Raw genomic sequence first — 57671 nt, 5'->3', positions numbered from 1 at the left:
CGGTTAAACCAGTTATCCCAAAAGAATCTATCATGAGTTTGAAGATTCTCGGAGAAAATAAAATCACGGGATTGATTCAGTTTGCCAAAAAAATAGACTTCATTTTGCTTAAACATAAGTAGTCATCACAAGAGAAGAGTTTTTAGATTCCCAAGTTGCTAATTTAGATACAACTGCTAAGACTCGTACTCTAGCATAATTCGATGTGTTGATAAATATAAATTTAAACCACTTGAAATAATAACTAAAGAAATGTAAATAATCTTTAAAAATATGCGCTTACTATATGATATTATAGATAATAAAGTTTATCAAATACAGTTTTATTTATAGCTTATTGTTTGTTATAATTTTTGCAAAATAATGTGTTCAAAGTCCTCAGAAAGTGATTGAGGTTCCTTGTTTTGAGGTTTCTACTTGTAGATTAATTAGGATTTCGACGGAGTAATCGCATGTCCTCTTCCGGTAACACCATAGGTATTCTTGTTCCTCAGCCTTCTGCACCTGCCATGGTGTCTCAAGGTTCTGCCAATCCGCCTGAGCCGCTGACTAATGCAGCCGGGCCGGTAGATGTGATAGAGATGGTGGCCGATGTTGCCTCTAGTGCCCTTTCTTTGGTTGCTCCTGACTCTGCTGCAGCTAATGTGGCTGATGCTGTATCTGATGTGGTTTCGCTCGCTTCAATGGTCCCAGGTTTGCCTAGTGTTAGACTGCCTTCACGAAAGATGGTCAGTGGTTTTGGCGGGGGCAGCGGAGCAGGTTCTGATGGTGGGGTAGTTACTTCTGGTCATGGTCACTGTATCCCCTGTAAAGTTGCAGCAGCTATCGGTAATCCTGTTAATGCCGTACTTGGTATCAAAGTCCTATTTGACGATACAGAGACCGACTTTTCCTTTGACTCCCCACTTCCCCTTGTTTGGCAGCGCAGCTACTATTCCGACCAAATAGGCAACGGCTGGCTGGGACAGGGTTGGTCGCTGCCGTTCTCTATGCGTCTTGTCCGGACTGCCGACGGTTTCCTCTATATTGATGAACAGGGCAGGGAAATTTCGTTGCCGGATATCAGCGACGAAGCTGACGAGCCTTATTCCGCAGCCGACGACGATGAAGACGATTTATATGAAGAAGAGGCTGCCCAAAGACCTGCTTCCGCCGAAGAAGACCCCTACGGTCTGGATAACGCCTATTTTGATCCTTACGAACAAATCTTCTTTTCTCAGATTTCAGACGACCTCTACCAAATCGCCTCCCCCGACGGCGGCGCACGGCTACTGTTTGCCGAAGTCGATTCCGGCTGCGGCATTTACCAACTGGTCGCTCAGCTCGACCGCAACGGCCGCCATATCCGCCTCTGCTACGACGATAACGGACTGCCGCACAGCATTTACGACGGTAGCGGCCGACACTTCCAACCCGTATTCTCCTCCATCCGTCTGCACGACAACGATCCCGACTTCGACCCGGCAGGGGAGCGGGACGTCTTCGTTTCCGAAGACGAGCGTTTCTACGTCAACCGCCTCACCTCCGTTACCTTCAACGGCAAGGAACTGGTACGCTACGACTACGACGGCTACGGCGATTTGACCGCCGTTTACGGACGTGACGGCAAAAAACTGCGCGGTTTCGCCTACCGAAACCACATCATGGTCGAACATAGCCAACCCGACGGACTGGTGTCCCGCTACGAATACGACCGTTACGACGCCGACGGCAAAGTGCTTAAAAGCAGCAACAACCTCGGTGAAGAATGGACGTTCGCCTACCGCAAAGACCATACCGTCGTTACCGACGCATTGGGACGGACGGAAGTGTACGGTTTCGACGAAAACCGCGAACTCGTCTACCGCATCGACGCCGACGGACAACGCAGCGACAGCGAACGCGACGACTATGGCCGCATTACCGTAGAACGCGACCCCCTCGGACACGAAACCCGCTATCTCTACGATACCGAAGGCAATGTCATCGCTATCACCGCCCCGGACGGCAGCAGCACTCAAATCGACTACCACGAAACTCTCAACCTGCCGGTTGCCGTCAACGATCCCGCCGGCAGGATTACCGCCTATACCTACGACGGACGCGGCAACCTCGTCAGCATCACCGACCCCGCCGGTTACACCACAAGTTACGGCTACAACGCCCAATGGCTGCCCGAAACCATTACCGACGCCTTAGGCAAAACCCGACGCCTACACTACGACACCCTCGACCAGCTCGTCAGCTTCACCGACTGTACCGGCGAAACCACCCGTTTCGGTTACACCGAATACGGCGATCTCGAAACCGTTACCGATGCGCTGGGCCATACCACCCGCCACCACTATGACGCAGCGGGCAACCCCGTCCGTACCGACTATCCCGACGGCAGTCACGAAACCTTCGAATACGACCGCCTCAACCGTCTGACTGCCCACATCGACGGACTCGGTGCCAAAACCGCCTACGAACTCGCAGTGGACGGACTGCCGATCAAACGCACCAACGCGCTGGGTCATACCTTCGCCTACGCCTACGACAAAGCCCGCCGTCTGACCGTCCTCACCAATGAAAACGGCGAAACCTACCGTCTCGATTACGACCAAACCGACAACCTGATCCAAGAAACCGGCTGGGACGGCAAAATCACCGCCTACGGCTACGATGTCGCCGGACAACTGGTTCAACAGACCGAATACGGCCAAAGCAATCATGAAGGCCGTCTGAAAGAGCGTCCAGAGACTTGGCACATCCACCATTTCAAACGCAACATCCTCGGCCAACTGATCGAAAAACAAAGCCGCAAAGTGTCCCACAAAAACGGACAAAGCAAAGACGAAGGCATCAGCCGCACCCGTTTCGAATACGACCCCATTACCGGCAACCTGACCAAAGCCCGTAACCAACACAGCAGCGTCGAACTAGCCTACGACGAACTCGACCGCCTCATCGGCGAAACCACCGTCCACAACGGCCAAAGCGCCACCGTAGGCTATCGATACGACCCGTTGGGCAACCGCATCCGTACCATCCTGCCCGACGGCCGCCATATCGATTACCTGTACTACGGTAGCGGACACCTGCACCAAATCAGCCTCGACGGCGAAGTCGTCAGCGACATCGAACGCGACAAACTGCACCGCGAAATCCAAAGGACACAGGGCAGCATCAGCAGCCTGTACGACTACGACCCCATGGGCCGTCTGAAAAGCCAGCGTACCATCCAGAACGGCACACAAACGCTTCACGGCAAACAAAACCCGTTGGCCGGCGGCGCCGTCAACCGCCGCTACGCCTATGACAAAGCCGGCAACCTCATTCAAAGCGCCGACCAAAGAAGCGGCGTCCTTAATTACGTTTACGACAAAATCGGACGTATTCAAGAAGCCCGCAACAGCCAAACCGGCCGCAGCGAAACCTTCGCCTTCGACCCCGCCCACAACATCCTTTCAGACAAAGCAGCCGAAAGAAAGGGCAACAATCTTGTCAGCGGCAACCGCCTCAAAGAATACAACGGCATCGAATACACCTACGACGCATTGGGCAACCTGATCTACCGCCAGCTGCCCAATGGCGAAAACCAATATTACCAATACGATTTAGAAAACCAACTCGTCCGCGCCGAAATCAAAAAGCCCGCCGGCAACACCGAGATCTGGACATACGCCTATGACCCGTTCGGCAGACGGCTTTCCAAAGAACGCCAAGACAAACTCGCCTGGACGAGTACCGACCCGAAACGCACCCACTTCGTCTGGGACGGCAGCCGCCTATTGCAGGAGTACACCTACAAAGGCAGCTACACCTATATCTATACCGACCAAGACAGCTACGAACCTTTAGCCCAAATCTTTGACAACGCCAAAGACGGCAAACAATACCTCGCCTATTTCCACAACGACCAAATCGGCATCCCGCGCGAGATGACCGACATCCACGGCAATCTCTTATGGTACGGCGAATACACCGCTTGGGGCCGTCTGAAAAAGGACGAGCGCGTCTATCGGAACGCGCACCAGCCGTTCCGGTTGCAAAACCAGTATTGTGATCAAGAGACAGGGCTGCATTACAACCTGATGCGGTATTACGAGCCAGAGGCCGGGCGGTTTGTGAATCAGGACCCGATTAAATTAATTGGTGGAGATAATCTATATCAGTTTGCTCCAAATACTCAAGAATGGATTGACCCATTGGGGGAGAGTGGCTATCGCTTGCGTAAGAGTATGGAATCTCAGGGAATGTTCCGTCCAGCTTCTTCTTGGCAGACACACCATTTAATTCCACAGGCAGTTTGGAAAGAAAACAAAGCATTTTTTAATAGTATTGGCATGAAAGGCAAAGGATTAGGCAGAGATAGTTGGACTAATGGTCTGTATATGCCTTCAACTGAAGCAGATGCTCGAAGTTCACTTAGAGAATTTTTCCATCGAGGGTCTCATAAGAACTATAATGATAGTGTAAGTCGCGAGTTACAAAAAATAAGAGGCGAATTCCAACAAGGAAAGATTACAGCAGCACAAGCACGAAAACGTGTGCAGAATTTACAAAAAAGGTTGAAAAAACGCTTAAGTAAGTCTTTATCCGTTGGAGGGTGCGCATCTACCAACTCGCCCAAACGATTAGATTAGGAGGATATTATGAAAAAATTACTAGTATGGGGATATGCCCTACAAAGCATGGATAAAGCAGAAAAAATGGGGTTGCCACGAGTAAGTAGTGGAGCTGTGGGTATATCAGAGAAGTTTAACCCTAAAAAAACGCATCCTGATTTTGACTTTCCGTGGAGTTGGTTTGTAAAGGGACAAGAAATCCCGAAAATGCCTGAAAAAGTTTATGTCTGCTTAAAAAAAGCAAGGAGTGTTACTTTTGATTTTCTGCCATATAGTGACTTCTTTATTATGTCAGCGCGTTTTTTGGAATTTATTAAAAAATACGGGTTTGACCATAATTTTGGCATGAGCAAGGTAGTTGTTGTCAATACAAAAGGCGAGCTATTGACAGATGAAACCTATTATTTAATAAGAATAGTTAGCTGGGAAATTGAGAATGAAATTGTTTACCCGGATTTAGGATTAAATGAAGAAGATTTTTCGCTTGAAGCATACACTAATTCGGATAAGGATATTTTATTGTCTTCCAATCATAATTATTCAGGAGCATTTATGGTATCAGAAAATTTAAAAGACAAAATATTGGAAAATTTTTCTTTGCCTTTTCTTTATTCTTTGGAAGAGTGGAAAGAATTGAACAATTTAGACAGTTATTGGGATTAATATTAATTGATTAATATAAATCGATTAATATTAATCAAAGAAGTGTTGGATGAACTTTTTTCTATGTTAGCAAGCCGTAGCCCCACACAAAACCTTCAGTCCCAACGTAGCAAGCCGTAGCTTGCACAAAATCTTCAGTCCTGACGCAGGGTGTGTGTGCGGTACGCACTCACACGGTTTCCGCTTTTCGGACGATCTTAATACTTTCTTTGAGGCCGTCTGAAATATTGGTTCTTTAATAATCCGATTATTGATCAGCATCAAGGTCGTCTGAAACACAACTTTTAGACGGCCTTTGTTGCTATTGTGTTCAACCGTCGCTACGCCTACGACTACATTTACGACAAAATCGGACGCATTCAAGAAGCCCGCAACAGCCAAACCGGCCGCAGCGAAACCTTTGCCTTCGACCCCGCCCACAACATCCTTTCCGACAAAGCCGCCGAAGGAAAGGGCGGCAACCTTAGCAGCGGTAACCGCCTCAAAGAATACAACGGCATCGAATACACCTACGACGCATTGGGCAATCTGATCTACCGCCAGCTGCCCAATGGCGAAAACCAATATTACCAATACGATTTAGAAAACCAACTCGTCTGCGCCGAAATCAAAAAGCCCGCCGGCAATACCGAAATCTGGACATACGCCTACGACCCGTTCGGACGACGCCTTTCCAAAGAACGCCAAGACAAACTCGCCTGGACGAGTACCGACCCGAAACGCACCCACTTCGTCTGGGACGGCAGCCGCCTATTGCAGGAGTACACCTACAAAGGCAGCTACACCTATATCTACACCGACCAAGACAGCTACGAACTGCTGGCGCAAGTCTTTGACAATGCCAAAGACGGCAAACAATACCTTGCCTATTTCCACAATGACCAAATCGGCATACCGAGGGAGATGACCGACATCCACGGCAATCTCTTATGGTACGGCGAATACACCGCATGGGGTCGTCTGAAAAAGGACGGGCGGGTTTACAAGAACGCGCACCAGCCGTTCAGATTGCAGAACCAATACTTCGATGAAGAGACTGGGTTGCACTACAACCTGATGCGCTATTACGAGCCTGAGGCCGGTAGGTTTGTGAATCAGGACCCGATTGGGTTATTGGGTGGGGATAATTTGTATCAGTTTGCTCCTAATATTCAAAATTGGGTTGATTTTTTAGGACTGCGAAGAAGTTATGCAGGAAAACAAGAACGTATTAGGGCACTTGCAACTGATAAATCTCAACCTCGTTTTGTCCGTGGCTGGGTGCAGAATGAAATTAGAAGAGTAGAAGGATTAAAAGCTGCGGGAAGAAGTGGTAGGTTAAGACTCCCTCCTGGTTTTGATTTGGCACATTGGAGAGGCTACGAAAGTGCTAAAGGGTTTAGTTATACCTTCACAAGTCTTCTTACTCGTGTACTCCATAGATTACAGCATAAAAAAGATAATGGTGGTAGGAAACAGCCAAGAATGGGGTCAAAAAAATGTGGAGGTAAAACTGAACAAGAAATTAAAGATTCGCGGAAATAAATTGAAATTATTTATTAGGAAGTTAACAATGGTTTTACATCAAAAAGCAATAAATGCAATTCTTAATTTGTCTAGTCAAGAACGTTGTGAGCATACTTTAAAAAGGATAGCTGACTCTGGAGTTCTATATGTTTTAGCAGACGAAGAAGGAGATTGGATATTATGGGGAGATGAGAAAAATTCATCTTTAGCCATATGGCCTGAATTAGAATTCGCAAGAATTATGGCAAATCCTGAAGATAAGAATTCTGATATTTATGAAATTGAGATAGAAGAATTTTTAGAGGATGGGATACCATGGTTGATAGAAAATAATATAGGTATAGCTGTCTTTCCGATTCCTGACAATCCTGAAACTATTGATATGAAGGCTATTCAGTTTGCTGCCTCAGTCAATAAAATCTTAGATGAAAGTTATGATGAGGCCTTAGATTTGCCTTATCTGTAAACGAATGGTCAGTTCGAGAAACCAAACCGTAAGGTCGTCTGAAAAACAAATAGCAACCACAGGAAGCCGTAGCCTGCACAAAACCTTTAATTCTGATGTAGAGTACGAGCGGAACGTACGCACGCGGTTTCTGTTTTTCAGACGACCTCAATACTTTCTTTGAGGTCGTCTGAACCATTTGTTCTTTAACAATCTCATATTGGTCAGCTGGGACGGCAAAATTACCGCCTACGGCTACGATGCCGCCGGACAACTGGTTCAACAGACCGAATACGGTCAAAGCACCGATAAAGGTCGTCTGAAAAACCGTCCCGAAACTTGGCACATCCATCATTTCAAACGCAACATCCTCGGCCAACTGATCGAAAAACAAAGCCGCAAAGTCTCCGGTCGCAACGGACAAAGCAAAGACGAAGGCATCAGCCGCACCCGTTTCGAATACGACCCCGTTACCGGCAACCTGACCAAAGCCCGCAACCAACACAGCAGCGTCGAACTCGCCTACGACGAACTCGACCGCCTCATCGGCGAAACCACCGTCCACAACGGCCAAAGCGCCACCGTAGGCTACCAATACGACCCGCTGGGCAACCGCATCCGCACCATCCTGCCCGACGGCCGCCCTATCGATTACCTGTACTACGGCAGCGGACACCTGCACCAAATCAGCCTGGACGGCGAAGTCATTACCGACATCGAACGCGACAAACTGCACCGCGAAATCCAAAGGACACAGGGCAGCATCAGCAGCCTGTACGACTACGACCCCATGGGTCGTCTAAAAAGCCAGCGTACCATCCAGAACGGCACACAAACGCTTCACGGCAAACAAAACCCGTTGGCCGGCGGCGCCGTCAACCGCCGCTACGCCTATGACAAAGCCGGCAACCTGATTCAAAGTGCCGACCAAAGAAGCGGCGTCCTTAATTACGTTTACGACAAAATCGGACGGATTCAAGAAGCCCGCAACAGCCAAACCGGCCGCAGCGAAACATTCGCCTTCGACCCCGCCCACAACATCCTTTCCGACAAAATAGCCGAAGGGAAGGGCAAAGGCAGTAACATTAGCAGCGGAAACCGCCTAGAATCATACAACGGCATCGAATACACCTACGACGCCTTGGGCAACCTGATCTACCGCCAGTTGCCCGACGGCGAAAACCAATATTACCAATACGATCTCGAAAACCAACTCGTCCGCGCCGAAATCAAAAAGCCCGCCGGCAATACCGAGATTTGGACATACGCCTACGACCCGTTCGGACGACGTCTTTCTAAAGAACGCCAAGACAAACTTGCCTGGACCAGTACCGACCCGAAACGCACCCACTTCGTCTGGGACGGAACGCGATTACTTCAGGAGTACACCTACAAAGGCAGCTACACCTATATCTACACCGACCAAGACAGCTACGAACCGCTGGCGCAAATCTTTGACAACGCCAAAGACAGCAAACAATACCTCGCCTATTTCCACAATGATCAAATCAGCATACCGAGGGAAATGACTGACATCCACGGCAATCTCTTATGGTACGGCGAATACACCGCCTGGGGCCGTCTGAAAAAGGACGAGCGGGTTTACAAGAATGCGCACCAGCCGTTCAGATTGCAAAACCAATACTTCGATGAAGAGACCGGACTGCATTACAACCTGATGCGGTATTACGAGCCTGAGGCCGGGCGGTTTGTGAATCAGGATCCGATTGGGCTGTTGGGTGGGGATAATCTGTATGCTTTTGCGCCAAGTACACAGGCTTGGGTTGATCCTTTAGGGCTAGCTAATTTATTTGATATAGGTACCTATGGGAGTCTTAATAGTAGTACTCATGTTGGAGATGGCTTACAAGCCCATGAGTTAATTAGGCATGAAGCATTAGTTCAAAATGGTTATACAACTAAAAATAATCGATTAAGCCAGAATCCAGCTATTGCTTTAGATTTGGATCATCATACAAGAGGGCCAGCAAAAGATACTAGAGGGATTGGTGGCACTCATTACCATGAAGCAGAGATTAGGCGTTCTCATTATGGTTTGGGTAGAAATCAAATGCATACTGATTTACATCGAGAGATTGATATTGCTCAAGGAGGATTGAGAAAAACGGGAACTCCTAAAGCTCAAAGAAAACGATTAAGAAAAGAAGCTAAAAAATTTCTTAGAAAATTGAAAAAAACAGGTAAGAAATGTCCTTAAATTTTTAGGAGAATTTAAATGAAAAAAAATGGATACGTTAATTTTAACTTTTTAGATAGTAAGTCCAATATAAATGATATATTAGTTGGGCTAGATTTAGACTATTCAAATAAAGTGATAGCGCCAGATGGTCATGAGTTAGCATTGATCGCTTTCATACCGATTGAGAATTTATTAACTATTGCACCTCAATTTAAAACAGATTTTCAGGGGAAGGAATATAAAGATAAAGCAATTTACGTTTTTTCTTATTATGATAAAGAAGATTATTTTCTTGACTACATTACTGAAATTGACGATGCTATTCAAGGATACACGAAAGTTATCGTCGGAGATAAAAGTCAGTTCAAGTTTAACCTAGATGAATTTTATCCAATTAATCCTATTGAGAATTTAGATGAAATGAGTTTTTTAGGAGGACAACCTGAATATTTACAACAAGAAGGTGATGATTTTCTAGAAAAATATATTTTCATAGGTCAAATCTTAGGAATGGATCTACCTAAAGAAGTAAATGAAATTTTTTATTTAACTGAGAACATAGGATATATTTTTATAAATCGAGATCTATCGGGTGGATTATTCTTCGTACAAACGACTTAAACAAATATTTAATCATATAGTAAGTCATCTTCCACATGAAACGTTAAATTCTAGCAAGCCGTAGCTCGGACAAAGCCTTCAGTCCTGACGTAGAGTGTATGTTGCATGCACGCAGTTTCTGTTTTTCAGACGACCTCACTATCTTCTTTGAGGTCGTCTGAACCATTTGTTCTTTAACAATCTCATTGGCAGTTAACATAGAGGTCGTCTGAAAACTAACTTTCAGACAACCTTCATCTTATTTTGTCAAAATTCTGCGCACGAAAGGGTTTTCATATCATACTGCTGCCTTTGAAATAGAATAAAAGGCGTATATAAAATCATGTGGGAGAATGATTTCAGATACTAAACGGCAGGGATTAATTTCTAGGAAACAGGCAGCAAGACTGCGTAGAATTATTGGTAAATGTTCCTATTTTATTAATGTAAATATATTAGAAAGGGTTAATATGACCTACTTGATTAAGCCATATGAATCAATTGGTGATTTTGTATTTGGTACTTCTCTTGAGGACGTACAAGAAAAATATGGAAAACCAGCAAGAATGGTTGAAGATAATATTATGAATAATAAGGTGGAATATAGGAATGCTTGTGAGTTAGTTTATGAAAACGATAAATTGGTTTATGGATATTGCTTAAAAGATTCTAATCCCATATTAGGAGATATTGATATATTTAAAAATTCAATCGAAGACCTTAAAGCCATCGATTCAGAATTTATCGAAGGAAAAAAATATATTCTTTTTAAGAATCTCGGGATTTGTATAGGAGGTATGACAGGGAAAAAAATTCCTGAAGGCAAGTTATTAATTGCATTTGATAAAAATCACTTTGATTTTTTTGAATGTTTTATCGAGGTGTAATCGAACTGTAGCCAATGAAGCTTCCAATTCCGATGTAAAGTAAGTCGTAGCCTGCACAAAACCTTCAGTCCTGGCGTAGGGTTTGTGCAGTACGCACGCACGCGGTTTCTGTTTTTCAGACGGCCTCAATACTTTCTTTGAGGTCGTCTGAAGCATTTGCTCTTTAACAATCTCATTAGCAGTTAACCACGACACCCTCGACCAGCTCGTCTGCTTTACCGACTGTACCGGCGAAACCACCCGTTTCGGTTACACCGAATACGGCGATCTCGAAACCGTTACCGATGCGCTGGGCCATACCACCCGCCACCACTACGACGCAGCGGGCAACCCCGTCCGTACCGACTATCCCGACGGCAGTCACGAAACCTTCGAATACGACCGCCTCAACCGGCTGACCGCCCACATCGACGGACTTGGTGCCAAAACCGCTTACGAGCTCGCAGTGGACGGACTGCCGCTCAAACGCACCAACGCGTTGGGTCATACCTACGCCTATGACAAAGCCGGCAACCTGATTCAAAGTGCCGACCAAAGAAGCGGCGTACTCAATTACATCTACGACAAAATCGGACGGATTCAGGTCATAAATACTGCAATCAAATATTTGTCATAATCTACTAAAAGCATTTATTATTACATATCTAATAATCATAATTTAAGGGAAAATGTTCATGGCGTGGCGGTTTGTGTTGCCTGCTTGGGTGGTGGGTGTAGTGCTTTCGTTTGCGTTGCCGTTTGTGCCGCCATGGTGGGCTTGGTTGTCTGTAATCATTGGCGCGCTTGCGTTGTGTCGAAAATTTGCTGTGGCTTGGTTGGTGCTGGCTGTTTGCGTGGGTATGGCGTTTGGAGTGTGGCCGACCGGGCTGGTGTTGGCCGGTCAATGGCCTGCAGGGGAGGTGGCGGCTAAAGTTTTGACGGTTGAAGTGGCGGATATGCCGCGTGATGATGGTCGGCGCGTGCAGTTTGCGGCAAGGGCTTGGGATGAACAGGGGCAGGCTTTTGATTTGATGTTGTCGGATTATCAGCGGCGCGATTGGGCGGTGGGCAGCAGGTGGTCTGTATCGGCGCGGGTAAGGCCGGTGATCGGTGAAGTGAATGTGTGCGGTTTGAACCGTGAAATATGGGCTTTGGCCAATGGTATCGATGGCATGGGTACTTTGGGGCGCGACAGGAAACTCGTGCGGCAAGGTGGCGGTTTCGGTTTGGCTAATATGCGTGATGCGGTAAGCCGGAGTTGGCAGAGAACAGGGGACAAATATCCTGAGTTTTCAGACGGCATAGGGCTGATGCGTGCTTTGAGTATTGGCGAGCAATCGGCGTTGAGGCCGCCTTTGTGGCAGGCATTCCGCCCTTTGGGGCTGACACACTTGGTCAGTATTTCGGGCCTGCATGTGACGATGGTGGCGGTATTGTTTGCCTGGCTGATTAAGCGAATTTTCCGTTATTTGCCGTGGATTCCGGCAAAACCGCGTGTGTGGATATTGGCAGGCGGTGTTGCCGGTGCTTTGTTTTATGCGCTTTTGGCCGGTTTTTCCGTACCGACGCAACGCAGTGTGTTGATGTTGGCTGCGTTTGCGTGGGCATGGTGGCGCGGCAGTGGCGGCTCGGGCTGGACGGCGTGGTGGCAGGCTTTGGCCGTTGTTTTGTTGTTGGATCCGTTGGCTGTATTGGGCGTGGGAACTTGGTTGTCTTTCGGTTTGGTTGCTGCTTTGATTTGGGCTTCATCAGGCCGTCTGAAAGAGTCGGGCTGGCGGTTGGCTGTACGGGGACAATGGGCAGCGACTGTATTGTCGGTGGTATTGCTGGGCTATTTGTTTGCTTCGTTACCTTTGCTCAGTCCGTTGGTTAATGCGCTGGCTATTCCTTGGTTTTCTTGGGTGTTGACGCCGTTGGCTTTGCTGGGTTCGGTTTTTCCGTTTGAACTTGTCCAGTTGGTAGCGGCATTTTTGGCGGAATATACTTTACGCGGTTTGCTATGGCTGGCTATGGTATCGCCTGAATTTGCCGTCGCAGCGGCGCCCGTGCCTTTGCTTGTGTTGGCGATGATGGCGGCTTTACTGTTATTGCTGCCTAAAGGAATGGGCTTAAAACCTTGGGCATGTCTGGTTTTATTGGGCTTTGTGTTTTACCGTCCTGCCAAGCTGGAGGAGGGGGTGGCAAGAGTTACGGTGATGGATGCAGGACAAGGTTTGTCGGTGTTGATACAAACGCGTAACCGCAATCTTTTGTTTGATACGGGAACGGAGCAAGTGGCGCAAACAGGTATAGTGCCGAGTTTGAACGCGATGGGTGTGCGCCGTTTGGACAGCCTGATTTTGTCGCACCATGATATTGACCATGACGGCGGTTTTCAAAGTGTGGCGGCTGTCGGTACCGATAAATTGCTTGCCGGACAACCTGAATTTTATCCGAATGCAGAGTTTTGCCAAGAAGACAAATGGCAATGGGACGGCGTAGATTTCGAGTTGCTCAGGCCGTCTGAAAATGCAGGCAAGGAAGATAACGACCAAAGCTGCGTATTGCGTGTCGTGGCAAACGGAAAAGCCTTGTTAATAACCGGCGATTTGGGCGTGAAAGGCGAGGCCGGTTTGATTGAGAAATACGGCAATGCGTTGTATAGCCAAGTGTTGGTGTTGGGACATCACGGCAGCAGCACGGCTTCGTCAGGCAGCTTTTTGCATACGGTTTCGCCACAATATGCCGTGGCATCTAGCGGCTATGCCAATGCCTACAAACATCCGACCGTTGCCGTACAAAATCGTGTCCGCGCGCATGGTATTACTTTATTGAGAACGGATTTGTCTGGCGCGTTGGTGTTTGCTTTGGGACAGGACGATATATTTCAAGGCCGTCTGAAAAAGGATAAGTTTTATTGGCAGAAGAAACCGTTTGAGTAAAAAGGCTAAAAGGCCGTCTGAAAGACTTTTCAGACAGCCTTAATATTTTTTATTGACGGGCATTATCCAAATTTTGTGTGAATCCAATTGTGGATAGTTTATTTTACTCATTGATAATAAAGGATAAAATAAATTTGATTAAATAATAGGCAAATAGAAAAGAGGAAAATAATTACAAAGTTATTAGTAATAATCGGTATGATGTTCTGTATATCAAGCAGAGCCTAAAGCAGCACAGAGTTCGCACGTTTCTATAATGAAGATGCTGCGCAACTGACAGCCGCCAATATTATCGGCTGATGGTTGTTTTAAAGTTTAAGGCCGTCTGAACCTGATATTTCATGTTCAGACGGCCTTAAACTTATATAATATCCGACCCAACTGTTTAAAAAGGCTATCGCCATGAACACCATACGCACCAAAATTTGTGGTATTACCCGACCTGAAGACGCGCTGGCCGCGGCCGAATTGGGCGCGGATGCCATCGGGCTGGTGTTTTATGCCAAGAGTAAACGGGCAGTGAGTATTGAGCAGGCGCAGGCGGTTGTGAAAAACCTGCCGCCGTTTGTATCGGTGGTGGCCTTGTTTGTGAATGAAAACGAGCAAACCATCCGCGAGATTTTGCGTCAGGTGCCGATAGATGTGATTCAGTTTCACGGCGATGAAGACGATGATTTTTGCCGTCGGTTTGACCGCCCGTATTTGAAGGCCGTGCGCGTACAGTCCGCTGCCGATATTCAGACGGCCTGTGCCAAATTTCCGAATGCACGCGCCTTGCTGTTTGATGCCTATCATCCGACTGAATACGGCGGTACGGGACAAAGTTTCGACTGGACCATGTTACGCGGCAATATCGGCAAACCGTGGATACTTGCCGGCGGATTGACAGCGGAAAACGTTGCCGAAGCGGTAAAAATCAGTGGCGCGGCGGCGGTGGACGTGTCCGGCGGCGTGGAAATCTCCGGCGGGGTTAAGAGCAGGGAGAAAATGGCGGCGTTTATTCAGGCAGTAAAGGCCGTCTGAAAATTTGTTTGAATGAAAAACAATCGGAATACAGATATGCAAGAGTCAATCGTTGAGTCCCACCCCTTCGCAGCCTTGTTGCCCCCGCAGGCAACAGTCATGATGATGGGGACGTTTCCGCCTAAAGAAGAAAAACACGCGATGCAGTTTCATTACCCGAATTTTCAAAACGATATGTGGCGTGTGTATGGGCTGGTGTTTTTCGGCGATGCGGCGCATTTTCAAAAGCAGGGCGAAAAAGCGTTTGATGCCGATAAAATCAAAGCGTTTTTGAGTGAGAAGGGGATTGCATCTTGTCCGACCGTGTTGAAGGTAATACGCGAACATGGCAATGCTTCGGATAAGTTTTTAAAAGTGATAGAAACCGTCGATTTAGCGGCAGTATTGGCGCAAATGCCCGAGTGCCGCCATCTTTGTACCACCGGCGGCAAGGCAACCGAAGTTTTGTTGGAGATTCAAGGCAGCGGCATGAAAATACCGAAGACCGGCGAAACAGTGCTGTTTCCCTATGCAGGACGTGAGTTGACCCTGACGCGCCTGCCTTCGACTTCGCGTGCCTATCCTTTGAGTTTGGCGAAAAAAGCGGCGGCGTATCGGGCTTTTTTTGAAATGACTGGATTGACTGTTTTTCAGGAGTAGGGCGATGGACCGTTATGAAATCTCTTTAATGACGTTTATGGCTTTGTGGTGGCTTGTTAATGTCGTCTCAGTGTGGCTGAAGGCCAAACAATGGCATATCAGGGTATTGTTGGGCGGAACGCTTTTGTATGTGATACAAATATCTGCAGTCGTTATGTCTGTTAACGGCCTTAATTGGATATTTTTGAACGTAAGCACTATAAATACCAATGAGTTGATTATTGCTTTGCTTGTGCTTAACTTTCTGGGTTGGTGGTTGCTGGCACTGTGGCTGGGGATGTTGGCATTGAAACTATGTCTGAGAAACAAAAACGAAGAAAAATATATTGCGCCGCCGTTGGGTGCGGCATTGCTTGCAACATCGAGCAGTACGCTGTTGTTCCTATTTTGTCTGCTGATATTATTATTCAATTAGTTGCCGACAAGATGAATGGAAAACGGCTATAATTGCTGACAATTTTTACTTTCAGACGACCCTTTACTGAATCAGGCCGTCTGAAACCAGAAAACGAACAAGGAAAAATTCCATGAAAAATTATCACGCTCCCGACGAGAACGGCTTTTTCGGCGAACACGGCGGCCTGTACGTTTCCGAAACCCTGATTCCTGCTTTGCAAGAATTGGCAGAAGCCTATAAAGCAGCGAAAGAAGATCCTTCATTTTGGGAAGAGTTCCGCCATGATTTGAAACACTATGTCGGCCGACCCAGCCCTGTTTACCATGCCGCGCGATTGTCCGAGCATTTGGGCGGCGCGCAAATCTGGCTGAAGCGTGAAGATTTGAACCACACCGGCGCACACAAAGTCAACAACACCATCGGTCAGGCATTGCTCGCCCGCCGCATGGGCAAAAAGCGCGTGATTGCCGAGACCGGCGCGGGTCAGCACGGCGTGGCTTCTGCCACCGTCGCCGCACGTTTCGGCATGACTTGCGACGTGTACATGGGCGCGGACGATATCCAACGTCAAATGCCCAATGTGTTCCGTATGAAATTGCTTGGCGCGAATGTCGTTGGCGTCGACAGCGGCAGCCGTACTTTGAAAGACGCGATGAACGAAGCCATGCGCGAATGGGTGGCGCGTGTGGATGATACGTTCTACATCATCGGCACTGCCGCAGGCCCTGCACCGTATCCTGAAATGGTACGCGATTTCCAATGTGTGATCGGCAATGAAGCCAAAGAACAAATGTTGGAAGCCATCGGCCGCCAACCTGACGTTGCCGTTGCCTGTGTGGGCGGCGGCTCGAACGCCATCGGTTTGTTCCATCCCTATATCGAAGAAGAAAACGTACGTTTGGTCGGCGTAGAAGCCGGCGGTTTGGGCGTGGACACCCCCGACCACGCCGCGCCGATTACCAGCAAAGCCCCTATCGGCGTATTGCACGGTTTCCGTAGCTACTTAATGCAGGACGAAAACGGCCAAGTCTTGGGTACGCACTCCGTTTCCGCAGGCTTGGATTACCCAGGCATCGGCCCGGAACACAGCCATTTGAACGACATCAACCGCGTGGAATACACCGTTGCCAAAGATGACGAAGCACTCGAAGCCTTTGACTTGCTTTGCCGTTTTGAGGGCATTATTCCTGCGCTGGAATCCAGCCATGCCGTTGCTTGGGCGGTGAAAAACGCGCCGAAAATGAGCAAAGACCAAGTGATTTTGGTCAACCTCTCCGGTCGTGGCGATAAAGACATTAATACCGTGGCGAAACTCAAAGGCATTGAGTTGTAAGTCTTATTGATTGAGCAGCAAAGGCCGTCTGAAAAAGCTGGATTTCAGTCTTTCAGACGGCCTTTGTTTCCATAATGATCAGCGTAGTATTTTATCCGCGTAAACTCTATCAAGTCTCGGCGGTTAAGGAAATTTATCCTTTCAAACTGCGCTTGTACGCTTTCTAAACTGATTATTCAAGTTATCCATCACCATGAAACATTTAGCAATCCATCTAAAACTATTGGGCATGGCGGCGTTTTGGGGCGCATCTTGGCCGATGGGGCGGATGCTGGGACAGGCGCTGCCGCCTTTAACGGGCGGTATGCTACGCTTTTTGACGGCGGCAATCTTGCTTTTGGGCTGGCTGTTTGCACGGTATCGGTTGCGTACTTTGGCGGTTTTGTCGCGCAAACAATGGCTTGGGTTGGCACTGGCGGCGGCATTCGGCGTATTTGGTTTTACTGTGTTGTCTATGCTGGGTTTGCAGCGGCTTCCTGCTTCAAGGGCGACGGTGTTGGTCACGTTCAATCCTGTATTGACGATGTTTTTTGCGGCTTTGCTATTTGGCGAGAAGCTCAACGGCAAGATTGTGTCGGGTATGTTGTTGGCAGTGGCAGGCTCGGTATGGGCGGTCACGCATGGCGAGATTGCGGCATTTTTGTCGGGCGGCGGCATAGGGTGGGGCGAAGTGCTGGTGTTTTGCAGCCTTTGCTGCTTGGTTACTTATACGATGATGGGCAGGGCGGTGTTGCAGGGGATTGATGCGCTGACGGTCACCGTGGCTACTGCTTGGCTGGGTGCAATGATGTTGTTGCCGCCTGCGTTGATTTCAGACGGCCTGCCGTTTGGCATGCTTGCCGAAATGGACGGCAGGGGCTGGTTTGCTTTAATTGGCCTGTCTGTCGGCGCAACGGTCTTGAGCTATGCGTGGTATTTTGAAGGCGTGAAGACTTTGGGCGCAGGCAGCGCGGCGGCGTACATCACTTTGGTGCCGGTATTCGGTATTTTGTGTTCCGCTTGGTTTTTGGGCGAGGCATTGCATGTTTCTTTGGTTGCTGGCTGTTTGGCAGCGGTGGGCGGATTGGTGTTGATGCAGTACGGAAGACGTGCCGTCTGAAATAGAAAATATGTTATATAATAATGAAACTGATCAAACCATTGTTTTCAACATGTCTGAACATTCCCCCCTGCTCGATTTCGACCGCACCCACCTGCTCCATCCCTATACGTCCATGACCGACCCGTTGCCTGTTTATCCGGTGCGCCGTGCGGAGGGCGTGCACATCGAATTGGCGGATGGTACGCGGCTGATTGATGGGATGTCGTCTTGGTGGTGTGCGATACACGGCTACAATCATCCTGTTTTGAATCAGGCAGTTGAGGCGCAGATTAAGCAAATGTCGCATGTGATGTTTGGCGGTTTGACGCATGAGCCTGCGGTAGAGCTGGGCAAGTTGTTGGTCGGGATTTTGCCGCAGGGGTTGGACCGTATTTTTTATGCGGATTCAGGTTCGGTTTCGGTGGAAGTCGCGCTGAAGATGGCGGTGCAATACCAGCAGGCGCGGGGTTTGACCGCGAAGCAGAATATTGCGACGGTGCGGCGCGGTTATCACGGCGATACTTGGAACGCGATGTCCGTCTGCGATCCGGAAACGGGGATGCACCATATTTTCGGCAGCGCGTTGCCGCAGCGTTATTTTGTCGATAATCCGAAAAGCCGTTTCGATGATGAATGGGACGAGGCGGATTTGCAGCCTGTCCGCGCCTTGTTTGAAGCGCATCATGCGGATATCGCCGCCTTTATTTTAGAGCCGGTCGTGCAGGGCGCGGGCGGCATGTATTTCTATCATCCGCAGTATCTTCGCGGATTGCGCGATTTGTGCGACAAATTTGATATCGTGTTGATTTTTGATGAAATCGCTACCGGATTCGGACGCACGGGCAAGATGTTTGCCTGCGAACACGCGAATGTCGTGCCGGATATTATGTGTATCGGCAAGGGCTTGAGCGGCGGCTATATGACGTTGGCGACGGCGATCACTTCGCAAAAAGTCACCGAAACGATTTCGCGCGGCGAAGCGGGCGTATTTATGCACGGGCCGACATTTATGGCGAACCCGCTGGCGTGTGCCGTTGCCTGCGCCTCGGTCAAGCTGCTTTTGTCTCAAGACTGGCAGGCAAATATCCGCCGCATCGAAAGCATCTTAAAAGGCCGTCTGAAAGCTGCATGGGACATTCGCGGCGTGAAGGACGTACGCGTTTTGGGTGCCATCGGGGTGATCGAGTTGGAAAAAGGCGTGGATATGGCGCGTTTTCAAGCGGATTGCGTGGCGCAAGGAATTTGGGTGCGCCCCTTCGGCAGGCTGGTGTATCTCATGCCGCCTTACATTATTCCAGACGACCTCTTGACCGAACTTGCCGACAAAACCGTACAAATCTTGAAGGAACACAGCAAATGAAAGGCGTTTACTTCGTTAGTGGCATAGACACGGACATCGGCAAAACCGTCGTCACCGGCGTGTTGGCAAAACAATTGTTGCAGCAGGGTAAAAGCGTGATTACGCAAAAGCCCGTGCAAACCGGTTGCCAAGACATTGCCGAAGACATCGTCGTCCACCGCAAAATCATGGGCATACCCATGCAGGAAGCCGACAAACAAGGGCTGACCATGCCCGAAATCTTCAGCTATCCAGCCTCGCCCCATCTCGCCGCCCGTCTTGACGGCAGGGCTTTGGATTTGGATAAAATCCGTACCACCACTCAAGAGTTGGCGACGCAATACGAAATCGTTTTGGTCGAAGGCGCGGGCGGATTGATGGTTCCGCTGACGGAAGATTTGTTGACCATTGATTATATTCAGCAACAGGCTTATCCCGTCATCCTCGTTACCAGCGGACGGCTCGGTAGCATCAACCACACCCTGCTCAGCTTCTCCGCGCTCAAACAATACGGCATCCAATTGCATAGTCTGATTTTCAACCATATTCACGACAGTAAAGATGAAACCGTTGCCGGCGATACCTTGGAATATCTTAAAGGCCGTCTGAAAGATGAGTTTCCCGAAGCCAAATGGCAGGAGTTGGCCAAAACAGAGGTGTCAGATGGAGCTTGATATACCGCGTGGCACGCTTTGTTCACATGCCGAAGCTTCAAGTCTTTTGTCGTCTGATGCTGAACATCTGCTGACCGTTTCTTCGTTAACTGCCGCTCTGCGCGCTTCCGGCAAGGAGTTTTCAGTCGAGCCGGTGTATTTGGGTTTGACGAAGGGTGCGGAAAACGGAGACGAAATCTTTGTACGCGATGTTTTGCTCAAACTGGACGGCGAAACAGTGATACAAGCCAGAAGCGCGTGCCGACCGGACAGCCGTCTATGGACAGAATTATTGGATTGCGGAACGCAGCCTTTGGGCGAGCGCCTGTTTGACGGTACATTGCCGTTGAAACGTTCGGATTTTGAGTTTCTTCGTTTTGAAGATTCCGACCATCCATCTTTCAGACGGCCTGTTACCGCGCGCCGTTCCTATTTTGATTGGAACGGCGAAACATTGGAATTAACAGAATATTTCTTATTGAAATTAATAGATTTATACCGCTAAGGCTGTCTGAAAATAAAACCAATTACCGATGTTTGTCATAATTCTGTTATAATACAATAAATTAAATTGTTAAGATCTGTTTAATTTTAGACGGCAATAAATTATAATAAGAGCTAAGGCTCTAAAAAACCTTTCCTTCCGAATCGATATATAAACAACGACACATTACATCAATGAACATAAGGCGATTTTTCCTACAAATTCTACCGCGTTACGCTGTCGGACGGATGGTGATATACGCCAAGCTGATGCGCGTCGACAAACCCATTGGTACACTGCTTTTGCTGTGGCCGACTTATTGGGCATTGTGGATTGCGTCTAAAGGCGTTCCCGACGCGGATATTTTTATTGCCTTTACCGCAGGCACATTTCTAATGCGCAGCGCAGGTTGCGTCGTGAATGACTTTGCCGACCGCAATTTTGACGGTGCAGTAGAGCGCACCAAAAACCGCCCGTTTGCCAAAGGTTTGGTTTCTAAAACCGAAGCGCTGCTTTTGACCGTCATGCTGTGTCTGATGGCGGCTTTATGCTTGGTGCCGCTCAACCGTTTTACTTGGCTGATGAGCCTTCCGGCCTTATTTTTGGCCATCACATATCCTTTCACCAAACGCTTTTTTCCATTGCCGCAGTTTTATTTGGGGCTGGCATTTTCGTTCGGTATTCCCATGGCCTTTGCCGCCGTGCAAGGCCGAGTGCCTCCCGAAGCATGGCTGATGTTTACCGCTAATGCCTTATGGACGCTGGCTTACGACACGATTTATGCCATGGCGGACAAAGAAGATGATTTGAAAATCGGTATTAAAACTTCGGCAATCACATTTGGTCATCACGATATTACCGCCTCTATGCTTTGCCATTTTTGGTTTACCGTATTGATGGTGGTGCTGGGTATTAAAATCGGCGCAACTTGGCCTTATTGGCTGGTATTGCCGATAACCGTTTATTGGCAGTATCAGCAGTATGCCGCTATCCGTACGCGCGACCGCCAGTTGTGCTTCCAAACATTTTTGGCCAACAACCGCATCGGCTTGGCGTGGTTTTGCGGATTGGTCTGCCATTATTTCTGGTTGTTTTTGGTTTCCAAATTGTTTTAAAAAACTAGGTTGAGGCCGTCTGAAAAGAAGGGAAAAGGGGTATGCCGGACATACCCCTTTTTATTTAAACCATGATTTAGCCAATGATGGAATTTTTACTTTAAATTAATTATAATCAAATGGTTGGATTATTTCCAGTTCGTTAAAAAATATCAAAAACAACATGGAAAATGTTAGCAGGGCGAGTGTAAATTACGCCTTCAGGATTGAGATTTGCACCGACAATCGGTACAATCCCATTGTTTTGCGACATTTAAAAGAGATACACATGAGCCTGATCGGCGAAATTTTACCTTTGTCCCATATCGTTTTGGATTTGGAAGTCAGCAGCAAAAAGCGTCTGTTTGAAGAGGCTGCACAGCTGCTGGAGAATGAAGCAGAATTACCGAATACCAACGTGTTCGACTGCCTGTTTGCCCGTGAAAAACTTGGTTCGACCGGTTTGGGGCAGGGGGTGGCGATTCCTCACGGCCGTCACGCATGCGTGAAAAAAGCCACCGGTGCGTTTATCCGTACCAAAGAGCCGGTCGCCTTTGATGCGCCCGACGGCAAACCCGTTTCCCTGATTTTTATCCTGCTTGTGCCTGAAAACGCTACCGGCGAACATTTGGAAGTCTTGTCCAAACTGGCCGGCAGATTCTCTCAAAAAGCCATCCGTGAAGCATTGATGGCCGCGACTTCTGCCGAAGAAGTACGCACACTCCTGACCGAAGAGTAATTCATGCCCAGCATATCTGTCCGCCGCCTGTTTTCCGACAATCAGCACAAACTCGAACTTGCTTGGGCTGCCGGCAATTCCGGCGCGGACAACCGTATCGGTGTCGAAGCCGATAAACCCGTCTTGGCCTTGGTCGGCCATTTAAACTTTATCCATCCCAACCAAATTCAAGTTGTCGGCGTAGCCGAAGCCGAATATTTACGCCGTCTGGAATCGGGCGAACTCAACTATGATTTCGGCGAGCTTTTCGACATTCCCATGTCTTTGGTCATCGTCGCCAACGGTTTGCCGGTTTCGCCCAAATTACGCGATTATTGCCATACCAACAGTATCCCCTTGCTGACTTCCAAACAGGAAAGCCCGCACCTGATGGACGTTTTGCGGATTTATCTGCAACGGACATTGGCAACTTCCACCATCAAGCATGGCGTATTTTTGGATGTATTTGAAGTGGGCGTACTCATTACTGGACAATCCGGCTTGGGTAAGAGCGAATTGGCATTGGAGCTGATTTCGCGCGGCCACAGCCTGATTGCCGATGATGCAGTCGAACTTTTCCGTACCGGTCCAGAAATGCTGGAAGGCCGTTGCCCGCCTATGCTGCGTGATTTCCTCGAAGTACGCGGCTTGGGCATACTCAATATCCGCCATATTTTTGGCGAAACCTCCATCCGTCCGAAAAAAATCCTCCAGCTGATTATTAATTTGGTTCCGGCCGACGACGGATACATGAAACAACTCGATCGATTGAGCATCCGTACCGAAACAGAGTCTATCCTCAACGTCAGCATCCGTTCCGTTACCCTGCCTGTTGCAATCGGTCGAAACTTAGCAGTATTGGTTGAAGCTGCAGTGCGCAATTACATCCTTCAATTGCGCGGTAAAGACAGCACCAAAGAATTCCTCGAACGCCATCAAACACAACTCAAAGAAAACGAACAAAACCATGAAAATCGTCCTGATTAGCGGCTTATCCGGCTCAGGAAAATCCGTAGCCCTCAAACAACTCGAAGATTCAGGCTTTTATTGCGTTGATAATCTGCCTTTGGAAATGTTGCCTTCGCTGGTGTTGTACCATATTGAACGCGGCGAAGAAACCCAGCTTGGTGTCAGCGTTGATATCCGTTCCGGTATCAATATTCAGGAAGCGCAAGAGCAAATCCAATATTTGCGTCATGAAGGGCATCAAGTCGAAGTCCTCTTTATTGAAGCGGAAGAGGGTGTGTTGGTTCGCCGCTTCTCAGAAACCCGCCGCGGACACCCTTTGTCCGGCCATAATCTGACTTTGTTGGAAAGCCTGCAAAAAGAACGCGAATGGCTCTTCCCGCTTAGAGACATCGCATATTGCATCGATACGTCCAAAATGAACGCACAGCAGCTGCGTTATGCTGTGCAACAATGGCTCAATATTGAACGTGTCGGTTTGCTGGTCATTCTTGAATCCTTTGGTTTCAAATACGGCGTCCCCAACAATGCCGACTTTATGTTTGATATGCGCAGCCTACCCAATCCGTATTACGATCCGGAATTACGCCCCTTTACCGGCATGGATAAGCCTATTCAAGATTATTTGGGTCAGCAGCCGTTGGCTCAAGAAATGGTTGATGACATCGACCATTTTATTAGCCGCTGGTTACCGCGCCTGCAGCAAGAGAGCCGTAGTTATGTGACGATTGCCATCGGTTGTACCGGCGGTCAGCACCGCTCCGTTTATGTTGTGGAAAAACTGGCCGAACGCCTCAAAGGCCGTTACGAACTCCTTGTCCGCCATCGTCAGGCACAAAGCTTGGCAGGACGCTAACTTGCCGTTTCAGACGGCCTCAAAGGAAGAAACCATGAAAAAAATCAGTCTGACCGCATTATCCCTGCTTATCTTGACCGCCTGTGCAACAGAACCTGTCACTGCTTACCGTTGGCACCGCACCGGCGCGAGCGAAGCTGAAGTTTCCCGCCAAATCAATACCTGCAAATCGCAAGTTCAAAATGGAAATACATCCAAGACGTTTGAGCAATGTATGGATGAAGCAGGTTATTACAGCTACGAGCATGGCAACCTCTAAATCCCGATTGACCGATTATCCAAATGCCGAGGCCGTCTGAAAAAATAATTGTTCAGACGGCCTCAGATACGAATAGAAAGAATAAAAAGACATGGCTATCCAATGGTTTCCCGGCCACATGAATAAGGCAAAAAAAGCCATTGCCGAACGCATTAAAAGCGTTGATATGGTGATTGAGATGTTGGACGCGCGTATGCCTGCTTCCAGCGAAAACCCCTTGCTTGCCCAGTTGTCCAAAGGCAAGCCAAAACTCAAAATCTTAAACAAGCAAGACCTTGCCGATCCCGAGCGTACCAGAGTTTGGCTCGAACACTACAACAGCCGCCAAGATACCCGCGCCATTGCGCTTGATTCTTCCGAAACTGGCGCGCATAGCAAAATTACCCAAGCCTGCCGCGCCATGATTCCGCATCGCCAAGGTATCGAGAAGCCGCTGCGTGTCCTGATTTGCGGTATCCCCAACGTCGGCAAATCCACCTTGATTAACGGTATGATCGGCAAAAAATCTGCCAAAACCGGCAACGAACCCGGTATTACCAAAGCCGAACAGCGCCTTTTCCTTGCAGACGATTTCTGGCTTTACGATACCCCCGGTATGTTGTGGCCAAAAATTATCGTTGAAGAAGGCGGCTACAACCTTGCGGCCGGCGGTGCAGTCGGACGCAACGCGCTGGACGAAGAAGAAGTGGCGCTTGAGCTTTTGGATTACCTTCGCCGCCATTATCTGGCCCTGTTGCAAGAGCGCTATCAAGCCGACAAAGATCCAAGTAGTCATTGGGACGATACTTCTTGGTTGGAGTGGATTGCTAAAAAACGTGGTGCGGTTTTGAGCGGCGGACGGGTTAACTATCAAAAGGCTGCTGAAAATATCCTGACTGATTTCCGTGAAGGAAAAATCGGCAGAATCACGCTGGAAACGCCAAACCAATGGGAAACTTGGCTGAAAAAAGCCAGACAGAAAGAGGCCGAACTCAAAGCCATTCGCGAAGCCAGAAAGGCGGAAAGAAAAGGGCAGCAGCCTTCAGCCGATTAATATAAAAGGCTGTCAGAAATCTATTTTCAGACGGCCTTTTGTTGGAATAGACAATTTAGAGGGCGGTACGGCTAAAGCTGTCTAGGGCTTTATCGGTTTGGATTTGGTTGAACTGCATGATGGTTTTGTCGCCTTGCTTTTCGTCCAATTCGATTTTACGCACCAGCGTATCGCCGTTGATTTCGATACGGTTGAAGATTTGGCGGGTAATGGCGGTTTTCGGAGTCAGGGTCAACGTCCATTTTTTCTCGTTGCCGTTTAATTTCAAATCAAATTGTTTTTCCAAGCCCTGGGTATTGCCGCCCAAAAGGTCGAGGAAGAGTTTGATTTGGCGGCTTTGGCCGTTGAGTTTGCTGGCATTTGGGTTGACCCATTGACTGCCGTTCCATTGCATGATGCCGTCTGAACGCACGCGCAGGGTGGTTTCAAATGGTTTTTGCATTTTCCAGAGCAGGCCTTTTTGTGGGACAAGGGTAAAGCTGCCGCTGGTGGTCATGGGTTTGCTGAGGGATTTGAGCTGGCGTTGTTGGACAAAATTACCTTGCACGTTTTGCGGTTTTTGCAGGGTTTGTGCCAATTCGGCAGGGGAAAATGCCCATAAAGCCGGAGCGCTGATGAGGAGAGTAAGAGAAAGAATGGTTTTTTTCATTGTGTTTCCATAAGGTTTGAGGCCGTCTGAAAGTTCAGACGGCCTTTTATTGCTTTAATTATAAGGCTGACAAGGCCTGATTAAAGGTTGCGCTTGGACGCATCGCTTGTGCGGCTTTTTCAGGATTGGCTGCGTAGTAGCCGCCGATGTCGACCGCTTTGCCTTGTACGGCAGAGAGTTCTTCAACGATTTTGGCTTCGTCAGCAGTCAAAGCGGCTGCCAACGGCGCAAATGCGGCTTTCAGTTCGGCATCTTTGTCTTGCGCCGCCAATTCTTGCGCCCAGTAGAGGGTGAGGTAGAAATGGCTGCCGCGGTTGTCGAGTTCGCCAGCTTTGCGTTTAGGCGATTTGTCGTTCAGAAGCAGTTTTTCGGTGGCTGCATCCAAAGTGTCGGCGAGGACTTGGGCTTTGGTGTTGCCGGTTTTTTGCGCCAGATGTTCAAACGATACGGCGAGTGCGAGGAATTCGCCCAAAGAGTCCCAACGCAAGTGGTTTTCTTCGAGGAATTGTTGAACATGTTTCGGTGCAGAACCGCCTGCACCGGTTTCAAACATACCGCCGCCATTCATCAATGGAACGATAGACAGCATTTTCGCGCTGGTACCCAGTTCCAAAATTGGGAACAAGTCGGTCAGGTAGTCGCGCAGGACGTTACCGGTCACGGAGATGGTGTCTTCGCCGTTTTTCAGACGGCCCAAGCTGAATTTAGCGGCTTCCTCAGGAGCGAGGACGCGGATGTCGAGGCCGTCGGTATCCAGTTCGGCAAGATAGGCTTTAACCTTGGCGAGCAGGCTCTTGTCGTGCGGACGGTTTTCGTCGAGCCAGAATACGGCTGGCGTGTTGCTCAGACGGGCGCGGTTGACGGCAAGTTGTACCCAGTCTTTAACCGGAGCGTCTTTGGTTTGGCACATACGCCAGATGTCGCCGGCTTCAACGTCGTGTTGCATCAGGACATTACCTGCTGCATCAATGACTTGAACTTGGCCGTCGGCTTCGATTTCAAAAGTTTTGTTGTGCGAACCGTATTCTTCGGCTGCTTGCGCCATCAGACCGACGTTAGGAACGGTACCCATGGTTGTCGGGTCAAATGCGCCGTGTTCGCGGCAGAAGTCGATGGTTGCTTGGTAAACACCGGCGTAGCTGCTGTCAGGAATCACGGCTTTGGTGTCTTGCGCTTTGCCGTCTTTATCCCACATACGGCCGGAATTACGAATCATCGCAGGCATAGAAGCATCGACGATGACATCGCTAGGAACGTGCAGGTTGGTGATGCCTTTGTCGGAATCAACCATGGCCAAATCAGGGTTGGCAGCGTAAACAGCAGCGATTTCAGCTTCAACGGCGGCGCGGGTGTCCGCATCCAGTTTGTCCAGATTGGCAAGCAGGTTGCCGAAGCCGTTGTTGACATTAACGCCTGCGGCAGCCAGTTTGTCACCGAATTTTTCAAATACAGGCGCGAAGAATACTTTGACGGCGTGTCCGAAGATAATCGGGTCGGACACTTTCATCATGGTGGCTTTCATGTGCAGCGAGAACAATACGCCTTTAGCTTTTGCGTCTTTCACTTGTTCGGCAAGGAAGGCGAGCAGGGCTTTTTTGCTCATTACGGTCGCGTCGATGATTTCGCCGGCTTTCAGGGCAACAGGCTCGCGCAGCTCTTTTTTGTTGCCTTGTTTGTCGGTGAATACGATGGATACGGAAGTTGCTTCAGGTACGGTAACGGATTGTTCGTTATGGAAAAAGTCGCCGCTTTGCATGGTGGCAACGTGGGTTTTGGAGTCTTTCGTCCATGCGCCCATGCTGTGCGGATGTTTTTTCGCAAAGTTTTTCACTGCCTTAGGCGCGCGACGGTCGGAGTTGCCTTCACGCAGGACAGGGTTTACCGCGCTGCCTTTGATGCGGTCGTAACGTTCGCGCACGGCTTTTTCTTCATCGGTTTGAGGATCGGCAGGATAGTCGGGAACGGCAAAGCCTTTAGACTGCAATTCTTTAATCGCGGCAGTCAGTTGAGGTACGGATGCGCTGATGTTCGGCAGTTTGATCACGTTTGCATCGGGTTGTTTCACCAGTTCGCCCAATTCGGCAAGCGCATCAGGTACGCGTTGCGCTTCGGTCAGGTATTCGGGAAACGCCGCCAAAATACGACCGGAGAGAGAAATGTCGCTGGTTTTGACATCAATATCGGCATGGCGGGTAAACGCCTGCACGATTGGCAACAGGGATTGAGTGGCCAATGCAGGAGCTTCGTCGGTGTAGGTATAGATAATGGTGGATTTAGTCATGGGATTATTCTCTATGTAGGTTAAGTTTTTCTTTTCGGGCACATCGCGAGAAGAAATGTGCTAAGCCTATTATGGCATATTTCGGCGGATTTGGTTGTTGTTTTGATGTTATTGTTTTTTAAGTTGCGGAAAAGAAAAAGGCCGTCTGAAAAGACAGCCTAAATATAAGGACTTATCCGATAATCAAAACAGCATTGCTGCCGCCGAAGGCAAATGATGAGCTGGCGGCGATGCGTTTTTCAGACGGCCAGCGGCTGTTTTCGTCGGTCAAAGCGATGTTGGGCAGCTCGGAATCGGGTACGTTGTCCCATTGTTGCGGCGGCAGTTTGCCTTCCGGATTGTATTGGCGGTTGGCCATCAACCAGGCAAACGCGGCTTCGATCGCACCGGCTGCACCCAAAGTATGACCGGTAGATGGCTTGGTTGAAGTGCAAAGGGTGTGGCTGCCAAATACTTCGGCAACGGCTCGGCTTTCCATGCTGTCGTTGTGTTGCGTGCCGGTGCCGTGCAGATTGATCCAGCCGATGTCTTCTGCTTTCAAACCGGCTTTATCCAAAGCGGCCTGAAAGGATTGGGCTGCACCCAAACCGTCGGGGCGGGGAGAAGACATATGGTAGGCATCGCTACTTGCACCATAGCCCAGCAACTGCATTTCGCCGTCAAAATCGGCATCGCGCGTCATCACGAAAAATGCGGCCGCTTCGCCGATATTGATGCCGTTGCGGTTGGAGGAAAAAGGCTTGGCGATGCTGTCTGAAAGCACTTCCAAAGAGGCAAAACCATTAATCGTCAGCGGAGAAAGCGTATCCGCGCCGCCGCAAATTACGACATCACACAATCCGGCACGAAGCAATCGGGCTGCGCTGATGAGGGCGCGTGCGCCGGAAGTGCAGGCGGTGGAAACGGTATAGCGTAAGCCGTCTAAACCGTAAACTTGGGCGATAAATTCGGAGGGCGAAGCCATGGTGTGTTGCAGCTGTTTGAACGGAACATCCGTCCATTCACCACCTTGGACAACGTGTTGGAACAAAGGGATATTTTCATCTGCGCCACTGGTGGACGTACCAGTCACGACAGCGACCCTTTCTTTGCCGTAACGGGCAATGGCCGTCTGAATCAGTCCGTCTATTTGCGAAAGCGCGTGCAGGATAAGCTGGTTGTTGCGGCTGCGATGCGCTTCGGGAATGCTGTCGGGCAGAGGCATCAGGGTTTCTTTGACTGCACCAAAAGCATGCGTTTTGCCTTTTACCCATTGGTCTGAAAAAGTCAGGGGCGTGTTTTCAGACGGCGTGAGTAAGGCATCGGCATGAACTTGCAAGCCGCTACCCAATGCGCTGGTTAGTGCCGGACGGCTGAGATAAACAGGAGTATTCATGAATTAGTCTTCTGCAATCGGGCTGACCGTCCAGAAAGTTTGGTCGGGGAAGCCGATAAGGAATTGTTCGGAATGGTGGGCGACACACCACAAATCACGCTCGCGGTAGCTGAACACCGCGCCTTTGCCGTCAGGGCAGAAGCCTTGATGGGTGGCGTTTTGTTGGCGGGCTTCAGGGTAAAGCGTGGCGGCTTGTTCGGCGGCCAAAAGCGGCAACAAGGCGGCAAACAATCGGCGCGAACTGGCATTGGGCATCACAAAACCATCATTTTCCCAGCCTTTGGTGCTGACCGATTGGCGCGATACCGGCGCACCCAGTGCATCGGTTTGGACAAAGCGGATGCCGTCTGAATGAGGCTCGACTGCCAAGAGATTGGTTTGAACGGTTTGCCCCGCCGCATTAGTTTGTTCAAGTTTGAACCATTGGCCTTCTTTGGAAAGCGGCGGCAGCGTTTGCGGATGGGGGAGCGAGGTCGCGCATGCGGAGAGCAGCAGTGCAGCAAGCAAAGGGATAAATCGCATAAGGTTTTATCTATCGGTCAAAATATTTAATGGTATGGATGAAGTTTCAGACGGCCTGTTCTGTTTTCAGTCTAGGCCGTCTGAAATACATTCGTCCTTATTCTACCTTCAAATCGCCCACCAATGCGGCAAGTGTGGACAAGCGTTGCTCGGATTTTTCCACGAATGGATTATCCGTATCCCAAGCGTAGCCTGCCAAAATAGACGAAATCATGCGGCTGATTTCAGGACTGCGGTTGGGCGCGTAGATGGCATTTTGGAAGCGGAAATCGTACCAACCGTTTACATAAGTGCGGAACGCGTTCACGCCGATCATCAGTTGGTCGGCAAATTCGGTTTGCCAATCGGCAGCTTCGCCTTTGAGCTGCTTGCCCAACAAATCGGCAGCCAGTTTGGCAGAGTGCAGGGCAATGGTTACTCCGGAGGAGAAGACTGGGTCGAGGAATTCGGCGGCGTTGCCCAAAAGAGCAAAATGTTTGCCGTATAAGGTTTTCACGTTGGCGGAATAGCCTTGGATAGAGCGGAACGGAAAGTCGTTTTCCCAAACGGCTTTATCTAAAATTTCCGCCAGCATCGGGCATTCGTACACAAATTTTTTCAACACGGCTTCTGATTCGCCGGCCAGTTTGTCGGGCGTGCCGACAACGCCGATGGAGCAACGGTTGTCGCCGAAAGGAATCAGCCAAATCCAGACATCGCGATGTTCAGGGTGCGTGTTGATCAGGATTTTATTGCGGTCGAATTTCGGGCTGGTGATGTTGTCGTCGATATGCGTGAAGTGGGCTTGGCGCGGAGGCAGCTCGGACGGACTTTCCAAATCTAAAAGGCGGGGCAGGACGCGACCGTAACCGCTGGCATCCAAAACGAATTTGGCAGTCAGTTCATAGTTTTCGCCTGTATCGGTCGCAACGCTCAAACGTGCCACATTGTCACTGTTGTCAAACGCGGTTACGCCGTGTCCGAAGCGGACATCGACGCCTTGTTTTGCCGCTTCATCAATCAGGATTTTGTCGAAGATGCCGCGGCGCACTTGATAAATAGTACCGGGGCCGTCTGAAAATTTTTCAGTAAAGTTGAAATCTGTGTAACGGCTGCCCCATGAAAACGCAGCACCGTCTTTAAATTGAAAGCTGGGTTCGGCATGCACTGCATCGGCAAAACCGGCTTCTTCCAACATTTCCATGCAATGCGGCAACAGGCTTTCGCCGATGACAAAGCGCGGGAAATGTTGTTTTTCCAATACGCAAACTTTAAAGCCTTGTTTGTTCAGCAAAGCGGAAGCAACCGAACCTGAAGGGCCTGCGCCGATAACGGCAACGTCAAATTCTACGGACATTTGAAAATACCTTTGATTTTAATGATAAATAATGTTTAATCCATCGCCTGAAATTTTTCAGACGGCCTTTTGCAACTTGGCGATAGAAGTTGAAAAAAATATCGCTTCAACTTCAATCGCCTTCATCTTTTGTCTAATTTTTCAACAATGTGCCTGCCAGCCAAATATTGAATGCCACACCGATGGTAACCGTCATACCGAACGCGGCAACGGCGGGCGTGCTGCTGATGGCGAGCAGGGCAAAGGAAATGGCTGTTGTAGCGGCGGCAAGCAGCATACCGCCTAATTTTGCCGGCGCGCTGTGATGTGCAGTAGCGGCATAGACGGCATAGTCCACGCCGATGGCGGATACTAAAAGCAGGCCGAACATGGCAAACAGGCTGACGGGAATGCCGGCCAAACCGAGTACGGCAACGGTGCAGATGGCGGCGGCCAGCGGCACGGCAAGGATTTTGCTGCCGCGTTTGAAACCAAACATTTTCCACAAGAGCAGCCATGCCAACACATAGGAAGCCAGTTTCAACCATGCGGCCTGATTGCGCGTGTGGTGGAAAAGCTCGTTTAAGTGGGCGCGCTTGTCAGCCCAATGTACGCCGGAGACGTGTTGCGCCACGGCGCGTACGGCGGCTTCATCGGTCATGCCGTTCAAACGCACGACGGCAGCAAAATGGCCTGGTTCCACTTCGCCCAAATACAAGGAACGCCAAGCCTCTGCCAAATCGGTATTCAGGCCGTCTGAAAGCGACAATGGTTGCGTATCGGCAGCTTGCAGCAGGGCATCGCGCACGGTTTTGCGAGGAATACCGATTTCTGTGAGCGGTTTCCAGCTATCAGGCAATTTGGTCAATTCGCGCAGGCGGTTTTGCAGTTTTTGCTGTTCCGTTGTCGGCAGGATGAATTGGTCGGGCGATTGGATGCCGGACAGTTTGCCTTGCGCGATTAAGGGCTGCAGGGCACGACCGAGTTCGGCGGTTTTCTTCAATAGGGCATCTTCGCTTTGTGCTTCGGCCACCAAATATTTTCCACCAAAATCCGTGCCGCTCAACTGGCCGATTTGTTGTACCTCGGCCAACATCGCGGTCGGCATATTGACCCATTGACGGATGTCGTCACGCCAGTCGCTGCGCCATAATCCGACTGCCAGCAAAATTCCGCCCACGATTAACCAGCCGCGTTTGTGCAGGCGGTTTTTCAGACGGCCTGACAAGGAATAGAGCTTTTCGGTTAATGCGGCAAAAGGCACGGTTTTGGCACGGTAGTGGCGAAACAGCGGCGGCAGCCATAAAACGGTGGCACCAAACGCGCCAAATAAGGCGAAGCCTGAAAACACGGCGGTTTGGCGCAGTACAGGCAAAGGGGTGAACCACAGCAGCGCGTAGCCCAAGACGGTAATTGTCAGGCTGACGGCAAAACTTGGCAAGACATGTTTCATTGCTGATTCAGCCTGCCAAACGGTCTTTTCAGACGGCCCGAATACCGACGGAGCAAGCCAGTGCAACGGGAAATCCACCAACATACCCACCAGGCTGGTGCCGATGACGATGGTCAGGATATGCACTTCGCCGAAGGTTAATAACGCAACTGCCAATCCGGTCAACATGCCGGCTGCCAACGGCAAAGACAGCAAAAACACGCGGCCGCTGCGGAAGACCCACAACAGCAGCGCAAAGGTCAGCCCAAGTCCGACCATGCTCATCAGCCGGCTTTCTTTTTCTGCGGCTGCTTTGGATACAGCGGCGAACAATGCGCCGCCTGCGCTTAAGGTTTCCGCGCCGTTTTCCGAAGCGATTTGACGGCTTTGCGCCATCAGCGGCAAGAGGGCGTCGTTGCCGGAAAATTGATCGCCGCCGGCGAGCCGTCCGCGTAAAAATACCCAAGTTTTGCCTTGGTCTTCGGCAAACAGCATGCCGTTGTCCATGTCCCACTGCAAACGGCTTTGCGGATTGGCTTTGTCGGCAACAAAGCGTCCAAAGCCCAGCCAGTCTTGTTCTAAAGACAAAGGGGAGGGAGCGGCAAAAGGATTGGCCACGGCTTCTGCGCGCGCTTGAAAATAGGCTTTCGGCTGCTCAAACAGCAGGCGGATTTCGTCTTGCGGCAAAACGGCCAAGCCTAGTTTCTGCATATCCGCCCGCACTTTATCCAAATTCGGCGTCATGCTACTGTCGACTTGTTCAAATACGCCGCTCTTGCGCCATGCATCGGCAATTTGTGCGGCCGTCTGAAAAGCAGTTTCGGCATCGGTACTGCCGGCAAGCAAAATGACTTGCGAATTGAGCTGCGCTTCTGCAGCTTTATCCGCAGCCGTCAGTAAGGCATCGGGTTGCTGCTCGCTTGGCAATAACGCGGTCAAATCGGTTTGGATACGCGTTTGTGAAGCAAAGGCATAAACCAAAAACAGGGTAAGAAACAGGATAAGGGCAGTATAGAGGCGGTTTAGGAGGCGAAGATTCATCGTTCAGACGGCCTTTTGCAAATGCTGCTGTTGGTGTGTGGAATAAGTAAAAGTCCAGTAAATTAAATCAGATTATTATTAGTTTGTCAGTTGTTAGATAGTTTGCCGGTCGGTTAAGTCATTGAGCTTGAGTGAGCCGAAAAACTGCCATTGCAGAGCGACGGTTTTTTCCTTCCAAACGCAGGCAATTGCCATCGTATCCGCCAAAATCGCGCTTGTGCCGCGCCAATCGGTTTGCTTTCCAGCGCGTAAACCGACGGGTTGCCCTGAATCGAAAACATAGCCGACCGATTTCATGTCTGACGGAAAATCCAAATTTGCCGCTTTAATCAATGCTTCTTTGAAACACCATAATCGGTAAAACGTTTCAGACGGCCAGTTTGCCGTTTCCAAATAGTCTTGTTCTTCCTGCGAGCAGATCAAAGCCGACAGCGCTTTAAAATCGCGCGGTCGGATAAATTCGATATCGACACCGGCTGTTAAGGGATGAAGCGCACACAATAAAGCGGCAAAGCCTTGGCTGTGGCTCAGCGATACAGCCGGTAAATCGGTTTGCTGTTTTAATGCTCGGCTGACTTGCCAGTCTTGACGCTGCGCCAGTTGCGGCGTGGCAGCCAAACGTTGTGAATCGGCTGCATTTAGAGACGCATGATCGTAGCAGGCGGCAAAAGACGAATCGGCCAGCAGGCAGTGAAGGGGTGTCGTATCCATAAAATAGAAAAATGCCAAACTTCATGTTGAAGTCCGGCATTTTTGACATTGCTTAGTGGAAGCTGCCTTTCAAAACCACACGGCTGTTGAATGTAGCGATGTGGCATTCGTATTCGTTACCGCCTTTGGTTACTTTGTCAAAGTAGCTAACCAGATGAACGGATTTGGCTTTTTTACGAAGTGCAGTGCTTTGGAAGCGTTTAACCGCGCTCAGGAATGCGCGTTGGCAGGTTTCATCAGGGGTTTTGCCGACTGAGTTGGAGATTTGACGGGAAGTCAAAGTCGCTCCGGATGTGCTGCCGTAGTGAACGCGGATACTAGGATCCAAAGCGGATTTGGCTTCGGCAGAGTTCAAAGCTACATCGACTTTACACATATAAATGTCGTTTTGACCTTTGCCATTGACTTTATGGCCTTCACCCATGCTGCGGCAGGCAGAACCGGCGGCAGTTGTTTTTGGAGTAGAAGTTTGAGAGGAGGAAGTAGATGGTTGGGAATTGCCGGATTGTGAGCAAGCGGCAAGCATCAGGGCGGATACGGCAACCAAAGCAGAAAAACGTAACATACGAACTCCTTTGTAATAAGGGGTGTGAAAAAAGGTTTACAGAAAACAAAATCATTTTAACATATATGAAAGAAGTATAAAAATAGGATGATGTAAAAAATATTATATTTTTATTTAAATGATTTCATGGTGTTAAGAAAGTTTGGGGCGGTCATGCTTGACGAAGGAGGGCAGAAAGCGTATATTGCGGTCTTCCTTAGGAGTAATGGCTGAGAGGCTGAAGGCACTTCCCTGCTAAGGAAGCATGTGGGGTCAACCTGCATCGAGGGTTCGAATCCCTCTTACTCCGCCAAATATGAAAGACACCGTTTATACGGTGTCTTTTTTATTATCCGGAATTTCTTGGAATCCAAGGCCGTCTGAAAGTGTGAAATGAACGATTTGATTATTCTAAACAAGCCTTATGGCGTGATTTGCCAGTTTTCTGCACATGAAAAACATCAGTGCCTTAAGGATTTTGTCGAGAAACCGGGATTTTATCCGGCCGGCCGTTTGGATACGGACAGCGAGGGTTTGCTGCTGACCAATAATGGCCGTTTGCAGGCGCAGATTGCCGACCCGAAATTCAAGCAGGTTAAAACTTATTGGGCGCAGGTGGAGGGTTCTCCTGATGAAGCCAAATTGGATTTATTGCGCCGTGGCGTAGATTTGGGCGATTTTGTCACCCGTCCGGCCGAGGTCAGGGTATTGGAAGAAGGTGAAGCGGATGTTTTATGGCCGCGCGTGCCGCCGATTCGCGTGCGTAAGTCCGTGCCTGATTTTTGGGTGGAAATTAAAATTTCGGAAGGGAAAAACCGCCAAGTGCGAAGGATGACTGCGAAAGCAGGCTTTCCGTGTTTACGCTTGGTCCGCGTGGCAATAGGCCGTCTGAATCTGTTTGATTTGAATTTGGAATTGGGACAATGGCGGTTTGCGCCGCATCGTCCTTAAATAGGATGAATAAAGGCCGTCTGAACTATTCAGACGGCCTTTTGTTATGGAAAAATCAATGATGTGAATGACCGATTTGGAAGGTCAAAGTGGTGTAGTTCGCCTGCTTTTGGCACACGCTTTGATCGGGGAAATCGGCTTTGTGTTCTACGCTGGCTTTCCAGAAACCTTGGCGCAATGGAATGATGCTGACTTCGCCTTTGTCATCGGTGGTATCGGAGAAGGCTTGGGCTTCGGTTTTATGGGTTTTGCTGCGGTCGCTGGTGTCGAAGCCGTCAAATGTGGCGGTAACGGTGGCGTTAGGCAGCGGCTCGCCATTGAAGAGGACGCGGACTTTGAAGCGTTCGCCGACGTGGACGTTGGCAGGGTTGTCCAAAGGTACGATTTCCAAATGTTGGCCGACTTGTTTGGTGATGATGGCGGTATCTGCGCTTTCGTGGCCGACATTGACGATGTTTTTGCCGAACATACGGGTTTGTTCGCAATAGCTTGCATCAGGCATTTCTTTGATGCTTGCCTGCTTCCAGCCCGCGCTGTTTTTTGACCAGAAAGTCGGTTGGTATTCGGCGGTTACCAAGTAGCTGCCGTCTTTGACCGGCAGTTTGCTGCGGTATTGGTAATTGTATGTGCCTTTTTGAATCATGTTTTCTTTGCCTTTTTCAGTCACCAGTTGCATGGGTTTGCTGAAAATGTGCAGGCGGTCTTTGGCGATAGGTTCAAGCTCAGGGAATTCGCCATAGCCCAATTCGGCTTCAAGGTATTCGCCGCCATGTGTGTGGGCGGTTTCAACCCAAACGCGATGGGCGTGTGCGGCAGTGCTGAACAGGAAGGCGGATGCGATAAGCAAAGCGGTTTTTTTCATGATTTCTCTCCGATTTTCGATGTGTAGAAAAGATAGAACAAAGTCGTTCGTTATAATATAACAAAATTATTTAAATTTAAAGAGAGGCCGTCTGGAAGTTTTCAGACGGCCTTTTAGCTGATTGTTTTTTGAGTCGGATTATTGAAACGGTTTAGTCCCCGTCACGACAGACGTCAATCGCTTCCTGCAAACTGCTGACGCCGTAGATTTTCAGGTTTGGAAACTCTTTGTCATGGCGCGGCATATTGGCCTTGGGAACGATGGCGCGTTTGAAGCCGAGTTTTTCCGCTTCTTTGAGCCGCTCTTGTCCGCGTGCGACGGGGCGGACTTCGCCGCTTAGGCCGATTTCGCCGAAAACCACGGTTTTTTCGGGCATGGGGCGGTTGCGGAAGCTGGAGAGCATGGCGAGGATGACGGCAAGGTCGGCGGCGGGTTCGCCGATTTTGACGCCGCCGACGGCATTGAGGAACACGTCTTGGTCGAAACAGGCGATGCCGCCGTGGCGGTTTAGGACGGCGAGCAACATGGAGAGGCGGTTTTGTTCGAGGCCGACTGTGAGGCGTTTGGGGGTGAAGCCGTGCGCGTCATCGACCAATGCCTGAATTTCGACCAAAAGCGGGCGGCTGCCTTCCTGTGTGACCAAAACGCACGAACCGGGCGTGTCGTCGCGGTAGCTGGCAAGGAAGATGGCGGACGGGTTGGATACGCCTCTCAAACCGTTTTCGGTCATGGCGAATACGCCCAATTCGTTTGCCGCGCCGAAGCGGTTTTTGATGGCACGTATCATGCGGTAGTTGGAATGTTGGTCGCCTTCGAAATACAGCACGGTATCGACCATGTGTTCCAATACGCGCGGGCCGGCAATCGCGCCGTCTTTGGTAACGTGTCCGACCAGTATCATGGCGATGCCCATTTGTTTCGCCATGCGCGTCAGTTGGGCGGCACACTCGCGCACCTGCGACACGGAGCCGGGGGCGGAAGTGATTTGGTCGGAATACATAGTTTGGATGGAATCAATGACCACGACTGCGGGCTGATGCTGTTTCAAGGCCGTCTGAATCGCTTCCATGCGGATTTCGGCAAGCAGGTTCACGCCTTCGGTGGGCAGTTCCAAACGTTGCGCACGCAGGGCGACTTGTTGGGCGGATTCCTCGCCGGAAATGTACAGCACTTTGCGACTTTGCGCCATTTTGGCAATGGTTTGTAACAGCAGCGTGGATTTGCCGATGCCGGGGTCGCCGCCGAGCAGGATGACCGCTCCATCGACCAAACCACCGCCCAATACGCGGTCAAGCTCGCCCATGCCGGTCGGATTACGCGGCACTTCGGTCGCGGTAACGGCAGAGAGGGATTGGATGGTCGAGGTGTCCGCCGCCCAAGATTGGAAGCGGGCGTTTTTCGGTTCGGGCGCGGCCAGGCTTTCCTGAAGTGTGTTCCACTCGCCGCAATGCGGGCATTTACCCTGCCATTTTGGGGAAGTACCACCGCATTCGGAACATTGGTAGATGGTTTTGGGGGCTTTTGCCATGGTGTTTTGTTTCCGCAGTATTTTAGTGGGAAGGCCGTCTGAAAAGTGAGGGAGGTTTTCAGACGGCCTTGAGATTATGGGTGTGTTTTTTTGCTGTTTTCAAGATGGTTGAGTATTTTATCCGGATCTTGTTTAAAGTAGCTGGTTTGGTTGCCACTGGCTTTGTCAGTCAATTCCAACATACCGGGCAGGCCTTTGATGATGAGGATTCTGGCTTTTATGGTACTTTTTTCACCTATTTTTTGTTTGTTTTGTTCTTCTTTGCCGTTGATGGAGGTTTTATAGTCAGTTACGGTTTGGTGGATTTCTTGTTTTTTCTCGTCAAATGTCCAATTAAAGTCCTGTCTGATGGTGAAGATTTTGTTGGTGGCTTTGAAACTCATTATGGCGATGTCTGTGCCAGTGTTGTCGGGGTTAAAGATGGTTGTGTTGATAAGAGCGCCTTCTTCGTTTTCGACTGCATTTCCCCAGAAGCCGTGTAGGTTTTCACTGGTGATTTTGTTGGCAATGTACATCTCAGAGGCTTGTTCGGGTTTGGCTGCCGATGATACCGGGGAGTTTAGGAGGAATAGGCTGGTCAGTGCGGGGAGGATGAGTCTGGAAATGTTCATGTTTGTTCTTACCTTGGAGTAGGGAGGTGTTTATAGGCCGTCTGAAAATGGAAAGTTTTCAGACGGCCTTTTATCGGATAAAGATGGGTTTATTTTTTGCTGTCTTTATCCGCATCTTTTTTCGGAGCAGGTTTTTTCGCTGCCAAACCCAAAGATTTTTGCCATTCGGCTGGATTTTTCACCAAGTCCAAGGCTTTGCGGAGTTGATCATCTTTGGCCGGATTTGGAATGCGGCGGCTGGAGATGTCTTCGTCTTTGTCTTTTTTGGACTTGTCTTTATCGGCTTTGGTTTCTGCGTTGGCAGGCGTTTCAGTGCTGCTGTTGACGTCTTGGCCGCCCAACGGATTGCCGATATGGCCGACCAAATCGGCTTCGCGGCTTTCAAAAGCGCGGTCTTTGTCTTTGACTTCAACGTCAGGAACAATGCCTTGCGCTTGAATCGAGCGGTCGTTTGGTGTGTAGTAAAGGGCGGTGGTCAGTTTAACTGCGCTGCCGCCGGAAAGCGGAATCAGGGTCTGTACTGAGCCTTTGCCGAAACTTTGTGTGCCGACGACGACGGCGCGTTTGTGGTCTTGCAATGCACCGGCAACGATTTCGGAAGCGGAGGCCGAGCCTGCGTTAATCAGGACGGTCATAGGAATGGTTTTCAGCTCGGCAGGCAATCCTGCCAACGGGTCTTTGCCGCTGGTGGTGATGTAGTCTTCGGCAGTTGCTTTGAGTACCATGCCTTCTTTTTTGTTGCGGCCTTTGGTGCTGACAACGGTTACGTCAGGTTGCAGGAAGGCTGCGGATACGCCGACTGCACCGTTGAGCAGGCCGCCCGGGTCGTCGCGCAAGTCGAGGATGATGCCTTTGAGCGGACCTTTGTTTTCTTTGACAAGGGCTTGCGCAGCTTCGTTGAGTGCGGCAACAGTGCGCTCTTGGAATTGGGAGACGCGGATGTAGCCGTAGTCTTTTTCAAGCAGATGATGGCGCACGCTTTTGACTTTGATGATGGCGCGGGTCAGGTTGACGACGATGGGTTTGTCGGCATTTTTGCGTGAAAGGGTCAGGGTGATTTTGGTACCCGGTTTGCCGCGCATTTTTTTGACGGCTTCGCTGACGGTCAGGCCGCGCGTAGAGGTATTGTCGATTTTGACGATGAAGTCGCCACTTTTTACGCCGGCGCGTTCTGCCGGAGTGTCTTCAATCGGGGCAACGACTTTGACGAAGCCGTCTTCCTGTCCGATTTCCATGCCCAAGCCGCCGAATTCGCCACTGGTGGATTCTTTCATTTCGGCATATCCTTTTTTGTCCATATACTCGGAATGCGGATCGAGATCGGACACCATGCCTTTCATTGCGCCTTCAAAGAGCTCGGCGTCGGGTTTGTCTTGGTAATAGTTGGCTTTGATTTGGCCGTACACTTCTGCCATGGTGCGGATGGTTTGCACGGGCAGGGCCTCGTTGTCTTTTTTGTCTTTTTCGGCGGCAAAACTTTGTACACTCAGGCTGAGGGCGATGCCGCTAAACGCGCCGAGAGTGTAGATTGCAACTTTTTTTAAAGTGGATTTTGTTGACATTCGTTTGACTTTCTTTTTGTGTACGGTAAGCAAAGTAGTTTTTGTTTTCTCTGAACCCGTTGACTTTATGTGATTTAAACGCTTGGAACAATAAGTTTAAGGTAAAAGTTTGTTGTTTAATGTGCTGAACAGGCGTGAAAATCGTGTTTTATTGTAGTTTATGATGAAATTCAGACGGCCTGAAGGGGAAAGCTCACTCAGGCCGTCTGAAACATCAGTTAATCCATGAAAGCGGATTCATGACTTGTCCGTTGTAGCGGACTTCAAGGTAAAGGCCGGTTTCACCCGACGGCAAAGTGCCGCTGGTGCCAATCTTACTGCCGGCATTGACGGCGTAGTTTTGGGCAATGTCGATTTCGCTCAGACCGGAGTAAATGCTGACATAGCCGTCGCCGTGGTCGAGGACGACTACTTTGCCGTAGCCTTCAAGCTCGCCGGCAAAAGTAACTGTGCCTGAGGCAATGCTGCTGACCGGAGCAGGAACAGTATTGTAGAACACGCCTTTCCAAACTTCGCCATCGCCGCGGTCTTGACCGAACAGACCTGCCAATGTGCCGTTGACCGGTTTTTTCAGACGACCTTGCATACGGCTGAAGCTGTTGGCGTTGCTGACGGTAAAGCCTTGGGTGTTGGGGGCTTGTAGTTTCATGTCTTCGTCAGTCAGCGTGGACATGGCGGCGCGTTCGGCTTCGGCTTTTTGTTGGGCGGCAGCCTGCTCTTTGCGGGCTTTTTCAGCGGCGGCCAAGCGGGCTTCGGCGGCTTTTTTACGTGCTTCAGCTTCGGCTTTGCGTTGATCGGCTTTGCGTTTTTCCAAATCTTTCAAGAGATTGTTGAGGCGTTGCTCGTTTTCTCTGTGGTTGATTTTCTTTTGCACTTCTTTGGCCATTTGCGCGTTTTGACGGCGGCTTTCAGCTTGTTCGGCGGTATTGGTTACGCCTTGTTGACGCAATGAAGCTTGGATATTGGCTTGCAGTTTTTTCAGGTAAGCCAATTCATTGTTGATTTTTTGCTCCTGCGCCGCCAGCTCTTTTTGTTGTTTTTCCAAGTCTCTCATGACTTGGTCGTTGGCGTTGTTGATATAACGCGTGTAACGCAGGAAGCGGGTTTTTTGACCGGCATCGGCGTTTTTCAGGAAGAGGGCGACCGCGTTAGGCTGGCTGTTTTTATAGTTGCCGGACACAAAACGCGAAATTTGGGCGCGCGTGTTGGAAACTTCGGCTTTCAACTGGTTGGCATCGGCATTAAGTTTTTGGAATTTTTCCCATGCGTCGCGTTGTTTGCGGTTGATGCCGGAGAGGTTGTTGCGTGTTTGTTGCAGCTGTTTGAGCGTGGCATTGACATGGATAATGAAACCCTCGTTGCGTTTGGCAAAGGATTTCTTGGTTTCCATATCGTTGGCGGCGGCAGTTACGGCTGCTTTGAAATCGTTGTCGGCTGAAGAGATGGCTTTAGGCTCAACTTTAGGCTCGGCTTTTTTGTTTTGCTCTTTGGCTTTTGTGTCTTTTTTAGCGTCTTTTTTGTCTTCGACAGCTTTTTGGGCAGGCTCTTTAGCTTCGGCCTTTTTGTCTTCGGCTGTTTTTTTTCCGGGCTCTTTGGTTTTTTTGCCGTCTTTTTTATCCTCAACCGCTTTTTTAGCAGGCTCTTTGGCTTTGATTTCCTTAGGTTCTGCTTTTTTTACGGGTTCTTTAGCTTTGCTGTCTTTTTTATCTTCAACAGGTTTCTTGTCTTGTTCTTTGGCCTTGCCGGATTTTGCGGCTGTGGCTTTTTTGTCTTTTGCCGTTTCTTTAGGCTCTTCGGCTTTGCGGCTGGACTTTTTATTGTCGGCAGCGGCTTCGGCGACTTTAGCCGTTTTGTTTTTGGCTGAAGCGCGTTCGTTTTTGTCGGCGGTTTCCTTCTCTTTGGCAGCTTTGGCTTTAACCGCTTTTTTGTTTTCCTCTTTTTCTTTTACCGCTTGTTTTTTTGAGGTTTCTTTTTTTACATCTGCCTTAGCGGCTTCTTTCTCTTTTTTTACGGGCGCAGCCTTTTTGACAGTGGCCGCTTTTTCTTTCGGCGCGTCTTTGGCAGCATAGGTTGGCAGGGAGAAACTGAGCAACAGGGCGAGAATGAGGGGTTTGTAACGCATGGTTCGATCTTGCTATCAAAGTAGGAACAATAGGACGGATTATACTGTCTGTCAGGCCGTCTGAAAATAATATCGGGTTGCAATATGGACGAACGGTCTTATATAGTAACGATAGAGTGGGCGGACGGGGTTTAGTCTGCCTGGAAACTGACAGTCTGCATCGACAGGATATTATGAAAAAATATTTATTAGTAGTGTTGGGTGCCATGGTTTTGGCGGCTTGCGGTGACAATACCGATAAAATCGGACGCGCCAGTACGGTGTTTCATATGCTGGGTAAAAACGACCGTATCGAAGTGGAAGGTTTTGACGATCCTGATGTGCAGGGGGTTGCCTGTTATATTTCGTACGCGAAAAAAGGCGGTTTGAAAGAAACGGTCAATCTGGAAGAAGATGCCAGCGACGCATCAGTTTCCTGCGTGCAAAGTGCGGAAGTCATCCGTTATAACGAGGCTGCGGTTTTGAAACCGCGACAAGTGTTCAAACGCAGTGCCAGCATAGCATTTAAGAGCCAACAGATTATCCGCTACTACGATCCGAAACGTAAGTCTTTCGCTTATTTGGTGTACAGCGATAAAATCGTTCAAGGTTCGCCGAAAAACTCTTTGAGCGCGGTATCGTGTTTTGCCCATGCGAAAACCGATACGCCGGTACCGGCAGGCGGCGCAGTTTACGGTGCGTGCGTGGTGGATGCGCCGGTTACCGACGGACAAAAATAATAAAATCAGCTTATAGATATTAAGAAGAATATGAATTTAGCCAACCATTTCCTGATTGCCATGCCTCATATGGACGATCCGTTTTTTACGGATACGGTCATTTATGTGTGCGAACACGATGAAGAAGGTGCGCTGGGCATCATCATCAACAAGCCTTCGCCGATTACCATGGACATGATTTTCGCCGCCGCCGACCGCAATATCCCGTTGCGCCTGCAACATGAAAACGTGATGATGGGCGGGCCGGTTCAGATTGAGCGCGGCTATGTCGTGCATACGCCGATCGGGCGCTGGCAAAACAGCATGGTGGTAACTGATAATGTGGCGCTGACTTCTTCGCGCGATGTGATTGAAAACTTGTCTAAAGAAGGTGCAGTGGACAAGGCTTTGATCAGCATTGGTTATTCGAAATGGGGTAAAGGGCAGTTGGAGCGCGAGCTGGCAGAAAATGTTTGGCTGACCGTCCCTGCGGACGAGCATATTCTGTTTGATGTGCCTTACGAGCTTCGTTATGCCGCCGCTTTTGAAAAATTAGGCATCAATCCGAACGCCTTGGTTTCAGGAGTCGGCCATGCCTGATGCACCAAAAGGCACGGTTTTGGCTTTTGATTTCGGCGAGGCGCGTATCGGCGTGGCGCAGGGCGATGCTGAGTTGGGTATGACCCATCCGCTGGCGACGATAACCGGCAACAGCAATGATGAGAAATTTGAGGCCATTGCCAAGCTAGTCAAAGAATGGCAACCCAAGTATTTTGTGGTCGGACTGCCGACGCATACCGATGGCACGGAGCATGAGCTGACCCGTTTGAGCCGTAAATTTGGCCGCCGTTTGCACGGACGTTTTAACTTGCCGGTTTATTGGGTGGACGAAAGGATGTCTTCCCTATACGCGGAAAGCCTGCTTGCTGAAGCGCAAGTATTTGGCCGAAAACAAAAATCCGTACTTGACCAAGTGGCGGCGCAGGCAATTTTACAAGGCTTTTTTGAAGGTGGCGCGGCTGAGTATTTCAATGGCCGCGAAGAATAGTATTATTCATTATAAAGGCCGTCTGAAAATGGGTTTCAGACGGCCTTTGTTTTGTTACGGCTTTGAGATAAAAGAGGTTTAGTTTGGTTAATCCTGATTTTTTCAGCACAAATTTTGCTACACTCCGTTTTCTTTTTTTAGACACAAATACAAGGAAAAAGTCATGGCACTCATGGACAATCTTTTGAATGCGGCTACTCAAATGTTGGGTGGCAACAACGAAAACGGCGCACAAGGTTCTCTGACCGATATGGCGATGGATTTAGTGAAACAGCAAGGCGGCGTGGGCAACCTGATCAACCAACTGCAACAAGGCGGTTTGGGCGATGCTCTGAGCAGCTGGGTTTCCAACCAATCCAGCAACCTGCCTGTGTCCGGCAGCGATCTGCAAAATGCTTTGGGCAGCGATACCGTGAACCAAATCGCGCAAAAATTCGGCGTGGATGCCGGCCAAGCAGGCGATTTGTTGGCAAAAGTGTTGCCAGACTTGGTCGATAAAGCGACGCCTAACGGCACGGCTCAAGATGCGGATGGCTTCGGCTTGGACGACATCGCTTCTATGCTACTGAAAAACTTTATGAAATAATGAGTTGAATCATTTGATAAGGCCGTCTGAATCCGTTCAGACGGCCTTATAACTTTTGGTTCGCGGTAAATAACCAATAAGTCTTTTTCTGATGGAGACGGATGGCTTATGATGTGCACTTCATTTCACCAGATAAGAAGGTTATACACATGTCCCGCTTGACCATACACACAGTCGAAACCGCTCCTGAAGCCGCCAAACCACGCATTGAAGCCGTATTGAAAAACAACGGCTTTATTCCTAACCTGATCGGCGTTTTGGCCAATGCGCCTGAAGCTTTGGCGTTTTATCAAGAAGTTGGCAAGCTGAATGCGGCCAACAGCCTTACTGACGGCGAAGTCGAAGTTGTCCAAATTATCGCCGCCCGTACCAACGAATGCGGTTTCTGCGTTGCCGGCCACACCAAACTGGCTACCCTGAAAAAACTGTTGTCCGAACAATCCATCAAAGCCGCACGCGCGTTGGCTGCGGGTGAGTTTGACGATGCCAAACTGAGTGCTTTGGCGACATTCACCCAAGCCGTTATGGCGAAAAAAGGCGCAGTATCCGACGACGAGCTGAAAGCATTCTTCGATGCCGGTTACAACCAACAGCAAGCCGTTGAAGTAGTTATGGGCGTTGCTTTGGCAACCTTGTGCAACTACGTCAACAACCTTGCCAAAACTGAAATCAACCCTGAATTGCAGGCATTTGCCTAATCTCATCAAAGGCCGTCTGAAAATTCAGACGGCCTTTTAGTAAAAAGCAAGGATATCCTTGTTGCCAAGAATAATTCATGAGTAGAACCATCTACGCTTCAAACCTTATTCAGAGGAAAAAATCATGACACGCGAAGCTTTACTGAACAATGTTGCCGAACTCGTTAAAAGCAAGCTGAAACCATTGGTGGACGACATCGACCGCAAAGGCCTGTACCCGAAAGAATTTATGCTGGAATTGGGCAAAATCGGCGGTTTTGCCGCAACCGGTACGGTTGAAGAGGGCGGTAACGGTTTGGGTTTGGCAACGCAAATCGCCGTATTGCGCGAAATCGGTAAAGAATGCGGCGCCACTTCGTTCAGCGCATGGTGTCAGGCGGCTTGCGCGTGGTATCTGCATCAATCCCCCAACCAAGCGGTTAAAGCCAAATATTTGGCCGATATTCTGCAGGGCAAAGTCTTGGCCGGTACGGGCATGTCCAATACCGTCAAACACCTTGCCGGTATCGAAAAACACAATCTGCAAGCCGAACGCGTCGAAGGCGGCTACAAAATCAACGGTGCTTTGCCTTGGGTATCCAATATCGGAGAAGACCACATTTGGGCAAATACCGCCCAAATCGGCGACAGCTATGTGATGTTTATCACCGGCGGTCAATGGGAAGGCGTTACCCTGCAAGATTGCCCTGAGTTCTGCGGTTTGGAAGGCACGCGCACTTACAGCCTGAATTTTAAAGATGTGTTTATTCCCGATGAAGATGTGATCGCTTCGCCTGAGCAGTTCCAGTCTTATATCCCGACCATTAAAGCCGGTTTCATCTTGCTGCAAATAGGTATCGGCGCCGGTGTGATTGACGGTGCGCTCGGCATTATCCGCATGGCCAATGTGGTGAACGCAGAAGTGAACTCATACCTCGACCACAGTTACGATGAGTTGAAAGCTGCGTTGGACGGCGCATGGGCGGAAACCGAACGCCTTGCCGATGATGCGTGGAACAATAAACCTGACACGCTGGCAACCTTGAAACTGCGTGAAGCGGCTGCTGTGTTGGCACTGAACGCCACTCAATCTGCCGCATTGCATGCAGGCGCGAAAGGCTATCTGATGCGCAGTCCGGCGCAACGCCGCGTCCGCGAGGCCATGTTTGTCGCCATCGTAACACCGGCCATCAAACACCTGCGTAAAGAAATCGCCGCTTTGGAAGCAGCTCAATAAATTCAAAATATCAACAATAAAACACACGAAAGGCCGTCTGAAAATACGGTTTCAGACGGCCTTTTTAAAATAGAAGGAATACAAAATGGCTCAATATATGTGCGGCCCTTGCGGCTGGATTTACGATGAAGATGTCGGCGACCCCGAACATGGCCTGCCGGCAGGTACCAAGTTCGAAGACATTCCCGACGACTGGAAATGCCCTGAGTGCGGCGTAGGCAAAGAAGATTTCTACCTTCTGGACTTCACCATATAAATTACCCGATTATTTAATAAAAAGGCCGTCTGAAATTTCAGACGGCCTTTGTTTTATCGGCGGTATAAAGCAACCATGGTTTCAGCCGCTTTGACGCAGCTTTCCACATCGGCAACCAGAGCGATGCGGACGTAGCCTTCGCCCGGATTGCCTTGTTCGGTATCGCGGGCGAGGAAGCGGCCGGGCAACACTTGGATAGCGGCTTTCTGCCACAGGTTGCGCGTAAATGCCAAGTCGTCGCCATCGGGAACTTTCAGCCAAATGTAGAACGACGCGTCAGGCAGTTTGACATCGAATGCCTGTTGCAAAATAGGGATGACGCGGTCGAATTTTTCTTGGTAGAGGCGGCGGTTGTCGATGACGTGTTCTTCATCGTTCCAAGCGGCAATGCTGGCGCGTTGGACGGGAATGCTCATCGCGCTGCCGTGGTAGGTGCGGTAGAGCAGGAAGTTTTTGAGCAACTCGGCATCGCCTGCGACAAAGCCGGAACGCAAACCGGGGACGTTGGAGCGTTTGGACAGGCTGGTGAACATAATAATGTTGCGTGTACCGCGTCCTAATTGCGCCGCAGCCTGCAGGCCGCCGATCGGTTTGTTGTCGTCAAAATAGATTTCGGAATAGCATTCGTCAGAGGCGATAACGAAGCCGTATTTGTCTTGCAAATCAAAAACTTCTTTCCAATCTTCTAATTGCAGGACGCTGCCGCTCGGGTTGTTTGGCGAGCAGACAATCAGGACTTTGGTGCGCTGCCATACGTCTTCAGGCAGGCTGCTCCAATCGGGGTTGAAGCTGGGCGCAGGACAGTTGGCAAAATGGATTTCGCCGCCGCCCAAAATAGTCGCGCCTTCGTAAATTTGATAGAAAGGATTGGGGCTGATAACGACCGGTTTGGGGCCGTCTGAAGCCGGATTTAAAACGGTTTGGATAAAAGAGAACAAAGCTTCCCGGCTGCCCAATACGGGCAGGATTTCATTGTCGGGATTGAGGCTCAAACCATCATAACGGCGGGCCACCCATTCGGCGCAGGCTTGGCGCAGTTCAGGCAGGCCAGCGGTCAGCGGATATTTTTCCAGTTCGTGCAGGGAGGTGGTCAGCGCGTCGGTGATGACTTTGGGCGTCGGGTGTTTCGGCTCGCCGATTTGCAGATGAATGGGCGTCACACCTTCGGGTGCATCAATGCCTTGCATGGCTTCACGCAGGCGGGCGAAAGGATAGGGTTTGAGGTGGTTCAATAATGGGTTCATGATGTTTCTGCCGATAAATTAAGGCAACAATCTTAGCATTTTTTAGATAGATTGGGACAAAAAGGCCGTCTGAAAACAGGGTTTAAATGTTTTCAGACGGCCTTTTGAATGCAGTCAAAACGGTCCCGTCATCACCAACTATTACAGCAACGTCTGCTACGGCCAGCACAGCGACCGCACCTTTTTCACCAATTCGGAAGACATCATCATCGATTATCACTGGGCGCTCAGCAATTCATGGCGTGTGAATTGTAATAATTATGTTTTGGGACGCTCGCCCCGATAAGGCCGTCTGAAAGCGCGAGCTTTAACGAAGTTGGAACACAAAAGCAGCCTGCACTTGGGCTTTCCCAAATGTGCAGGCTGCTTTTCACGCTTTTAGGCTGCTTATCCCTGCCCGCCCATCTTCTCACGATACCACGCCAGCTTCCGCTCCAAAAACGCCCAATGAGCGTCCAATTCCTGCCGTTTGCGTTTCAAAGCCGCCTGATGTTCCTGCAAAATCCGGTAACGTTCGGGGACGGTTTCATCGCCCAAATGCCGCAGCCGCGCGTATTCCTTGATTTGCGCCAGCGGCACGCCCATGTCTTTCAGCCGAAGGATGAAACCCACCCATTCCAAATCGCGCGCACCGTATTCGCGGTAGCCGTTGGCGTTTCGTTCGGGGCGCAGCAGCCCTTCCTGCTCGTAGTAGCGCAGCGTGGCGGCGGACAAACCCGTTTGCGCGGCAAATTCCTTGGTCTGCATCAAATCTCCTTGCTATAAAGTGCGCTTGATAGTTTAACCTGTCCGTGCAATTTTGCAAATTTGAGTATGGAGACGAAAAATGTTGAATCATCAGGATTTAATGGCACGCGGCTTAGCGAAGCTGAACGAAATCGACGGCGAGCAGGGCGACAAGGTGAGGCAGGCGTTGGCGGATATTTCGCCCGATTTGGGCAAATACATCATTGGTTTCGCGTTTGGCGAGATTTACCAGCGCCCGCAGCTTGATGTGCGGCAGCGCGAGCTGGTAACGCTGGCGGCTCTGGCGGCGCAGGGCGGCTGTGAAAACCAGTTGCGCGTGCATATCCACGCTTCGCTGAACGTGGGGCTGACGCGCGATGAAATTGTGGAGGCGTTTATCCAATGTATCCCGTATTTGGGTTTTCCGAAGGTGCTGAATGCGGTGTTTGTAGCGAAGGAGGTGTTTGCGGCGGCGGAGTGATGCAGGCTGCCTGAAACCTAAAAAGGCTACCTGAAAGCGCAGCTTCAACGAAGTTAAAACGGAGTTCCTGAGAAACGAAAAGCAGCCTGCACATCCACAAAACAAATTGATGCGTTTATTTGGCAGGGACGACGGGCAGGGAACCGTTCAAAAGATAATGAATGGTTTCTTGAACCGTACGGATGGCGTTGCCAAACGGCAATGGGTCTTTGCCGCGGAAAAACAGGCCTTTATCGACCTCGCCGCGGAATGCGGCGGAAAGTTGGATGTCGATACAGAATTGACCGGCTTTGGCCAAACCGTCGCGCAAGCCGCAGCTGGTCAGGCAGTTCAGGCCTTGGGTGCAACGGCGCGGATCGTTTTTGGCGTTGGCTTGCAATTTGGCCTCGCGTTTGATGTAGTTGTCGAGGAATTTGGTGCGCACGCCGCGTGCAGGCAAACCGGCAACAGACATGAATTCAACCACTTTTTCGGTTTCCGCACCGGCCAGCGTTTTCTTGAAGTTGATGTGGGCATCGCCTTCTTCGGTCACGGCAAACGCGGTACCGATTTGAACGGCGGACGCGCCCCAGTTTTTCAAGGCTGTTTTGACTTTTTCAAAGTTTGCCATGCCGCCGGCGAGTACCAACGGGATTTTTTCGCTTTCCAAGCCCAAGTTTTTGAATACTTCAAACGTTTCTTCAATAACGCGTTTGAACTCGAATTTGGCATCGTTCACGCCGTCAACGGTTGCCGCACCCAAGTGGCCGGCTGCGTGGGCTGGGTGTTCGATAACGATGGCATCGGGCAAGATGCCTTTTTTCATCCAACGTTTCAAAACGATGTTGATACCGCGTGATTCGGACAAAATAGGGAAAAGGGCGACATCTTTGTGATAGCCCTCGGCCATTTCCGGCAAGTCCAAAGGTAAACCTGCGCCCATTACAATCGCGTCTGCACCGGATTCGCAGGCCTGACGGACGTAGGCGGCATGGTCTTTGACGGCTTTCATGACGTTGACGGCGATCATGCCTTTGCCTTCTGAATCGGCTTTGGCTTTTTTGATTTCACGGTCAAGCGCGATGCAGTTGAGGCGGGTGTATTTTTCTTCGCTGGAATCGATTTTTGATTCAGCCAGCAAATCTTCGTGCAAGTGGCGCAAATCGACGCTGGCGATGGTACCTACGCCGTTTTCGCGCGCAACCGCGCTAGAGAGTTTTGATGCGGAAACGCCTACACCCATACCGCCTTGTACGACGGGGATCAGTGATTTGCCACGGATAATCAATGGGTCAAAGTTGTTTTGCATGGATGCTCCTTCATAGATTCTGGATAGTGCCGTCTGAAATCCTATGAAATGGATTGGATAACGGGCTGATGTGTATATAAATAAGTGTGTTTTTCGCCGCCGTTTTTCAGACGGCATGAGGCGTGTTTTTAAAATTTTAGGAATTATACTCTAAGTTAGTGTAAAAATTAGAGTATTAATACAGTTTTTTTAAAGAAAAAATTGAAAAGTCTTGTTAATAAAGGAATAAATTTTATGATGGGTTGGATTGAGGAGGCGAAATTGCAAACAAAATCTACAAAGAAAAAGGCCGTCTGAAATTTCAGACGGCCTTAAGTATGGGAATCGGACAGATGTCGGATTACATTTGTTTTTTAGCGGCATCAATGGCGCGTTGGTCAGGGTTGATCAAGATTTCAACGCGGCGGTTTTGTGCGCGGCCTTCAACAGTAGCGTTGGAGGCGATTGGTTGACGGGAGCCGTAACCGAAAGTGCTCAAACGGGTGCTGCTTACGCCACGGGATTGCAGGAAAGTGGCAACAGATTCGGCGCGGTTGCGAGACAATGGCTCGTTGATGGCGTCGTTACCGGTGTTGTCGGTGTGGCCGTTGATGGTCAAAGTGGTGTCAGGATATTGAACCAAAGTTTGCGCAGCGGCAGATAGGGCGCTTTGAGCATGGCCGCTCAGGGCGGCGCTGCCGGTAGCGAAGGTTACGTTTTCAGGCATAACCAGTTTGATTTGGTTGCCTTGACGTTCAACTTCGATGTTGGTGTTGGCCAGGCTTTGACGCAGTTTTTTCTCTTGGTAGTCCATGTAACCGCCGATACCCGCACCTACTGCACCGCAAGCCAATGCGGAGTTACGCGCGCCTTTACCGCCGTGGGTCAGTGCACCAACGATGCCGCAAACAGCCGCACCGCCCAAACCGTACATAGCGGTTTTGCTGGCGGATTGTTGGCCGGTAACAGGATCAGTTACACAGCCGGTGAGCGCCAAAGGAATTGCAGTGGCAATAACGGTCAGGGGTTTCAAGAATTTCATGTCGTATCCTCTTTATTAGATGACGGCCCGGGCCGTCTGAAAAAATGAATAAAAACCGCGTGGATCATTACGGATTTATGATACTCAATATCCGAAACGCAAAAGAATGGGTTTAACCCGATATTACGAAAATATTTGCCAGTTAACATAATTCTGAAGCATTTCTGCATTTCTCCGACAGTTTGGCCGTTTTGTCGCGAAATAACAAGCAAAGTTTTTTACAGTTTCTTCCGTTTTTTCTGCTTGCGGCGATACCAGTTGACGAATGCCCATTTCAATCTGACCTTGACATCGTATCCCACTGAACCTGCACCCAGTATGAGCAAAACGGCGGAAACGGGCAGGGCGAAATGATGGCCGACCAGATGATAACCCCATGCGCCAACCACGCCGCCCAGTAAAAACGACAGCATCAATCCGCTTAAAAGCCACATTTTCGGTTTGTTAACTCGGACGTGCGGTAGGCGCGGATGATGCTGTTTGGAGTAATAAAGCGCGCGTGAGATTTCAATGCCCAAGTCGGTCGCCGTGCCGGTCATGTGGGTGGAACGGATGGCGCCGCCGGAAAGAAGCGTGATAACCGTATTGTGCATACCCATAATAAAACATAATAAAAACAATGCTAAAGACGGCATAATAAAATCAGAGCCGCCAAAATCCCACTCCATCGCAGCAATACCGAACCAGCCGAATATCAACAGATAAACTGCTTCCAGCCACATGGAAAACCCAAAGCTGCCACGGAAACGCATCTGCTGCGTCCATAAAATTACCCAACCCGAATGCGCGGCACCGGCAACAAAACACAACACGCTGATGAAAGTCACCGCGGCAGACCACCAGTCTTGGAGATACAGCACATCAGCCAAAAGAGACATGGAGCCGGTTACGTGGGAAATATAGCGCGCAAAAGCAAAAAATCCCCCCGCATTAATCGCACCGGCAAGAAAGGCCATGATATAGCCCAGCCGTCTGAAACGGGCATCGGAAATATTGTGCTCGTGCAGATAAGGGCGGTCCGCCTGCCAAAACGGCGGCGTGTGTTGCCTGTGGTGGCGCAATCGGTAGGAGTGGGGCGGTTTGTCAGCGTTCATCGAGTGGGTTTGGAGTTAAACATTCATACAGGGTGTATTTTATATGCAACTGTCTGCCGATAAGAACAAATAATCTAAAGTGTTCCCAAGTTGCCACACTTGCCCATTACACAATGAGGGCGTACATTAATAGAAAGATATAAACATAAGGAAACATCCGATGAATCCTATCCGTCTGACCTTATTGTTTGGCGCCGTTGCATTGCTGGCCGCCTGCGCCACCACGCCCGAGCAAAAAGCCGCACGCGCCCAAGCGCAGAAACGCTATGAGCAGGATCTTCAAGTCAATCTTGCCGCCCAATGCGATCAGGAAACAGCCGCACTGATCCGCCGCAAATTTGACGAAGAAGGCAAACCAGGTGTGGCAACTGCGGAACAAAAAGCCTTCCGCCTCAAATATATCGACAAAGTTTCCGACCCGATGTTCCAAGCCTGCTACAAAATGGCATGGCAAAACTATATTTCCCAAGAACAGCTGCGCGAAGCCCGCTACTATCGCTATTACGACGATTGGGGTTATCCGTTTGGCCGTTATCCTTGGTGGTGGTAAGGTATTAACAAACCTTAGGGCCGTCAGAAAGCATATATTTATTGGTTTCAGGCGGCCTAAGGTTTATTGAAACGGCAATAACGTTTACAATAGCCGCCTATTCAAACACACTACCAACTACCCATGAACATCTGGCTTGGACAGCGACATCCGCCCCAATTTCCGCAAGGAGCCGCCGTAACCATTGGCAACTTCGACGGCGTACACCTCGGGCACAAACATATCCTGCAAAAACTCAAACGAGAGGCAGACCGGCGCGGTCTGCCTGTTGTCGTTGTTATTTTTGAGCCTCAGCCCAAAGAGTTTTTTGCGCGTAAAGCCGGGAAAAAGCTGCCTTACCGCATCAGTCCGCTGCGTACTAAATTGCGCCTTTTGCGTGAAACCGGCTGTGTGGATGCCATTTGGGTTTTGCGCTTTAACCAAACTTTCTCCGAGATGAGCGCACAAACGTTTATCGACCGGCTTTTGCGAAAAACGCTCAATACGCGTTATCTGCTGATTGGCGATGATTTCCGTTTCGGTGCGGGTCGGGAAGGCTGTTTCGAACTTTTGGCACAACAGCCTGATATGCAAACCGAGTGCACACCGTCCGTTATCGTTGAAGACATCCGCACCAGCAGTACCGCCGTCCGCCAAGCCCTTTCAGACGGCAAGTTGGAATACGCCAAAAAACTGTTGGGGCACGATTACGTGTTAAGCGGCAAGGTCAAGCACGGGCAAAAACTCGGCCGCACCATCAACTCGCCTACCGCCAACGTCCAGCTTCCCCCGTATCATTATGCGCTAAGCGGCGTATTTGTCGTCGAAGCTGACGGCGCATTCGGTACGCGCCGGGGCGTGGCCAGCTTTGGTTTTAACCCCACTGTCAGCAACAACCGTTCGCAAAAGTTGGAAGTCCACCTGTTCGATTTCAACGGCGATTTGTACGGCCAGCGCATCTTCGTCCGCTTCCTGCACAAACTGCGTGACGAGAAAAAATTTGAAAGTATCGAAGCATTGAAAACCCAAATTTTGCAAGATATGGAAGATGCAAAGGTTTGGAAACCATAGAAACGCTTCTATACGCTTATAAAATCAAGACAATTGGGCTACAATAAGTCCTTTGAATTCTTTCAGACGGCCTGTTCTTTTTAAAATGAGCAATCAGGCCGTCTGAAACCGAAATACCGCAACAATAGAGATTAGAAAATGACCGATTACAGTAAAACCGTAAACCTGCTCGAGAGCCCGTTTCCAATGCGCGGCAATCTTGCCAAGCGCGAGCCTGCATGGCTGAAAAGCTGGTACGAGCAAAAACGCTACCAAAAACTGCGTGAAATCGCCAAAGGCCGTCCGAAATTTATTCTGCACGACGGTCCTCCGTATGCCAACGGCGACATCCACATCGGTCATGCCGTCAATAAAATTCTCAAAGACATTATTATCCGCAGCAAAACCCAAGCCGGTTTTGATGCGCCTTATGTGCCGGGCTGGGACTGCCACGGCCTGCCCATCGAAGTGATGGTAGAGAAGCTGCACGGCAAAGACATGCCCAAAGCCCGTTTCCGCGAATTGTGCCGCGAATACGCCGCCGAACAGATTGCCCGTCAGAAAAAAGACTTTATCCGCTTGGGTGTGTTGGGCGATTGGGACAATCCTTACCTGACCATGGATTTCAAAACCGAAGCCGATACCGTGCGTATGCTCGGCGAAATCTACAAATCCGGCTATCTCTACCGCGGCGCGAAACCGGTTCAGTTCTGCTTGGACTGCGGCTCTTCACTGGCGGAAGCAGAAGTGGAATACAAAGACAAAGTATCGCCTGCGATTGACGTTGCCTATCCGTTTAAAGACAATGCCGCGCTTGCCGCCGCATTCGGTTTGTCCGACATCGAAGGCAAAGCGTTTGCCGTTATCTGGACAACCACGCCTTGGACTTTGCCTGCGAGCCAAGCTGTTTCAGCTGGCGCAGACGTGGTGTATCAATTGATTGATACGCCTAAAGGCAAATTGGTGTTGGCCAAAGATTTGGCAGAAGATGCGCTCAAACGCTACGGCTTCGCTTCAGACGACCTGAAAGTATTGGCAGAAACCACCGGCGACAAGCTGGAAAACCTGCACATGAACCATCCGTTCCTCGAACGCGATATCCTCATGCTCAACGGCGAACACGTTACCACCGACGCCGGTACCGGCTTGGTGCACACTGCGCCTGCGCATGGTCTGGAAGACTACGCTGTCTGCAATAAATACGGTATCGAGCTTTACAACCCTGTCAACGCCGAAGGCAAATACATCAGCGAAACACCTCGTGTCGCTGGTATGAGCGTTTGGGAAGCCAATCCCGTCATCCTGCAATGGCTGGGAGAAACCGGCAACCTTTTGGCAAGCAGTAAAATCGAACACAGCTACGCCCACTGCTGGCGCCACAAAACGCCGTTGATTTACCGTGCGACCGGCCAATGGTTTGTCGGTATGGACAAAGCAGGTGCTGACGGTAAAACCCTGCGCGACAAAGCCATCAAAGCCGTTGATGACACTGAATTCTTCCCGTCATGGGGTCGTGCGCGTTTGGAAGCCATGATTGAAGGTCGTCCTGACTGGGTGGTTTCGCGCCAACGCTACTGGGGCACGCCGATGACCTTCTTTGTTCACAAAGAAACCGGTGAGCTGCATCCGAACTCTGCTGAGCTTTTGGAGAAAGTAGCACAACGCATCGAAGAAAAAGGCATCGAAGCATGGTTCTCTCTTGATAAGAGCGAACTCTTGAGCGCGGAAGATTGCGAAAATTACGACAAACTTTCCGATACCATGGACGTATGGTTCGACTCAGGCTCGACCCATTATTCCGTCTTGAAACAGCGCGAAGAATTAGACTGGCCTGCCGACCTCTACCTCGAAGGCAGCGACCAACACCGCGGCTGGTTCCAATCCTCTATGTTGACCGGTTGCGCCTCATCCATGGGTCGTGCACCATACAAACAGCTGCTGACCCATGGTTTCGTGGTTGACCAAAATGGCCGTAAAATGTCGAAATCCATCGGCAACGTCGTCGCACCGCAAGAAGTTTACAATGAATTCGGTGCGGACATCCTGCGTCTGTGGGCGGCATCTACCGATTACAGCGGTGAATTGGCGATTTCCAAAGAAATCCTCAAACGCGTTACTGAAAGCTACCGTCGTATCCGCAACACTTTGAGCTTCCTGTTTGCCAACCTCAGCGACTTCAATCCTATTGAAGATGCCGTGCAACAGGCAGATATGGTGGAAATCGACCGCTACGCCGTGGTATTGGCGCGTCAGCTACAAGAGCGTCTGGCAGGCGACTACTATCCGCGTTATGCCTTTCACTTTGCCGTAAAAGACATTGTTTCTTTCTGCTCGGAAGACTTGGGCGCGTTCTACCTCGATATCCTGAAAGACCGCCTCTACACCACCAAAGCCGACAGCCATGCACGCCGCAGTGCGCAAACAGCCCTGTATCACATCACACGCAGTTTGGTTCTGCTGATTGCTCCGATTTTGTGCTTCACCGGCGAGGAAGCATGGGACATCATCGGTGGCGGCGAAGAAGACAGCGTCCTCTTCCACACATGGCATGAGTTCCCGTCTATC

The 57671-nt window shown here is 49.8% G+C and carries 55 protein-coding genes and 1 tRNA gene (2 of these 56 only partly in view); 36 read left to right on the top strand and 20 right to left on the bottom strand.

All coding sequences use genetic code 11. The annotated features are described in order from the left end of the window. Nucleotides 1–116, bottom strand: the 5' portion of a protein-coding gene (locus ACTHTG_RS02175; protein ID WP_049337065.1) for a TagF domain-containing protein. Its footprint begins 439 nt before the window's first position; only the first 116 of its 555 coding nucleotides appear in the window; the start codon lies at nt 114–116; its stop codon lies beyond the left edge, outside the window. A 336-nt stretch (nt 117–452) separates the two neighbouring features. Here ACTHTG_RS02175 and ACTHTG_RS02170 point away from each other — a divergent pair, with 336 nt between their 5' ends. From ACTHTG_RS02170 to ACTHTG_RS02140, 7 genes are all read left to right on the top strand, one after another. Beyond that, on the top strand, nt 453–4607 hold the full coding sequence (locus ACTHTG_RS02170; protein WP_440360513.1) for a DUF6531 domain-containing protein: 4155 nt from the start codon (nt 453–455) through the stop codon (nt 4605–4607). 9 nt (nt 4608–4616) lie between these two features. Next, nucleotides 4617–5252, top strand: a complete 636-nt coding sequence (locus ACTHTG_RS02165; RefSeq protein WP_049336648.1) for an Imm43 family immunity protein — start codon at nt 4617–4619, stop codon at nt 5250–5252. Between the two features lie 306 nt (nt 5253–5558). Beyond that, entirely contained in the window at nt 5559–6776 is a 1218-nt protein-coding gene (locus ACTHTG_RS02160) for an RHS repeat-associated core domain-containing protein (protein ID WP_210398316.1), read from the top strand. Nucleotides 6777–6804: 28 nt separating this feature from the next. Next, on the top strand, nt 6805–7224 hold the full coding sequence (locus tag ACTHTG_RS02155) for a DUF2750 domain-containing protein (protein ID WP_049336831.1): 420 nt from the start codon (nt 6805–6807) through the stop codon (nt 7222–7224). A 769-nt stretch (nt 7225–7993) separates the two neighbouring features. Then, nucleotides 7994–9421, top strand: coding sequence for an RHS repeat domain-containing protein (locus ACTHTG_RS02150; protein WP_440360517.1), 1428 nt, complete (start codon nt 7994–7996; stop codon nt 9419–9421). A gap of 18 nt (nt 9422–9439) precedes the next feature. Then, a complete protein-coding gene (locus ACTHTG_RS02145) occupies nt 9440–10024 on the top strand; it encodes a hypothetical protein (RefSeq protein WP_004521126.1) in 585 nt (194 codons plus the stop codon). Nucleotides 10025–10356: 332 nt separating this feature from the next. Beyond that, a complete protein-coding gene (locus tag ACTHTG_RS02140) occupies nt 10357–10890 on the top strand; it encodes a hypothetical protein (RefSeq protein WP_004521124.1) in 534 nt (177 codons plus the stop codon). Between the two features lie 175 nt (nt 10891–11065). On the opposite strand, the gene ACTHTG_RS02135 is transcribed toward ACTHTG_RS02140, so the two are convergent. Further along, the gene (locus ACTHTG_RS02135) at nt 11066–11188 is read right to left on the bottom strand and encodes a hypothetical protein (protein WP_434061410.1); all 123 of its coding nucleotides are present in this window, start codon (nt 11186–11188) and stop codon (nt 11066–11068) included. A 147-nt stretch (nt 11189–11335) separates the two neighbouring features. Between ACTHTG_RS02135 and ACTHTG_RS02130 the strand changes: the two genes are divergently transcribed. From ACTHTG_RS02130 to ylqF, 16 genes are all read left to right on the top strand, one after another. Next, nucleotides 11336–11506, top strand: a complete 171-nt coding sequence (locus ACTHTG_RS02130) for a hypothetical protein (protein ID WP_288971442.1) — start codon at nt 11336–11338, stop codon at nt 11504–11506. Between the two features lie 58 nt (nt 11507–11564). Further along, complete coding sequence (locus tag ACTHTG_RS02125; protein WP_440360512.1) at nt 11565–13790, top strand: DNA internalization-related competence protein ComEC/Rec2; 2226 nt, start codon at nt 11565–11567, stop codon at nt 13788–13790. A gap of 402 nt (nt 13791–14192) precedes the next feature. Beyond that, the gene (locus ACTHTG_RS02120) at nt 14193–14813 is read left to right on the top strand and encodes a phosphoribosylanthranilate isomerase (RefSeq protein WP_440360511.1); all 621 of its coding nucleotides are present in this window, start codon (nt 14193–14195) and stop codon (nt 14811–14813) included. Between the two features lie 36 nt (nt 14814–14849). Beyond that, a complete protein-coding gene (locus ACTHTG_RS02115; RefSeq protein ID WP_440360510.1) occupies nt 14850–15452 on the top strand; it encodes a uracil-DNA glycosylase family protein in 603 nt (200 codons plus the stop codon). A gap of 4 nt (nt 15453–15456) precedes the next feature. After that, nucleotides 15457–15867 (top strand): hypothetical protein, encoded by a 411-nt coding sequence (locus ACTHTG_RS02110; RefSeq protein ID WP_440360509.1) that lies wholly within the window; start codon nt 15457–15459, stop codon nt 15865–15867. 112 nt (nt 15868–15979) lie between these two features. Then, nucleotides 15980–17182 (top strand): tryptophan synthase subunit beta, encoded by a 1203-nt coding sequence (trpB, locus tag ACTHTG_RS02105; RefSeq protein WP_440360508.1) that lies wholly within the window; start codon nt 15980–15982, stop codon nt 17180–17182. 193 nt (nt 17183–17375) lie between these two features. Next, nucleotides 17376–18281, top strand: a complete 906-nt coding sequence (locus ACTHTG_RS02100) for a DMT family transporter (protein WP_004520059.1) — start codon at nt 17376–17378, stop codon at nt 18279–18281. A 52-nt stretch (nt 18282–18333) separates the two neighbouring features. After that, entirely contained in the window at nt 18334–19623 is a 1290-nt protein-coding gene (gene bioA / locus ACTHTG_RS02095; protein ID WP_070588287.1) for an adenosylmethionine--8-amino-7-oxononanoate transaminase, read from the top strand. Further along, entirely contained in the window at nt 19620–20276 is a 657-nt protein-coding gene (gene bioD, locus ACTHTG_RS02090) for a dethiobiotin synthase (protein ID WP_004520062.1), read from the top strand. The genes bioA and bioD overlap by 4 nt, the downstream gene beginning before the upstream one ends. Continuing rightward, a complete protein-coding gene (locus ACTHTG_RS02085) occupies nt 20266–20760 on the top strand; it encodes a chorismate--pyruvate lyase family protein (protein WP_004520063.1) in 495 nt (164 codons plus the stop codon). The genes bioD and ACTHTG_RS02085 overlap by 11 nt, the downstream gene beginning before the upstream one ends. Nucleotides 20761–20933: 173 nt before the next feature. After that, on the top strand, nt 20934–21854 hold the full coding sequence (gene ubiA / locus ACTHTG_RS02080; RefSeq protein WP_070504760.1) for a 4-hydroxybenzoate octaprenyltransferase: 921 nt from the start codon (nt 20934–20936) through the stop codon (nt 21852–21854). A 268-nt stretch (nt 21855–22122) separates the two neighbouring features. Next, nucleotides 22123–22572 (top strand): PTS IIA-like nitrogen regulatory protein PtsN, encoded by a 450-nt coding sequence (gene ptsN, locus ACTHTG_RS02075; protein ID WP_039862228.1) that lies wholly within the window; start codon nt 22123–22125, stop codon nt 22570–22572. Between the two features lie 3 nt (nt 22573–22575). Then, entirely contained in the window at nt 22576–23538 is a 963-nt protein-coding gene (hprK, locus tag ACTHTG_RS02070; protein WP_004520066.1) for an HPr(Ser) kinase/phosphatase, read from the top strand. Next, on the top strand, nt 23519–24373 hold the full coding sequence (gene rapZ, locus ACTHTG_RS02065; RefSeq protein WP_004520067.1) for an RNase adapter RapZ: 855 nt from the start codon (nt 23519–23521) through the stop codon (nt 24371–24373). The genes hprK and rapZ overlap by 20 nt, the downstream gene beginning before the upstream one ends. Before the next feature lie 34 nt (nt 24374–24407). Continuing rightward, nucleotides 24408–24632, top strand: a complete 225-nt coding sequence (locus tag ACTHTG_RS02060) for a protocatechuate 3,4-dioxygenase (protein ID WP_039862229.1) — start codon at nt 24408–24410, stop codon at nt 24630–24632. Nucleotides 24633–24723: 91 nt separating this feature from the next. Beyond that, nucleotides 24724–25665 (top strand): ribosome biogenesis GTPase YlqF, encoded by a 942-nt coding sequence (gene ylqF / locus ACTHTG_RS02055; protein ID WP_004520069.1) that lies wholly within the window; start codon nt 24724–24726, stop codon nt 25663–25665. 55 nt (nt 25666–25720) lie between these two features. On the opposite strand, the gene ACTHTG_RS02050 is transcribed toward ylqF, so the two are convergent. From ACTHTG_RS02050 to ACTHTG_RS02015, 8 genes are all read right to left on the bottom strand, one after another. Then, nucleotides 25721–26314, bottom strand: a complete 594-nt coding sequence (locus ACTHTG_RS02050; RefSeq protein WP_004520070.1) for a LolA family protein — start codon at nt 26312–26314, stop codon at nt 25721–25723. A gap of 58 nt (nt 26315–26372) precedes the next feature. Beyond that, nucleotides 26373–28595, bottom strand: coding sequence for an NADP-dependent isocitrate dehydrogenase (locus ACTHTG_RS02045; RefSeq protein ID WP_039862231.1), 2223 nt, complete (start codon nt 28593–28595; stop codon nt 26373–26375). 172 nt (nt 28596–28767) lie between these two features. Next, nucleotides 28768–29970 carry a beta-ketoacyl-ACP synthase gene (locus ACTHTG_RS02040; RefSeq protein ID WP_004520072.1) on the bottom strand — a complete coding sequence of 401 codons (1203 nt, stop codon included), beginning with the start codon at nt 29968–29970 and terminating at the stop codon, nt 28768–28770. Between the two features lie 3 nt (nt 29971–29973). Beyond that, nucleotides 29974–30492, bottom strand: a complete 519-nt coding sequence (locus tag ACTHTG_RS02035; RefSeq protein ID WP_440360507.1) for a hypothetical protein — start codon at nt 30490–30492, stop codon at nt 29974–29976. A 97-nt stretch (nt 30493–30589) separates the two neighbouring features. Next, on the bottom strand, nt 30590–31828 hold the full coding sequence (locus ACTHTG_RS02030) for an NAD(P)/FAD-dependent oxidoreductase (RefSeq protein ID WP_004520074.1): 1239 nt from the start codon (nt 31826–31828) through the stop codon (nt 30590–30592). Between the two features lie 133 nt (nt 31829–31961). Then, the gene (locus tag ACTHTG_RS02025; RefSeq protein ID WP_004520075.1) at nt 31962–34280 is read right to left on the bottom strand and encodes an MMPL family transporter; all 2319 of its coding nucleotides are present in this window, start codon (nt 34278–34280) and stop codon (nt 31962–31964) included. Between the two features lie 93 nt (nt 34281–34373). Further along, a complete protein-coding gene (locus ACTHTG_RS02020; RefSeq protein WP_004520076.1) occupies nt 34374–34991 on the bottom strand; it encodes a 4'-phosphopantetheinyl transferase family protein in 618 nt (205 codons plus the stop codon). Nucleotides 34992–35043: 52 nt separating this feature from the next. Beyond that, nucleotides 35044–35556, bottom strand: a complete 513-nt coding sequence (locus ACTHTG_RS02015) for a hypothetical protein (RefSeq protein WP_224783355.1) — start codon at nt 35554–35556, stop codon at nt 35044–35046. A 199-nt stretch (nt 35557–35755) separates the two neighbouring features. On the opposite strand from ACTHTG_RS02015, the gene ACTHTG_RS02010 reads away from it, so the two are divergent. Both ACTHTG_RS02010 and ACTHTG_RS02005 read left to right on the top strand, forming a co-directional pair. Next, a tRNA-Ser gene (locus tag ACTHTG_RS02010) sits at nt 35756–35848 on the top strand. A gap of 80 nt (nt 35849–35928) precedes the next feature. Further along, a complete protein-coding gene (locus ACTHTG_RS02005) occupies nt 35929–36486 on the top strand; it encodes a pseudouridine synthase (RefSeq protein WP_440360506.1) in 558 nt (185 codons plus the stop codon). Nucleotides 36487–36541: 55 nt separating this feature from the next. On the opposite strand, the gene ACTHTG_RS02000 is transcribed toward ACTHTG_RS02005, so the two are convergent. From ACTHTG_RS02000 to ACTHTG_RS01980, 5 genes are all read right to left on the bottom strand, one after another. Continuing rightward, nucleotides 36542–37348, bottom strand: coding sequence for a DUF4198 domain-containing protein (locus ACTHTG_RS02000; protein WP_003685136.1), 807 nt, complete (start codon nt 37346–37348; stop codon nt 36542–36544). 151 nt (nt 37349–37499) lie between these two features. Then, nucleotides 37500–38876 carry a DNA repair protein RadA gene (gene radA / locus ACTHTG_RS01995; protein WP_004520079.1) on the bottom strand — a complete coding sequence of 459 codons (1377 nt, stop codon included), beginning with the start codon at nt 38874–38876 and terminating at the stop codon, nt 37500–37502. 74 nt (nt 38877–38950) lie between these two features. Next, complete coding sequence (locus ACTHTG_RS01990) at nt 38951–39487, bottom strand: hypothetical protein (protein ID WP_004520080.1); 537 nt, start codon at nt 39485–39487, stop codon at nt 38951–38953. Nucleotides 39488–39576: 89 nt separating this feature from the next. After that, nucleotides 39577–41049 carry a S41 family peptidase gene (locus tag ACTHTG_RS01985; RefSeq protein WP_004520081.1) on the bottom strand — a complete coding sequence of 491 codons (1473 nt, stop codon included), beginning with the start codon at nt 41047–41049 and terminating at the stop codon, nt 39577–39579. 214 nt (nt 41050–41263) lie between these two features. Further along, complete coding sequence (locus tag ACTHTG_RS01980) at nt 41264–43171, bottom strand: murein hydrolase activator EnvC family protein (protein ID WP_049336459.1); 1908 nt, start codon at nt 43169–43171, stop codon at nt 41264–41266. A gap of 173 nt (nt 43172–43344) precedes the next feature. On the opposite strand from ACTHTG_RS01980, the gene ACTHTG_RS01975 reads away from it, so the two are divergent. The 7 genes from ACTHTG_RS01975 (at nt 43345) to ACTHTG_RS01945 (ending at nt 47673) form a co-directional block, all read left to right on the top strand. Continuing rightward, on the top strand, nt 43345–43890 hold the full coding sequence (locus ACTHTG_RS01975) for a CreA family protein (protein WP_004520084.1): 546 nt from the start codon (nt 43345–43347) through the stop codon (nt 43888–43890). Nucleotides 43891–43920: 30 nt separating this feature from the next. Next, nucleotides 43921–44469 carry a YqgE/AlgH family protein gene (locus ACTHTG_RS01970; RefSeq protein WP_004520085.1) on the top strand — a complete coding sequence of 183 codons (549 nt, stop codon included), beginning with the start codon at nt 43921–43923 and terminating at the stop codon, nt 44467–44469. After that, a complete protein-coding gene (gene ruvX, locus ACTHTG_RS01965; protein WP_004520086.1) occupies nt 44462–44917 on the top strand; it encodes a Holliday junction resolvase RuvX in 456 nt (151 codons plus the stop codon). Before ACTHTG_RS01970 ends, ruvX begins: the two co-directional genes overlap by 8 nt. A 163-nt stretch (nt 44918–45080) precedes the next feature. After that, the gene (locus tag ACTHTG_RS01960) at nt 45081–45503 is read left to right on the top strand and encodes a YidB family protein (protein ID WP_004520088.1); all 423 of its coding nucleotides are present in this window, start codon (nt 45081–45083) and stop codon (nt 45501–45503) included. A gap of 149 nt (nt 45504–45652) precedes the next feature. Beyond that, nucleotides 45653–46201 (top strand): carboxymuconolactone decarboxylase family protein, encoded by a 549-nt coding sequence (locus ACTHTG_RS01955; RefSeq protein ID WP_039862234.1) that lies wholly within the window; start codon nt 45653–45655, stop codon nt 46199–46201. Between the two features lie 124 nt (nt 46202–46325). After that, nucleotides 46326–47417, top strand: a complete 1092-nt coding sequence (locus ACTHTG_RS01950) for an acyl-CoA dehydrogenase family protein (RefSeq protein ID WP_049336464.1) — start codon at nt 46326–46328, stop codon at nt 47415–47417. Between the two features lie 85 nt (nt 47418–47502). After that, a complete protein-coding gene (locus ACTHTG_RS01945) occupies nt 47503–47673 on the top strand; it encodes a rubredoxin (protein ID WP_003747315.1) in 171 nt (56 codons plus the stop codon). A 53-nt stretch (nt 47674–47726) separates the two neighbouring features. Here the strand turns inward: ACTHTG_RS01945 and dapC are convergent, their stop codons facing one another. Next, nucleotides 47727–48917 carry a succinyldiaminopimelate transaminase gene (dapC, locus tag ACTHTG_RS01940; RefSeq protein ID WP_004520092.1) on the bottom strand — a complete coding sequence of 397 codons (1191 nt, stop codon included), beginning with the start codon at nt 48915–48917 and terminating at the stop codon, nt 47727–47729. Between the two features lie 387 nt (nt 48918–49304). Continuing rightward, the gene (locus tag ACTHTG_RS01935; protein WP_004520095.1) at nt 49305–49664 is read right to left on the bottom strand and encodes a MerR family transcriptional regulator; all 360 of its coding nucleotides are present in this window, start codon (nt 49662–49664) and stop codon (nt 49305–49307) included. Nucleotides 49665–49743: 79 nt separating this feature from the next. Between ACTHTG_RS01935 and ACTHTG_RS01930 the strand changes: the two genes are divergently transcribed. After that, nucleotides 49744–50124 carry a carboxymuconolactone decarboxylase family protein gene (locus tag ACTHTG_RS01930; protein ID WP_004520096.1) on the top strand — a complete coding sequence of 127 codons (381 nt, stop codon included), beginning with the start codon at nt 49744–49746 and terminating at the stop codon, nt 50122–50124. Between the two features lie 115 nt (nt 50125–50239). Here ACTHTG_RS01930 and ACTHTG_RS01925 read toward each other — a convergent pair whose 3' ends face one another. The 3 genes from ACTHTG_RS01925 to ACTHTG_RS01915 form a co-directional block, all read right to left on the bottom strand. Next, a complete protein-coding gene (locus ACTHTG_RS01925; RefSeq protein ID WP_004520097.1) occupies nt 50240–51412 on the bottom strand; it encodes an NAD(P)H-dependent flavin oxidoreductase in 1173 nt (390 codons plus the stop codon). A gap of 340 nt (nt 51413–51752) precedes the next feature. Then, nucleotides 51753–52433 (bottom strand): OmpA family protein, encoded by a 681-nt coding sequence (locus ACTHTG_RS01920; RefSeq protein ID WP_004520099.1) that lies wholly within the window; start codon nt 52431–52433, stop codon nt 51753–51755. Nucleotides 52434–52651: 218 nt separating this feature from the next. Next, complete coding sequence (locus tag ACTHTG_RS01915; protein WP_003747306.1) at nt 52652–53527, bottom strand: YoaK family protein; 876 nt, start codon at nt 53525–53527, stop codon at nt 52652–52654. A 160-nt stretch (nt 53528–53687) separates the two neighbouring features. Between ACTHTG_RS01915 and ACTHTG_RS01910 the strand changes: the two genes are divergently transcribed. The 3 genes from ACTHTG_RS01910 to ileS form a co-directional block, all read left to right on the top strand. Next, nucleotides 53688–54077 (top strand): hypothetical protein, encoded by a 390-nt coding sequence (locus ACTHTG_RS01910; protein ID WP_004520101.1) that lies wholly within the window; start codon nt 53688–53690, stop codon nt 54075–54077. Between the two features lie 123 nt (nt 54078–54200). Continuing rightward, complete coding sequence (gene ribF / locus ACTHTG_RS01905) at nt 54201–55127, top strand: bifunctional riboflavin kinase/FAD synthetase (RefSeq protein WP_004520102.1); 927 nt, start codon at nt 54201–54203, stop codon at nt 55125–55127. A gap of 138 nt (nt 55128–55265) precedes the next feature. Beyond that, nucleotides 55266–57671, top strand: the 5' portion of a protein-coding gene (ileS, locus tag ACTHTG_RS01900) for an isoleucine--tRNA ligase (protein WP_440360505.1). Its footprint extends 387 nt past the window's final position; only the first 2406 of its 2793 coding nucleotides appear in the window; its start codon is at nt 55266–55268; its stop codon lies off the right edge, out of view.

This window comes from Neisseria sp. P0017.S009, assembly GCF_051957375.1.
GTDB classification, from domain to species: Bacteria; Pseudomonadota; Gammaproteobacteria; order Burkholderiales; family Neisseriaceae; genus Neisseria; species Neisseria perflava.
This window is presented reverse-complemented; position numbering and strand designations above follow the sequence as displayed.

Excerpts from the sequence above, each read along its gene's own strand:
- ptsN (WP_039862228.1), top strand. The coding sequence starts at position 22,123 with ATGAGCCTGATCGGCGAAATTTTACCTTTGTCCCATATCGTTTTGGAT.
- ACTHTG_RS02110 (WP_440360509.1), top strand. The coding sequence starts at position 15,457 with ATGGACCGTTATGAAATCTCTTTAATGACGTTTATGGCTTTGTGGTGG.
- ribF (WP_004520102.1), top strand. The coding sequence starts at position 54,201 with ATGAACATCTGGCTTGGACAGCGACATCCGCCCCAATTTCCGCAAGGA.
- bioA (WP_070588287.1), top strand. The coding sequence starts at position 18,334 with ATGTCTGAACATTCCCCCCTGCTCGATTTCGACCGCACCCACCTGCTC.
- ACTHTG_RS02120 (WP_440360511.1), top strand. The coding sequence starts at position 14,193 with ATGAACACCATACGCACCAAAATTTGTGGTATTACCCGACCTGAAGAC.
- ACTHTG_RS01980 (WP_049336459.1), bottom strand. The coding sequence starts at position 43,171 with ATGCGTTACAAACCCCTCATTCTCGCCCTGTTGCTCAGTTTCTCCCTG.
- ACTHTG_RS02135 (WP_434061410.1), bottom strand. The coding sequence starts at position 11,188 with ATGGCCCAGCGCATCGGTAACGGTTTCGAGATCGCCGTATTCGGTGTA.
- rapZ (WP_004520067.1), top strand. The coding sequence starts at position 23,519 with ATGAAAATCGTCCTGATTAGCGGCTTATCCGGCTCAGGAAAATCCGTA.
- ACTHTG_RS01975 (WP_004520084.1), top strand. The coding sequence starts at position 43,345 with ATGAAAAAATATTTATTAGTAGTGTTGGGTGCCATGGTTTTGGCGGCT.
- ACTHTG_RS02020 (WP_004520076.1), bottom strand. The coding sequence starts at position 34,991 with ATGGATACGACACCCCTTCACTGCCTGCTGGCCGATTCGTCTTTTGCC.
- ACTHTG_RS02015 (WP_224783355.1), bottom strand. The coding sequence starts at position 35,556 with ATGTTACGTTTTTCTGCTTTGGTTGCCGTATCCGCCCTGATGCTTGCC.
- ubiA (WP_070504760.1), top strand. The coding sequence starts at position 20,934 with ATGAACATAAGGCGATTTTTCCTACAAATTCTACCGCGTTACGCTGTC.
- ACTHTG_RS02165 (WP_049336648.1), top strand. The coding sequence starts at position 4,617 with ATGAAAAAATTACTAGTATGGGGATATGCCCTACAAAGCATGGATAAA.
- ACTHTG_RS02050 (WP_004520070.1), bottom strand. The coding sequence starts at position 26,314 with ATGAAAAAAACCATTCTTTCTCTTACTCTCCTCATCAGCGCTCCGGCT.
- ACTHTG_RS01920 (WP_004520099.1), bottom strand. The coding sequence starts at position 52,433 with ATGAAATTCTTGAAACCCCTGACCGTTATTGCCACTGCAATTCCTTTG.
- ACTHTG_RS02030 (WP_004520074.1), bottom strand. The coding sequence starts at position 31,828 with ATGTCCGTAGAATTTGACGTTGCCGTTATCGGCGCAGGCCCTTCAGGT.
- ACTHTG_RS02040 (WP_004520072.1), bottom strand. The coding sequence starts at position 29,970 with ATGAATACTCCTGTTTATCTCAGCCGTCCGGCACTAACCAGCGCATTG.
- ACTHTG_RS02100 (WP_004520059.1), top strand. The coding sequence starts at position 17,376 with ATGAAACATTTAGCAATCCATCTAAAACTATTGGGCATGGCGGCGTTT.
- ACTHTG_RS01915 (WP_003747306.1), bottom strand. The coding sequence starts at position 53,527 with ATGAACGCTGACAAACCGCCCCACTCCTACCGATTGCGCCACCACAGG.
- ACTHTG_RS01990 (WP_004520080.1), bottom strand. The coding sequence starts at position 39,487 with ATGAACATTTCCAGACTCATCCTCCCCGCACTGACCAGCCTATTCCTC.
- ACTHTG_RS02085 (WP_004520063.1), top strand. The coding sequence starts at position 20,266 with ATGGAGCTTGATATACCGCGTGGCACGCTTTGTTCACATGCCGAAGCT.
- ACTHTG_RS01950 (WP_049336464.1), top strand. The coding sequence starts at position 46,326 with ATGACACGCGAAGCTTTACTGAACAATGTTGCCGAACTCGTTAAAAGC.
- ruvX (WP_004520086.1), top strand. The coding sequence starts at position 44,462 with ATGCCTGATGCACCAAAAGGCACGGTTTTGGCTTTTGATTTCGGCGAG.
- ACTHTG_RS01955 (WP_039862234.1), top strand. The coding sequence starts at position 45,653 with ATGTCCCGCTTGACCATACACACAGTCGAAACCGCTCCTGAAGCCGCC.
- trpB (WP_440360508.1), top strand. The coding sequence starts at position 15,980 with ATGAAAAATTATCACGCTCCCGACGAGAACGGCTTTTTCGGCGAACAC.
- ACTHTG_RS02005 (WP_440360506.1), top strand. The coding sequence starts at position 35,929 with ATGAACGATTTGATTATTCTAAACAAGCCTTATGGCGTGATTTGCCAG.
- ACTHTG_RS02145 (WP_004521126.1), top strand. The coding sequence starts at position 9,440 with ATGAAAAAAAATGGATACGTTAATTTTAACTTTTTAGATAGTAAGTCC.
- ACTHTG_RS02170 (WP_440360513.1), top strand. The coding sequence starts at position 453 with ATGTCCTCTTCCGGTAACACCATAGGTATTCTTGTTCCTCAGCCTTCT.
- hprK (WP_004520066.1), top strand. The coding sequence starts at position 22,576 with ATGCCCAGCATATCTGTCCGCCGCCTGTTTTCCGACAATCAGCACAAA.
- ACTHTG_RS02125 (WP_440360512.1), top strand. The coding sequence starts at position 11,565 with ATGGCGTGGCGGTTTGTGTTGCCTGCTTGGGTGGTGGGTGTAGTGCTT.
- ACTHTG_RS02150 (WP_440360517.1), top strand. The coding sequence starts at position 7,994 with ATGGGTCGTCTAAAAAGCCAGCGTACCATCCAGAACGGCACACAAACG.
- ACTHTG_RS01910 (WP_004520101.1), top strand. The coding sequence starts at position 53,688 with ATGAATCCTATCCGTCTGACCTTATTGTTTGGCGCCGTTGCATTGCTG.
- ACTHTG_RS02025 (WP_004520075.1), bottom strand. The coding sequence starts at position 34,280 with ATGAATCTTCGCCTCCTAAACCGCCTCTATACTGCCCTTATCCTGTTT.
- radA (WP_004520079.1), bottom strand. The coding sequence starts at position 38,876 with ATGGCAAAAGCCCCCAAAACCATCTACCAATGTTCCGAATGCGGTGGT.
- ACTHTG_RS02115 (WP_440360510.1), top strand. The coding sequence starts at position 14,850 with ATGCAAGAGTCAATCGTTGAGTCCCACCCCTTCGCAGCCTTGTTGCCC.
- ACTHTG_RS01930 (WP_004520096.1), top strand. The coding sequence starts at position 49,744 with ATGTTGAATCATCAGGATTTAATGGCACGCGGCTTAGCGAAGCTGAAC.
- ACTHTG_RS01970 (WP_004520085.1), top strand. The coding sequence starts at position 43,921 with ATGAATTTAGCCAACCATTTCCTGATTGCCATGCCTCATATGGACGAT.
- ACTHTG_RS02155 (WP_049336831.1), top strand. The coding sequence starts at position 6,805 with ATGGTTTTACATCAAAAAGCAATAAATGCAATTCTTAATTTGTCTAGT.
- ylqF (WP_004520069.1), top strand. The coding sequence starts at position 24,724 with ATGGCTATCCAATGGTTTCCCGGCCACATGAATAAGGCAAAAAAAGCC.
- ACTHTG_RS01945 (WP_003747315.1), top strand. The coding sequence starts at position 47,503 with ATGGCTCAATATATGTGCGGCCCTTGCGGCTGGATTTACGATGAAGAT.
- ACTHTG_RS01935 (WP_004520095.1), bottom strand. The coding sequence starts at position 49,664 with ATGCAGACCAAGGAATTTGCCGCGCAAACGGGTTTGTCCGCCGCCACG.
- bioD (WP_004520062.1), top strand. The coding sequence starts at position 19,620 with ATGAAAGGCGTTTACTTCGTTAGTGGCATAGACACGGACATCGGCAAA.
- ACTHTG_RS02000 (WP_003685136.1), bottom strand. The coding sequence starts at position 37,348 with ATGAAAAAAACCGCTTTGCTTATCGCATCCGCCTTCCTGTTCAGCACT.
- ACTHTG_RS01925 (WP_004520097.1), bottom strand. The coding sequence starts at position 51,412 with ATGCAAAACAACTTTGACCCATTGATTATCCGTGGCAAATCACTGATC.
- ACTHTG_RS02035 (WP_440360507.1), bottom strand. The coding sequence starts at position 30,492 with ATGCGATTTATCCCTTTGCTTGCTGCACTGCTGCTCTCCGCATGCGCG.
- ACTHTG_RS02060 (WP_039862229.1), top strand. The coding sequence starts at position 24,408 with ATGAAAAAAATCAGTCTGACCGCATTATCCCTGCTTATCTTGACCGCC.
- dapC (WP_004520092.1), bottom strand. The coding sequence starts at position 48,917 with ATGAACCCATTATTGAACCACCTCAAACCCTATCCTTTCGCCCGCCTG.
- ACTHTG_RS02045 (WP_039862231.1), bottom strand. The coding sequence starts at position 28,595 with ATGACTAAATCCACCATTATCTATACCTACACCGACGAAGCTCCTGCA.
- ACTHTG_RS02140 (WP_004521124.1), top strand. The coding sequence starts at position 10,357 with ATGATTTCAGATACTAAACGGCAGGGATTAATTTCTAGGAAACAGGCA.
- ACTHTG_RS01985 (WP_004520081.1), bottom strand. The coding sequence starts at position 41,049 with ATGTCAACAAAATCCACTTTAAAAAAAGTTGCAATCTACACTCTCGGC.
- ACTHTG_RS01960 (WP_004520088.1), top strand. The coding sequence starts at position 45,081 with ATGGCACTCATGGACAATCTTTTGAATGCGGCTACTCAAATGTTGGGT.